Raw genomic sequence first — 56,327 nt, forward strand, 5'->3', positions numbered from 1 at the left:
ATCGGGCGGGCGTTCGCTCCCCCGCGCCCACCGACCACCCCCGCCTGCGCCCCGCCCCCTCCGGAGGCGTCCCTGTGAGCGCACCCCCTGGCGTGCGCTCACAGGGACGACTCGGAAGTAGGAGATGCGGGGAAGGGGCGCGGGATCATCCTTGCGATGTACGGGGATGGATCCAGAGAGCGACGCGGCGGACGGGGGCGGATCCTTAGCGTCGAAGACATGGAGATCACGACGACCGACCTGGGTCTTGCGGCCCGCGTACAGCACCTCACCAAGACCTACGGATCCGGCGAGGGTGCGGTGCGCGCCCTCGACGACGTCAGCGTCGGCATCCGCCGCGGTCAGTTCACGGCGATCATGGGAGCATCCGGCTCCGGCAAGTCCACGCTCATGCACATCATGGCGGGCCTGGACACCCCGACCCGCGGGCGGGCGTGGATCGGCGACACCGAGATCACCGGTCTCGGCGACCTCGACCTCACGATCCTCCGCCGCCGCCGGGTGGGCTTCATCTTCCAGGCGTTCAACCTCGTGCCGACCCTCGACGCGCTCGGCAACATCCTGCTGCCGTTCGAGCTCGACGGACGGCGCCCCTCCGCGATCGAGCGGGCACGGATCGACTCCCTCGTCGAGATCCTCGGCATCGGGCCGCGGCTACGGCACCGCCCGCACCAGCTCTCCGGCGGGCAGCAGCAGCGCGTGGCGATCGCCCGCGCGCTCGCCACCGCGCCGGACCTCGTCTTCGCGGACGAGCCCACCGGCAACCTCGACTCCGCCTCAGGACGCGAGGTGCTGCAGCTGCTCTCCACCGCGAGCCGCGAGCAGGGCCAGTCGATCGCCATGGTCACGCATGACGCGGTCGCCGCCAGCTACGCCGACCGGGTGCTGTTCCTCGGCGACGGCCGCATCGTCGCCGACCACCCGCGCCGCACCGCGGACGAGATCGCCGCGCTCATGCTCTCCGGCGGCACGCCGGCTCCGACCGCCGCACCCGCGACCGTCGCGCCAGCCACGACCGCCGCATCCGCGGCCACCGCGTCGGCGACCGTGGCGCAGCCGAGTGGAGCACTCGCATGACCGCCCTCGCCCCCACGCTGCTCGAGACGCCGCTGACCCCCTCGCGGCTCGCGTTCCTACGGGAGCGCGGCATGGGCTCGAGCGTGTTCGTCGCCGCCCTCACGGCCGCGTTCGGCGTCATCCTCGTCGACACCACGTTCTACCTGGGCGCCCTGCTGCAGAACGATCCTTTCCTCGGCGACAGCGAGACCCTCGACTACGTCGTGCGGATCCTCTCGGTGCTGCTCACCGCCGTGGCGATGTACGTCGCCGCGATCGTCACCGCCAACACGTTCGCGACCATCGTGGCCGGCCGCACCCGGCGCATCGCGCTGATGCGGCTGATCGGCGCCTCGGCGCGGTCGCAGCGGTCGGAGGTCGCGGGGCAGGGCCTCACCGTCGGCATCATCGGCGCCGTGCTGGGGCTCGCCGCGGGCGTCCTGCTGAGCTGGGGCGGCGCCGCGATCGGATCGGTCGTCTTCGAGCACTCGCCGCAGGGCTTCTCGCCGCTGCAGCCTGGCGCGCTGATCCCCGCCGTCGGCGTCGCGCTGACCACGTGGCTGGCCGCCTGGGCCGGATCCCGGCGTGTGCTGACCGTCACCCCGCTCCAGGCGCTCGCCGGATCCGCCGAGCGCACGGTCGCCGAGGCCGGCGCCGGCGGGACCAGGAATCTCGGGGCGATCACGATGTTCGTGCTCGGCGGCGTGCTGCTGGCCGGCGGCGTCGTGGTGGGGCTGTCCTCGCCGCTCGGCGTGGTGGTGGCGTTCTTCGGCGGCGTGTTCTCGTTCAGCGGGCTGGCGATCGGGTCCGTGCTCGTGATGCCGCCCGTGCTGCGACTCGTCGGACGCCTCTTCGGTCGCGGCGCGACCGCCCGACTCGCCGCGGAGAACGCGCTGCGCCACCCCGAGCGGTCCAGCCGCATGGCGATCGGCGTCGTGATGGGCGTCACGCTCGTGACGATGTTCGCGGTCGCCCTCGAGTCGGCCAAGGCGCTCCTCGTGCGCACGAGCGCCGAGGAGCTGCCGCCCGGATTCTTCGCGCCCTTCGACGCGTTCGGCACCGTGATGATGGTGCTGGTCGCGGTGTCGGCGGTGATCGCCGCGGTCGGGCTGGTCAACCTGCTGACGATCGGCGTCGTGCAGCGCCGGCGCGAGCTGGGCCTGCTCCGCGCGATCGGGCTGAGCAGCCGCCAGGTGCGCCGCATGGTGCTGCTCGAGGCGGCGCACGTGACGATCGCCGCGACCGCGACCGGCCTCGTGCTGGGCGTCGCCTACGGCTGGATCGCCGCGCAGTCGCTGCTCGGCTCCGTCCCGTCGCTTCCCGACTTCCACCCGGCAGGTCTCATCCCGCCGGTCGTGCCGTGGGCGCCCGTGGTCGCGATCGTCGCCGCCACGGCCGTGCTCACGCTCGTGGCTTCGGCCGCCCCGACCCGGCTCGCGACCCGCGTCGCCCCGGTCGAGGCGCTCGCCGCGGACTGAGCGGCGCAGGGCCGCGGGGGTTCTCCGCGGCCCTGTCCCAGGTGCGGGACAGACGGCGGATCCGCCATCCGCGCCACTGCCACGCCGCCCAGAGCACGGGCAGCAGCAGGAGGGATCCGGGACCCGCGAACACGAGCCGGTCACGCCACAGCGCCCGGCCGTCCGGCAGTTCCGAGACGGCCATGCGGTGATCCCAGACATCGAGCGAGGAGAGCGGCCCGGTGAGCGGGATGCCGCTGTCGCGCAGGATCCGCACGGTCTCGCCGCGGTGCTCGCGGACCTCGTCGTACGCCCCGATCAGCTGCGTGCCGACGGTGAGCCGCCCGAACAGGCGCAGTCGCACCGCGCTGTGCAGCAGGGACCCCTCGTCCGCGTGCGTGAGCGGCTCGACCACGATCACCGGCGCGTAGAGCGCGGTGAGCACGGCGGGCGAATGCAGTGCCGCCCAGGCGGCGTCGGCGCTCGCGGGGATCCGGAACTTCAGCTGCACGTGCCGCAGCGTCAGGTTCGTCGACGTCATCGCGGCATCACCGCCGCCCGGCGGTCGGCCGCGGTGATCTCGCGGCGGGTCCAGACCAGGAGGAAGCGCTCGTCGTAGCGTCGCGAGCAGCGCGCGCACGAGGACGCCCGCGTGGGTCGCCGGTGCCGGTACGTCACGTGGCCGGTCGGACAGCGGCCCACCCACGGGGCGAGCTCGGTCGCGGTCTCGCCGTGGTGCGTCGTCCCGCCCTCGTAGCCCAGGGAGCGGGCGACGCGCTTCCAGGCGACGCCGTGCGCGGCGTCGTGCCCGGCGACGGCGTGGGCGACCTCGTGCAGGAGCACCTGGTGGATCTCGTCGTCCTCGAATCGCGCGGCGAGATAGCGCGAGACGGTGATCCGCTTGTCGCGGTAGTTGCAGGCGCCGGCCCGGCGCTTGGCGTTGTCGAAGCCGAACGACCAGCTCGGATCGAGATGCAGCCGGATGAGCGCTTCGCCCCAGATCCGGACTCGTTCCAACTCGGCCATGCATTCACGTTAGGGGACGCCGGCGACATTGCGGTGCGAACGCCCCGGGATCAGCGCCCGGCGCGGTGCGCAGGGCGGAGTCGGCGGTCGACGACGCCCTCGTCAGCCGTCGATCAGCGCCGCATCAGCCGTTGACCGCGACCGGGTCGCGGCGGCGTTCGACCGTGTCGACGGCGAGCAGGGCCGCCTCGAGGGCCGTGTCATCGGCTCCGGCCTCACGGCGCAGGAACACCGTGCGCTTGAAGCTGTCCCTGGCCTGGTCGTAGTCGCCGGCCTCGAAGGCGTTGCGGCCGCGGTGCTGATGCGCGAAGGCGGCGATGGGAACCCAGCCCTGCCCCTCCGCCTCGGCCACGCAGGCGGCCAGTTCATGGTCCGCGGCGGCGTGCGCGCCGCGGTACTGCTGCACGGTCGCGCGCAGGACGCGCGCACGCAGCAGATCCTTCCTGGTACCGGCCATGCGGGCCTGCCGCACGGCCTCATCCGCGAGGCGGAGGGCGTCGTCCAGGCGGTCGAGGACCTTCAGCAGCCACACCCGCTCGAGCATCGACGGCAGGCTGCGCAGGTCGGCGATCTCGTCCAGACGCGCCTCGCACTCGGACGGATCCACCAGCTCGCGCAGAGAGTCCGGGTCGTATCCCTTGATGTAGCCCACGCGCCCGTCCTCCTGCACTGCTTCGCCGTGCCCTCCAGTCTGCCTGCCGATCCGGCGCATCCGGGAAGGCCCCAGGGCGTGCCGTGAGAAACCGGCCTCTGGTACCGGATCGGGAGGCACCCCGTGCCGCGGACCGTCGGGAGCGGGAGGGCGTCAGCGCAGGAACAGCCCGGCATCCGGCCGGGGCGAGGCCACCGCCGTCGCGTCGGTGACGATCGCCGCATCCTTCGCGAACGCGATCACCTCGGCGCCGTGCGCGAGCTTGGCCGGGTGCGGACCCGCGGCGAGGATGCGCGGCAGGGCGTCGGCCGGAAGCGGGCCCCTCGAGGCTGCGAGCACGAGATTGCCGAACCGGCGTCCCTTCAGGATCTGCGCATCCGCGAGGATCGCGACCTCGGGAAGCACCGCGCGGATGGTCGCCACCTGCCGGCGCGCGAACGCGAGCCCAGGGCCGTCGGCGACGTTCACGAGCAGGACGCCGCCGGGCCCGAGCAGCTGGGCGAGCTCGGCGTAGAACTCCACGCTGGTGAGGTGCGCGGGGGTCTGCGCCCCGGAGTAGACGTCGGCGACGACCAGGTCGACCGCCCCGCTCAGCGCCGGCGGAAGACGGCGCACGCCTTCGCGGGCGTCGCCGATGCGTATGCGGATCGCGGCGCCCCTCGGCAGCGGGAGGTGCTCGCGCACGAGTTCCACGAGCGGGGCCTCGAGCTCGATGACCTGCTGGCGTGATCCGGGTCTGGTCGTGGCGATGTAGCGGGGGAGGGTCATCGCGCCGGCGCCGAGGTGCACGGCCGTGATCGGCGCGCCGGGGGAGGCGAGCTGGTCGATCAGGGCGCCCATCCGCACGATGTACTCGAAGTGCAGGTGGGTGGGATCCGCGAGGTCCACGTGGGACTGCGGAGTGTCCTCGATGAGCAGTTCGAAGCCGCCGCCGAACTCCGCGGGGACGACCCGCGCGATCCCGCCGGATGCCAGCCGCGCGGCCGGATGCTCGGTGTCCTTCGCGCGCGCTCTGCCCATGCGACGAGCCTACGGCGGTGCGGTCGTGCGCGTCGCCGCCGATGGATCCGCGCCCGCATGGCGGGCGGGGCGTGCAGGTCACGGCTCGATCACAGGCTTGGAAGAAACTTGCAGAGAGTTTGTTCAGCGTGGATACTTTTTCCTACTGGAGCGTTCGCCCAGCGGTTTCAAAGAGGAGATTCCCCGATGCACAAGCGCATTCTGTCCGTCGCGGCACTCGGCGTCGTGGCGACGCTGGGCCTGGCAGCCTGCTCCGGCGGCAGCACCCCCGCAGCCACCAGCGGTCCCGTCGACGGCAAGGGCAAGACGCTCAACGTCTGGATCATGAAGGGCACCAACCCCGACTCCTCCGCGTTCTACGACGCGGTCTCGGCGGAGTTCAAGAAGGAGACCGGCGCGGACGTGAAGGTCGAGGAGGTGCAGTGGGCGGACGCCCACGACCGCTTCGTGACCTCGATCGCCGGCGGCACCACGCCCGACGTCGCGGAGACCGGCACCACCTGGACCGCCGAGTTCGCCGACGCCGGCGCGCTGCTGCCGATCGACAAGTACGTCGACGCGGAGAAGGGCCTGTCCAAGGACCTCGTCGAGGGCCTCAAGGTCGCGGGCACCTATGACAAGGAGCTCTACGGCATGCCCTGGTACGCCGGTGTGCGCTCGATCGTCTACCGCACCGACGTCTTCGACGAGCTCGGCCTCAAGGCGCCGACCTCCTGGGACGACATCGTCGCCGCCGGCGAGAAGATCAAGGCCGCGCACCCCGAGATGATGGCGTTCCCGGTCCCCGGCGACGCCGAGTTCCTCGTGTACCCGTGGGTCTGGGGTGCGGGCGGCGAGGTCGCCACCGACAAGGGCGGGACCTGGACGAGCCAGCTCGACAGCAAGAAGTCGCAGGAGGGCATCCAGTTCTACACCGACCTCGCGCTCAAGCACGGCTTCTCCTCCGCCGGCGCGACCACCTGGAAGGAGACCGATCTGCGCGACGCGTTCAGCCAGGGCAACGTCGCGATGATGCTCTCCGGATCCTGGACGCCCAAGTCGCTCATCGAGAAGAACCCGGAGCTCAAGGGCAAGCTCGGCGCCGCGGTCATCCCGGGCAAGGACGGCGGCATCGCCCCCTCGGTCCTCGGCGGCTCGCACCTGTCGATCTTCAACAACACCAAGAACCCCGACCTCGCGTGGGCGTTCGTGAAGATGATGACCACCGGCAAGTTCGCCACGCAGTGGGCGGATGAGACCGGCTACTTCCCGGGCGTGCAGTCGGCCATGGCCGAGTCCCTCAAGTCGACGGACCCCCTGGTCGCGCCGTTCGCGAAGCAGATGGTCGAGGGCGGCGCCTCGGTGCCGGTGACCCCGAACTTCGGCGCCGTGCAGGCGAAGAAGACGACCAACTCGATGATCCAGGCGATCCTCAGCGGTCAGAAGGACGTCGCGGCGGCCTCGAAGGACGCTGCGTCCGAGATGACCGACCTGCTCAACAAGAAGTAATCGGAACCACGTATGTCCACGGTGCACGCACCACGGCCGGCCGCGTCCTCGGAGTCCGTCTCCGGGGCCGCGGCCGGCGGCCCGCCGTCGCGGAAGAAGAAGCTCAGCTGGGTGACCGCGCGGCCGTGGCTGCTGCTCGCACCCGGCCTGTTCATCCTGGCCACGCTCATGCTGTGGCCGCTCGTCCAGGTCGTGATCTATTCGCTGCAGGACTACGGCCTGCGTGAGATCAACACCGGCCGGACCAACTTCATCGGGTTCGACAACTACGTCGAGGCGCTCACCGACAAGACCCTGTGGACCGTGGTCCTGCCCAACACGGTGGGCTTCGCCGTGGTCGCGGTGTTCGTCACCGTCACGGTCGGCACCCTGGTCGCGCTGCTGCTGGCCCGCCTCGGCACGGTGTGGCGCACGATCGTCTCCAGCTGCATCATGGTCGCCTGGGCGATGCCCGCCGTCACCGGCACCTATGTGTGGGTGTGGATCTTCGACGCCGACAAGGGCGTGTTCAACTCGGTCCTCAAGGACCTCGGTCTCATCGACGGACAGGTGAACTGGTTCACGAACCAGTGGTCGTTCTACGCGATCGTGCTGCTGAACGTCGTGCACCACGGCTTCCCGTTCGTCGCCGTGACCGTGCTCGCGGGCCTCCTCGGCGTCTCCAAGGAGATGCTCGAGGCCGCGGCGCTGGACGGCGCCGGCGCCTGGCGGCGGTTCTGGAAGATCATCTTCCCCACCCTCAAGCCCGTCTTCTCCGTCGTGATCATCCTCTCCACGATCTGGGACTTCAAGGTCTTCGCGCAGGTCTATCTGATGCCAGGCGGCAACGGCGGCAACCGCACGGTGCTGAACCTGGGCGTGTGGTCGTACGTGGAGTCCTTCGGCCAGAACCGCTACGGCTTCGGCGCCGCGCTCGCGGTGCTGCTCACCCTGGTCCTGCTCGGGATCACGATCGTGTACATCCGCTCCCTCATGAAGGAGGACGAGCTGTGAAATCGCGTCATCCGATTCTCGGCCGCATCGGCATCGTGATCGCGGTCGTCGCCGTGATGCTGTTCACGCTGTTCCCGGTGTACTGGATGGTCTCCAGCGCCTTCGACAAGAAGGCCTCAAGCGGCGGCCAGTCGCTCCTGCCCAAGGAGTTCACCCTCGACAACTTCGCCTTCGTGCTCACGGACGGCGGCTTCGCGACGTTCCTGCGCAACTCGGTGATCGTCGCGCTCGTCACGGTCCTCGTGAGCGGCTTCGTCTGCCTGCTGGCCGCCGTGGCGGTCGCGCGCTTCCGCTTCAAGTTCCGCACCGCGATCCTGCTGATGATCCTCATCGTGCAGATGGTCCCGCTCGAGGCGCTCGTCATCCCGCTGTTCCTGCAGGTGAAGAGCCTCGGTCTGCTGAACAGCATCCTCGGCCTCATGGTCGTGTACGTGGCGCTGTCGCTCGCCTTCGGGATCTGGATGCTGCGCGGCTTCGTGCAGGCCGTTCCCGTCGAGCTCGAGGAGGCCGCGTACATCGACGGCGCGAGCTGGTGGCGGATGTTCCGCTCGGTGCTGCTGCCCCTCGTGATGCCGGGCCTGGTGGCCACGAGCGTGTTCAGCTTCATCACCGCCTGGAACGAGTTCATCTTCGCGATGACGATGCTGGGCGGCGCAACCGACCAGTACACGGTCTCGATCGGCCTGAAGTCGTTCTTCGGCCAGTACTCCAACGACTGGGGGAGCATCATGGCCGCTTCCACTCTCATCACCCTGCCTGTCATGATCTTCTTCGTGATCGTGCAGCGGCGCCTGTCCTCGGGACTCGTCGCGGGAGCGGTGAAGGGATGAGCGTGGCAGAGGCGAACGACGACGTTTCAGAGGGCGACGCCGGGACCGCGGAGCTCGAGCGCCTCGCGAACGCGGTGCTGTGGCCGGGCTTCTACGGCCGCACCGTGCCGGCGTGGCTCGACGCGGCGCTGCACCACGGGCTCGCCGGAGTGGTCTACTTCGCGCAGAACATCGGTCCGGACCTCGCCGCCCTGAGCGCCGGGATCCGCGCCGCGAACCCGCAGGCGCTCATCGGCATCGACGAGGAGGGCGGCAGCGTCACCCGCCTCGAGGCCGCGACAGGGTCCACCCTCCCCGGCGCCGCGCAGCTCGGCGCGCTGGACGACGTGGCCGCGACCGAGGCGACCGGCGCAGAGCTCGCCCGCCGCGTGCGCGCGGTGGGCGCCGATGTCGTGCTGGGGCCGGTCGCGGACGTGAACACGGATCCGCGCAACCCGGTCATCGGCGTGCGCGCGTTCGGCGCCGACGCGGACCTGGTCTCGCGGCACGTGGTCGCGACCGTCGAGGGCATCCAGGCGGGCGGCGTGGCCGCCTGCGTCAAGCACTTCCCGGGGCATGGCGACACGCACGTCGACTCGCATCACGACCTGCCGCGCATCGCCGTGGATCCGGCCGACATCGAGCGCGTGCACCTCGCGCCGTTCCGCGCCGCGATCGCCGCCGGCGTGGACGCCGTGATGACCGCGCACATCGTCGTCCCCGCGTGGGGCGAGGAGCCCGCCACGCTCAACCCGCGCGTTCTGGGCATGCTGCGGGGCGCCGGATTCGAGGGCGTCATCATCACCGACGCGCTCGACATGGCGGCGATCCGCGAGTCGGTCGGGATCGGCGGGGGAGGGGTGCTCGCGCTCGCCGCGGGGGCGGACCTGCTCTGCATCGGCAACCCGACGAACCCCGGCGCGGCGGCCCTGCCGGATCAGGACGAGCACGACTACCGCACCGCGCGGGACGCGATCGTCGCGGCGCTCCGGAACGGGTCCCTGTCCCGGGAGCGGGTGGCCGAGGCCGGTGCCAGGGTCGCGCGGCTCGCGGCGAAGCTCGCCGCACCGGCGTCTGCGGAGGCCGCGGGAACCGCCGCCTACGACGGCCCCGGCATCGTGCGCCGCGCGCTGCGCGTGCGCGGAGGGCTGACGACCGCGGGTGCCCCGTTCGTGGTCGACGCCCGCCGCAGCTCGACGCTCGCCGTGGACAGTGCCGCCGGCTACGTGTCGGAGGCGCTCGCCGCGGGAGCCGCGAGGGTGCGCCTCGACTCCGCGCGCCTGGACGAGGCGCGGCGCGGCGCGGCCGTCGACGCGGCGCTCGCGCAGGCCGAGGGCCGGCGGATCGCGCTGCTCGTGGACCGGATCGACACGGACCCCGCGCAGCGCGCGCTCGTCACCGCGTTCGCCGCGCGCGCGGTCGATGTCGTGGCGGTGAACGTCGGGCTTCCCGCGGAGGACGTGGGCGTTCCGGTGATCGAGGTGGGTTCCGCGAGTAGGATCGGCGCCGAGCTCGCCCGAGAGAGGCTCGTCGGCATCGCGCGATGATCCGCTCCCTTCGGGCGGCAGAGGGGGTGTGATGGACGCAGACGTCCTCGCCGTGGTGCGCGGAGCGCTGCCGAGGCTGAGCGCTGCCGAGGCGAGGGTCGCCGAGCGCGTGCTCGCGGATCCGACCCTCGTCGTGGATCTCGCGATCACGGACCTCGCGCAGCTCTGCCGCACGTCGCTGTCGACCGTCGCGCGCTTCTCGCAGACCCTCGGCTTCAGCGGGTACCGCGAGCTGCGCGTCGCCTTCGCGGGCGCGGTGGCGCGGGCGCAGGCCGAGCAGGAGCGCTTCGGCTTCGACGACGCGGTCATCGACCCCGGCGACCCGGTGGAGGCCGTCGCGGCCAAGCTGGCGGCGAGTGAGATCGGCGCGATCGAGCACACCGTCGCCGGCCTCGACTTCGCCGCGCTGGACCGCGTCGCCGCGGCGATCGCGGGCGCGAGGCAGGTGCACCTGTTCGGGCAGGGCGCCTCGTCGCTCACCGCGCAGGACATGCAGCTCAAGCTCGCCCGGATCGGATGCGTCGCCGTGCACTCGCCGGATCCGCACATCGCGATCACGGGTGCCTCGCTGCTCGGGGCGGAGGACGTCGCTCTGGCGGTGTCCCATGACGGCGCGACGGCGGAGACGATCAGGGCCGCCGAGGTGGCGCGCGCGGCGGGGGCCTTCACGGTCGCCCTGACCAACGCCCCAGGATCCCCGATCACCGCCGTGGCCGAGGTGGTGCTCGGCACCCGGGCCAAGGAATCGCCGCTGCGGATGGCCGCGATGTCGAGCAGGATCGCACAGCTCGCGGTGCTCGACCTGCTGTTCGTGCGCGTCGTGCAGCACCGCGGGGAGACGGTGACGGGGCCGCTGCGCGCGACCCGTCGTGCGGTGCGCGGCGTCTGACGCCCGCGGGGCGGACTGACTCCGGCGGGGAGGCCTGCTCAGCCCACGTGGTCTCGGGTGCTCCCCAGCGCACGGGTCGCGATGCGGTTGGCCCTGGCCACGCAACCGCTCAGCGACAGCCCGCTGAGCACTCCGGCGAGGAAGCCCGCCGCGAAGGCGTCGCCGGCCCCGATCGTCTCGACCACCGTCGACGGCGTGGCGGGGGCGTCGGCGCGCTCTGCGCCGTCGAACGCGGTGGCGCCGTCGTCCCGCGTGACGACGAGGTGCCGGGGCGCGGGGAACAGCGCGCGCAGGCGGTCCGGATCCCCGGTGCCGAAGACGGCCTCGGCGTCGTGCGCGCTGCACTGCGCCACGTCGGCCGCGGCGAGGTAACCGCCGAGCAGCTCGCGGGCCTCGTCCTCACGGCCCTGCCAGAGCGCAGGGCGCCAGTTCACGTCGAAGCCGATCAGCCTGTCGCCGCGCTCGGCGAACAGCTCGTCCTGCGCGGCGCGGGCGCCGTCGGACAGCGCGGGGGTGATCCCGGTCGTGTGCACGAGGGCCGCATCGGCGAGCACCCGCTCCGCGGCCGGCGTGTGCAGGGTCGCGGGGGAGATCCGGCTGCCCGCGGATCCGGCCCGGTAGTAGTGCATGGCGCTCTGCACGGGCCCCTCGCCCTCGGCCGAGAGCTCCTTCACGTAGAGTCCCGTTGGGGCCGCGGGGTCGATCTCGACCGCGGAGGCGTCGACGCCGTGCTGGACGAGCTCGGCGAGCAGGAAGCGGCCGAAGCCGTCATCGCCCACCCGGGAGACCACGGCGGCACGGGAACCGGCCGAGGCGACCGCGAGCGCGACGTTCCACTCCGCGCCCGCCAGGGAGCGCTGGAACGTCCGATTGCTCTCCAGCGGACCGGCCGTGGTGGGCACGAGCGCCACCAGGCCCTCGCCGAAGCAGGCGATCAACGGTGTTTCGGGCACGTTCGCGACGATACCGGATCCAGGTGGCCTGCACGCGTCCGGGCGCCGCGCGCTCGTGGTTATACCCCCCTCGGGGCAGAAGGTCAAGAATCGCGCTGGACATGTCGCGATTTCGGGCCTATAGTTGATATTTGCGCCTCGCTCCTCCCTGCCCTCATATGGTGGTCGGCAGACTCCGTACGTCCTCGCTCCTCGACAGAGCGCCTTCAGCGTGCGGCCGTGTGACGCGGCGCACTCACCTGACGACGAGGAATCGAGACGCCCTTCGGGGCTCACGGAGGTTATTCCCTTGGCTGCTGCTCGCAACGCATCCACCCCCACCACCACCAAGAACGGACGCGGCCACTCCCGCCTCTCGTTCGCCAAGATCTCCGACACGCTGACGGTCCCCGACCTGCTCGCCCTGCAGACCGAGTCCTTCGACTGGCTCGTGGGCAACGAGGCCTGGAAGCAGCGCGTCGCGGAGGCCAAGAAGGCCGGCCGCAAGGACCTTGCGCAGGCCAGCGGCCTGGAGGAGATCTTCGAGGAGATCTCCCCGATCGAGGACCTGAGCGAGACCATGCAGCTCTCGTTCACGAACCCGTACCTCGAGCCCGAGAAGTACTCCATCGAGGAGTGCAAGGAGCGCGGCAAGACCTACGCGGCCCCGCTCTACGTCGAGGCCGAGTTCATGAACCACCAGACCGGTGAGATCAAGACCCAGACGGTCTTCATGGGCGACTTCCCCCTGCAGACCGCCAAGGGCACCTTCATCATCAACGGCACCGAGCGCGTCGTCGTCTCGCAGCTGGTCCGCTCCCCGGGCGTCTACTTCGACAAGACCCCCGACAAGACGAGCGACAAGGACATCGTCTCCGCGCGCGTCATCCCGTCCCGCGGCGCCTGGCTCGAGTTCGAGATCGACAAGCGCGACCAGGTCGGCGTGCGCATCGACCGCAAGCGCAAGCAGTCCGTCACCGTCTTCCTCAAGGCGCTGGGTCTCACCAGCGAGGAGATCCTCGCCGAGTTCGCCGGCTTCGCCTCGATCGAGGAGACCCTGGCGAAGGACACGATCCTCACCAAGGAGGACGCGCTCCGCGACATCTACCGCAAGCTCCGTCCGGGCGAGCAGGTCGCCGCCGAGGCCGCCCGCGCGCTGCTGGACAACTTCTACTTCAACGCCAAGCGCTACGACCTGGCCAAGGTGGGTCGCTACAAGATCAACCAGAAGCTCGGCCTGGACACCCCGCTGGACGAGTCCGTCCTCACGGTCAAGGACGTCGTCGAGACGATCAAGTACCTGGTGCGCCTGCACGCGAACGTGGAGACCTTCGAGGGCATCCGCGGTGGCAAGAAGGCGGAGATCCGCCTCGCGACCGACGACATCGACAACTTCGGCAACCGTCGCATCCGCGCCGTCGGCGAGCTCATCCAGAACCAGGTCCGCACCGGCCTGTCCCGCATGGAGCGCGTCGTCCGCGAGCGCATGACCACGCAGGACATCGAGGCGATCACCCCGCAGACCCTGATCAACGTGCGCCCCGTCGTGGCCGCGATCAAGGAGTTCTTCGGCACCTCGCAGCTGTCGCAGTTCATGGACCAGAACAACCCGCTCGCGGGTCTGACCCACAAGCGCCGCCTCTCGGCCCTCGGCCCCGGTGGTCTGAGCCGCGACCGCGCCGGCGTCGAGGTCCGCGACGTGCATCCCTCGCACTACGGCCGCATGTGCCCGATCGAGACCCCGGAAGGCCCGAACATCGGTCTGATCGGCTCGCTCGCCACGTTCGCGCGGATCAACTCGTTCGGCTTCATCGAGACCCCGTACCGCAAGGTCGAGGGCGGCAAGGTCACCGAGCACATCGACTACCTGACCGCCGCCGAGGAGGTCGACTTCAACATCGCCCAGGCGAACGCCCCGCTCGACGCGGATGGCCGCTTCACCGAGGCGCACGTGCTGGCCCGCCCCAAGGGCGGATCCGGCGAGGTCGACATGTTCCTCCCCGACGAGATCGGCTACATCGACGTCTCCCCGCGCCAGATGGTGTCGGTCGCGACCTCGCTCGTGCCGTTCCTCGAGCACGACGACGCGCAGCGCGCGCTCATGGGCGCCAACATGCAGCGCCAGGCCGTGCCGCTGCTCCGTTCCGAGTCGCCGTACGTCGGCACCGGTATGGAGGGCTACGCCGCCATCGACGCCGGTGACGTGATCACCGCCGACAAGGCCGGTGTGGTCTCCGAGGTCTCCGCGGACCGCGTCGTGGTCATGCTCGACGAGGGCGGCACGCAGGAGTTCTACCTCCGCAAGTTCGACCGCTCGAACCACGGCACGTCCTACAACCAGAAGGTCGTCGTCTCGGCCGGTGAGCGCGTCGAGGTCGGCGAGGTCATCGCCGACGGTCCCGCCACGGAGAACGGCGAGCTGGCGCTCGGCAAGAACCTCCTCGTCGCCTTCATGACGTGGGAGGGCCACAACTTCGAGGACGCGATCATCCTCAGCCAGGACCTGGTGAAGGACGACACCCTCTCCTCGATCCACATCGAGGAGTACGAGGTCGACTCGCGCGACACGAAGCTCGGCAAGGAGGAGATCACCCGTGACCTCCCCAACGTCAGCCCGGAGCTCCTGAAGGACCTGGACGAGCGCGGCATCATCCGCATCGGCGCCGAGGTCCGCCCCGGCGACATCCTCGTCGGAAAGGTCACCCCGAAGGGCGAGACCGAGCTCTCGGCCGAGGAGCGCCTGCTCCGCGCGATCTTCAACGAGAAGAGCCGCGAGGTCCGCGACACCTCCCTGAAGGTGCCGCACGGCGAGCAGGGCACCGTCATCGCGGTCAAGGAGTTCAACGCCGAGGACGGCGACGACGAGCTCGGCTCGGGCGTCAACCGCCGCGTCGTGGTCTTCATCGCCCAGAAGCGCAAGATCACCGAGGGCGACAAGCTCGCCGGCCGTCACGGCAACAAGGGCGTCATCGCGAAGATCCTGCCGGTCGAGGACATGCCGTTCCTCGCCGACGGCACCCCGGTCGACGTGATCCTGAACCCGCTCGGCATCCCGGGTCGCATGAACTTCGGCCAGGTGCTGGAGACCCACCTCGGGTGGATCGCCGCACAGGGCTGGAAGATCGAGGGCAACCCGGAGTGGGCCGCGCGCCTTCCCGAGGAGGCGTTCGACGTCGCCCCCGGCACCAAGGTCGCGACCCCGGTGTTCGACGGCGCCAGCGAGGAGGAGATCTCCGGTCTGCTCGACTCGACGCTGCCGACCCGTGACGGCGTGCGCCTGATCGACTCGACCGGTAAGACCACCCTGTTCGACGGCCGCTCCGGCGAGCCGTTCCCGGGGCAGATCTCCGTGGGCTACATGTACATCCTGAAGCTCCACCACCTCGTCGACGACAAGATCCACGCGCGTTCGACGGGCCCCTACTCGATGATCACCCAGCAGCCGCTCGGCGGTAAGGCCCAGTTCGGCGGCCAGCGCTTCGGTGAGATGGAGGTGTGGGCGCTCGAGGCCTACGGCGCCGCATACGCGCTGCAGGAGCTCCTCACGATCAAGTCCGACGACATCCTCGGCCGCGTCAAGGTCTACGAGGCGATCGTCAAGGGCGAGAACATCCAGGAGCCCGGCATCCCGGAGTCGTTCAAGGTGCTCATGAAGGAGATGCAGTCGCTCTGCCTGAACGTCGAGGTCCTCTCGGCCGACGGCACGGCGGTCAACCTCCGCGACACCGACGACGAGGCCTTCCGCGCCGCCGAGGAGCTGGGGATCAACATCTCCAGCCGCTTCGAGTCCGCCTCGATCGACGAGATCTGAGCCAGAACCGATTCGACGGGCCCTCGGGCCCTCAATCAACAGTTTTTATTGAGACACAGGAGAACTAGTGCTCGACGCAACAACGTTCGATGAGCTTCGCATCGGTCTGGCCACCGCAGACGACATCCGCAAGTGGTCCTACGGCGAGGTCAAGAAGCCCGAGACCATCAACTACCGCACGCTGAAGCCGGAGAAGGACGGCCTCTTCGGCGAGCAGATCTTCGGCCCATCCCGCGACTGGGAGTGCGCCTGCGGCAAGTACAAGCGCGTGCGCTTCAAGGGCATCGTGTGCGAGCGATGCGGCGTGGAGGTCACCAAGAGCTCCGTGCGCCGTGAGCGCATGGGCCACATCGAGCTCGCCGCCCCCGTCACCCACATCTGGTACTTCAAGGGCGTGCCCTCGCGCCTCGGCTACCTGCTGGACATGGCGCCGAAGGACCTCGAGAAGGTCATCTACTTCGCCGCGTACATGGTCATCTCGGTCGACGAGGACGCGCGTCACCGCGACCTGGCGACCCAGGAGAACAACATCCGCCTCGAGCTGAAGACGCTCGGCGACCGCCGCGACGCCAAGATCGCGGAGCGCCTGGCCAAGCTGGAGGAGGAGCTCGCGGCCCTCGAGGCCGAGGGGGCCAAGGCCGACGCCAAGAAGAAGGTCAAGGACGCCGCCGAGAAGGAGATGTCCCTGATCCGCAAGGGCGCTGACGAGGCGATCGTCAAGCTCGAGCGCGTGTGGGAGGACTTCCGCACCCTCGAGGTGGGCGCCCTCCGTCCCGAGGACGACGTCTTCCACGAGCTGCAGGACCGGTTCGGCCAGTACTTCGAGGCCCACATGGGCGCCGAGGCGATCCAGCGCCGCCTCGCGGCCTTCGACCTCGCGGCCGAGTCGGAGAAGCTGCACCTGCAGATCTCCGAGGGCAAGGGTCAGCGCAAGATCCGTGCGATCAAGCGCCTCAAGGTCGTGAACTCGTTCCTGGAGACCGGCATGAGCCCGGCCGCCATGGTGCTCGACGTCGTGCCGGTGATCCCGCCGGAGCTGCGCCCGATGGTGCAGCTGGACGGTGGCCGCTTCGCGACCAGCGACCTGAACGACCTGTACCGCCGCGTGATCAACCGCAACAACCGTCTTCGTCGTCTGATCGACCTCGGTGCCCCCGAGATCATCGTGAACAACGAGAAGCGCATGCTGCAGGAGGCCGTCGACGCGCTGTTCGACAACGGCCGCCGCGGTCGTCCCGTCACGGGCACCGGCAACCGCGCCCTGAAGTCCCTCAGCGACATGCTGAAGGGCAAGCAGGGTCGCTTCCGCCAGAACCTGCTCGGCAAGCGCGTGGACTACTCGGGCCGTTCGGTCATCATCGTCGGCCCGCAGCTCAAGCTGCACCAGTGCGGTCTGCCCAAGACGATGGCGATCGAGCTGTTCAAGCCGTTCGTGATCAAGCGCCTGATCGACCTGGGCCACTCGCAGAACATCAAGGCCGCGAAGCGCGCCGTCGAGCGCATGCGCCCCGAGGTCTGGGACGTGCTCGAGGAGATCATCCGCGAGCGCCCCGTGCTGCTGAACCGCGCCCCCACCCTGCACCGCCTGGGCATCCAGGCCTTCGAGCCGCAGCTCGTCGAGGGCAAGGCCATCCAGCTGCACCCGCTCGTCTGCGCGGCGTTCAACGCCGACTTCGACGGTGACCAGATGGCCGTGCACCTGCCGCTCTCGGTCGAGGCTCAGGCCGAGGCCCGCGTGCTGATGCTCGCCTCGAACAACATCCTCAAGCCGTCCGACGGCCGCCCGGTCACCCTGCCTTCGCAGGACATGATCATCGGCCTGCACCACCTGACCACGGTCAAGGAAGGCGCCGTCGGCGAGGGACGTGCATTCGGCTCCGTGGGCGAGGCGATCCTGGCGAAGGACGAGGGCACCCTCGACCTGCAGGCCAAGGTCCGCATCCGCATCCCGGGTCTGACGTTCCTCGAGGGCGAGGCCCCCGAGGGCTACGAGCGCCACGGCCTCGTGGACACTTCGCTCGGCCAGGCGATCTTCAACGACACGCTCCCGAAGGGCTACCCCTTCGTGCGCGGCGTCGCCGACAAGGGCAAGCTGTCCCAGATCGTCAACAAGCTGGCCGAGGAGTACCCGAAGGTCGAGACGGCTGCGTCGCTGGACCGGATCAAGGACGCCGGCTTCTACTGGGCCACGCGTTCCGGCGTGACCGTCGCGCTCAGCGACGTCGTCACCCCGCCGAACAAGGGCGAGATCGTCGCGGGCTACGAGAAGCAGGCCGAGAAGGTCCAGGGTCAGTACGACAAGGGCCTCATCACCGACGCCGAGCGTCGTCGGGAGCTCATCCAGATCTGGACCGCGGCGACGGACGACGTCCAGGCGGCCATGATGGCGAACTTCCCGACCGACAACACCATCAACCGGATGGTCTCCTCCGGCGCCCGTGGTAACTGGCTGCAGATCCGTAACATCGCGGGTATGCGCGGTCTGGTGAACAACCCCAAGGGTGAGCTCATCCCGCGTCCGATCATCTCCTCGTACCGCGAGGGCCTGTCGGTCGCCGAGTACTTCATCGCCACGCACGGTACCCGTAAGGGTCTCGCCGACACCGCTCTGCGCACCGCCGACTCGGGTTACCTGACCCGTCGTCTGGTGGACGTCTCGCAGGACGTCATCATCCGTGAGGACGACTGCGGCACGTCGAAGGGCCTGGAGCTGCCGATCGCCGCGCCGAACAGCGCCGGCGAGCTGGTGCGCGACGCGAACGTGGAGAACTCCGTGTTCGCCCGTACGCTCGCGTCCGACGTCGTGAACGAGGCCGGCGAGGTTCTCGCCAGCGCCGGTGAGGACGTCGGCGACGTGCTCATCGACAAGCTGGTCGCGCTCGGCGTGGAGACCATCAAGGTCCGCTCCGTGCTGACCTGCGACTCGGCGGTCGGCGTCTGCGCGCAGTGCTACGGCCGCTCGCTGGCCACCGGCAAGACGGTGGACATCGGCGAGGCCGTCGGCATCATCGCGGCCCAGTCGATCGGTGAGCCCGGAACGCAGCTGACGATGCGTACCTTCCACCTCGCCTCCGCCGGTGACATCACGCAGGGTCTGCCCCGTGTGCAGGAGCTCTTCGAGGCGCGTACCCCGAAGGGCGCCTCCCCGATCGCCGAGGCCGATGGCCGCATCACGATCGAGGAGACCGACAAGTCCAAGAAGGTCATCCTCACGCCCGACAACGGCGACGAGGAAGTGGTCTACCCGGTGCTGAAGCGTGCGACGCTCCTCGTCGAGGACGGCCAGCACGTCGTCGTCGGCGAGCCGCTCCAGGTCGGAACGCTCGACCCCAAGGAGGTCATGCGCGTCATGGGCGCCCGCGAGGTGCAGCGCTACCTCGTCAACGGCGTGCAGGGCGTGTACCGCTCCCAGGGTGTGCCGATCCACGACAAGCACATCGAGGTCATCGTGCGCCAGATGCTGCGCAAGGTCACCGTCGTCGACCACGGCGACACGACCCTGCTCCCCGGCGAGATGCTCGACGCCCGTCGTTACCAGGACGTCAACCGTGAGACCGTCGCGGCGGGCAAGCGCCCGGCGTCCGGTCGCCCGGAGCTGATGGGTATCACGAAGGCGTCGCTCGCGACCGAGTCGTGGCTGTCGGCCGCGTCCTTCCAGGAGACGACCCGCGTGCTCACGCAGGCCGCCATGGAGGGCAAGAGCGACCCGCTGGTCGGCCTCAAGGAGAACGTCATCATCGGAAAGCTGATCCCCGCGGGGACCGGCCTGCGCCGCTACCGCGACATCACGGTGGAGGCGACCGAGGAGGCCAAGAGCGAGCGCTACCCGAACCGGATCTTCGCATCCGACGGTGCGTACGCCGACGGAGACTTCGGCTACGTCGACTTCGACGCGTTCTCGACCGACGACATCACGCCTGGCACCTACAACTGATCGAGGTGCGCGCCCGCGTGAGCGGGTGACGGACTGATCGTCTGACGAAGACCCCCGGATCCACACGGATCCGGGGGTCTTCGCGTATTCGGGATCCGGATTCGTGGATCGGCGGTTCCGGCTCAGGGGAAGATGCTCGCCACGATGCTCGAGGTGTAGCCCGCCGGGGCGAGGTTCGAATAGCGGGTGTCGATGAGCACGTCGTCGCGCCAGAACAGCGTGCGCCCATCGGTGACCGGATAGGTCGGGTCCTGCCACTCCTTCTCGCAGCGCGTGCCCTTGTCCGGTGTGTAGCAGCTGTAGCCCTCGGTCTTGACGAGGCCGTTCAGCATGTCCAGCGCCTCGCCGCGGGCCTTGCGGGAGATCGTCGTGGTGATGTTCGTCGTGTCGGCCTTAGGATCCGCCCAGATGCAGATCAGGCTCCCGTCGGACTGCACGCCGCTCGGCCCGAACGCGGGGGAGTTCAACGGGATGTCGCCGAGCTGGGCGCGCACGTCGGCGGACAGGATCGCGGTGCAGTCCTTCGGCAGCGCGACCGGGGTCGGGGTCGGGGTGGGGGTCGGCGATCCGCTCTTCCCCGGCGCCGGCGTCTTCGTCGACGATGCCGGACCCGACTCGGACGCCGACGGGGTCCCGCCGGGCGTGGCGTCGGGGGTCGTCGGGCTGCACGCGGCCAGAGCGGCGGCGAGGGCGAGCGCGGTGAGAGCGACCGCGACGCTGCGTGTCTTCATGGCGCCAGGATAGGGCCCGGGGTTCGCCGGTCCGGGCGGCGCTCCGGAGTAGCCTGGGAGGACTCCGGATCATCCGGAGAGAGGGGGCGGCATGACCGAGCATCGGGTTGTGGTCGTGGGCGAGGCGCGGGTCGATGAGATCCGTGACCCCGGCGGGGTGCGCGAGCGCGTGACCGGTGACGCCGTGGAGCTCGCCACCGCCCTGCTCGGACATGCGATGGCCCTGACCGTCGTCGCGCCGGTCGCGGAGGACGCCGACGGCGACCGGATCCGCTCGGCGCTGCAGGATCGCGGCATCCGCCTCGTGCCGGTCCCCGCGCCGGAGGGCACGCTGCGTCGCTCGATCGTGCGGGACCGCGGCGGCGTCGAGGTCGAGCTGCGCCGCGGCGAGAGCGTGTTCACGGACACCCGCCGGTCGCTGGCCGCCCAGGCGGAGGCCGACCTGATCGTGGACTTCCGCGATCGCGAGGGTTCGACGATCGCCGAGGTGCGCGACGAGGTACTGGCCGCGTTCGGGCTGGGTGCATCCATGAAGCCTGCGGAGGCGTCCGAGGGGTCCGTTCCTGGGGAAGGTGGTTCCGTCGTGGCCGCTCCGGAAGCGGCGCAGTCGTCTAAGGATGACGCGCAGGCGCCGGAAGTCGAAGGGCTCGCGCGGCCCGCCGTCGCCGCTGCGCCCTCGGCCATACTGCTGCCCGCCTCGATCGTCGCGGGCACGTACCGCCACGCGCCGGTGCGGCTCCTGCCGGATCCGCCCGCCGCGCACGCCCCGGCTCCGGACTGGCACGGGCTCGAAGCCCGGATCGCCCGCATCGCGACCTGATCCCAGGGCGCTGCGACGGGCGCCGCGCCGGGCCTGGCTGCGTCAGATCCGGCTCAGCGCCGCGGCGCGTAACGCACGGGCGGATGCGTGCGGAGGACCAGCTCCCGCAGCTCCTCGAGGGTGGTATCCGCGCCGAAGACCCCCGCCGCGCGGGCCTGCACGAGCACGTTGCCGAGCGCGGTGGCCTCCACCGGACCCGCGAGCACGGGCAGGCCGGACCGATCCGCGGTCGCCTGGCAGAGCAGCCGGTTGAGGGATCCGCCGCCGATGAGGTGGATCTCGTCGATCGTCCGGCCGGCGAGCTCCGCCGCGGTTCCGATGGCGTCGGCGAACGCCTGGGCGATCGACTCGACGACCATGCGGACGAACGCGCCGCGGTCTCGGGGAGGCTCGGCGCCGGTCGCGCGGACGACGGCGCCGATGCGCGCGGGCATGTCGCCGGGCGCGCTCAGCGACGGATCGTTCGCGTCGAACACGGGCAGGCCGGGTTCCGCGGCGGCGGCCCGTTCCAGGAGCTCCGGCAGATCGATGGGTGCGCCGTCCTCGGCCGCCCAGGCCCGCACGGTCTCGGTGAGCAGCCACAGCCCCGTCACGTTGTGCAGGAAGCGGATCCGTCCGTCGACCCCGAGCTCGTGCGTGAAGCCCGCGTCGCGCGCGGCGTCGGTGAGCACGGGCGCCTCGAGCTCGAGCCCGACCAGGCCCCAGGTGCCGCAGGAGATGTACGCCGCGGAGGGGGAGGCGAGTGGGGCGGCGACGACGGCCGAGGCCGTGTCGTGCGAGCCGACGGCGACGACGGGCAGATCCGCTCCGATCCGCGCCGCGACGACGGGAAGCAGGCGCCCGATCCGCTGGCCTGGATCGATGAGCGCCGGCAGCAGGTCGGTGCGGATCCCGATCCGCTCCGCGAGCGCGACGTCCCATTCCCGGTCGTGCACGCCCAGCAGTCCCGTGGTCGAGGCGTTCGTGCGCTCGGCGACGCGGACGCCCGTGAGCCGGTGGGCGACGAGGTCGGGGACGAGCAGCGCGGCCTCGGCCTCGGCCGCACGGTCGTCCGCGGCGAGCTGGTAGAGCGTGGTGAACGGCAGGAACTGCAGGCCGTTGCGGGCGTACAGCTCCGCGAACGGAACACGCGCGTGGACGAAGTCGACGCCGCGGGCGCCGCGTTCGTCCCGGTAGTGGAACGGCTCGCCCCGCAGCGCGCCGCCCTGCAGCAGCCCGTAGTCGACCGCCCAGGTGTCGATGCCGATGCTCTCGATCGACGGCTCGCGGCGCACCGCCTCGGCGAGGCCCTCGACGACGTGCTCCATGAGCGCCTCGATGTCCCAGTGCAGGCCGTCGGCCCGCTGCACGGGCCCGTTCGGGAACCGTGCCACCTGCTCGAGCTCGAGCAGGTCCGCTCCGACACGGCCGATCATGACGCGTCCGCTCGTGGCGCCGAGATCCACGGCGGCGAACGCGCGAGGGGTCGTGGTCGCGCTCACCGCAGGAACGCGGCGGCGACGCCGGAGTCGACGGGGATGTGCAGGCCGGTGGTGCGGCTGAGTTCGGGGCCGGTGAGCACGTAGACCGCGTCGGCCACGTTCTCCGGCACGACCTCGCGCTTGAGGATCGTGCGGTTCGCGTAGAACTGGCCGAGGTCCTCCTCGGCGACGCCGTAGGTCGCGGCGCGGTTCGCGCCCCAGCCCGACGCGAAGATCCCGGATCCGCGCACGACGCCGTCGGGGTTGATGCCGTTCACGCGCACGCCGTGCTCGCCGAGCTCGACGGCCAGCAGCCGCACCTGATGCGCCTGGTCGGCTTTGGTGGCGGAGTAGGCGATGTTGTTCGGGCCGGCGAAGACGCTGTTCTTGGAGGAGATGTAGACGATGTCGCCGCCGAGCTTCTGGTCGATGAGGATGCGGGCCGCAGCCTTGGAGACGAGGAAGGATCCTTTTGCCATCACGTCGTGCTGCAGATCCCAGTCCTTCTCGGTGGTCTCCAGCAGGGGTTTGGACAGCGACAGGCCCGCGTTGTTCACGACGAGGTCGACGCCGCCGAACGCGAGCACGGCCTCGTTCAGGGCCGCCTGCACGGCGTCGGCGTCGGCGACGTTCGCGGCCACGCCGATCGCGATATCGGCGTTCCCGAGCTCGGCGGCCGCGGCCCGGGCCTTCTCGAGATCGAGGTCGGCGACGACCACGCAGGCGCCCTCGGCCGCGAGGCGGGTGGCGATCGCCTTGCCGATCCCGGAGGCGGCGCCGGTCACGAACGCGATCCGGCCCTGGTGGGTCTTCGGCTTCGGCATCCGCTGCAGCTTCGCCTCTTCGAGCGCCCAGTACTCGATGCGGAACTTCTCCGCGTCCGAGATCGGGGAGTAGGTCGAAAGCGCCTCGGCGCCGGCCATCACGTTGATCGCGTTGACGTAGAACTCGCCCGCGACGCGCGCGGTCTGCTTGTTCGCGCCGTAGGAGAACATGCCGACCCCCGGCACGAGCACGATCAGCGGATCCGCGCCGCGGATCGCGGGGGACGCGGGCTCGGTCGCCGAGCCTGCCGTGGCGTGCGCGTCGTAATACGCCTGGTAGTCCGCGCGGTACTGCTCGTGCAGCTCGTGCAGGCGCGCGATCTGCTCCTCGGCCGTCGCGGTCGCGGGCAGGTCGAGGATGAGCGGCTTGACCTTGGTGCGCAGGAAGTGATCGGGGCAGCTCGTGCCGAGCGCGGCGAGCGCCGGAGCCTTCTCGGCGGAGAGGAAGTCGAGCACGACGTCGGCGTCCGTGAAGTGACCGACCATGGGCCGGTCGGTCGAGGCGATGCCGCGGATCGTTCCGGCGAGGGCAGCGGCGCGTTCGCGGCGCGCGCCCGGGGGGAGGGCCTCGAACCCGGCACGGACGCCGCCGAACGGGGCCGGGTCCCCGTGCTCGGCGATGTAGGCGGCGGCGGTCTCGATGATCCAGAGCGAGTTCGCCTCGGCCTGCTCGGACGTGTCGCCCCACGCCGTGATGCCGTGCCCGCCCAGGATGCAGCCCACCGCGTCGGGGTTCTCGGCCTTGACCTGGGCGATGTCCAGCCCCAGCTGGAACCCGGGCCGCCGCCACGGCACCCACGCCACCCTGCCGCCGAAGATCGCCGCCGTGAGCGGCTCCCCGTCCGCCGCGGTCGCGATCGCGATGCCGCTGTCGGGGTGCAGGTGGTCGACGTGCGCGGCATCGACGAGCGCGTGCATCGCGGTGTCGATCGACGGCGCGGCTCCGCCCTTCCCGTGCAGGCAGTAGTCGAACGCGGCGACCATCTCGTCCTCGCGATCCGCCCCGGGATACACGTCTCGGAGCGCGCGCAGGCGGTCGAGCCGCAGCACGGCCAGCCCTTGCGCGGTGAGCGTGCCCAGGTCGCCGCCCGAGCCCTTGACCCAGAGCAGCTCGACCGGCTGGCCGGTGACGGGATCCGTATCGGTGCCCTTCGCGGAGGTGTTCCCGCCCGCGTAGTTCGTGTTCTTCGGGTCGGCGCCCAGGCGGTTGCTGCGCGCGATCAGCGCGGCGGCGGTGGGGGAGGTCATGTCTTTTCCTTGGATGCGATGATCGTGCAGGGTCTCGGACAGTTGCGGGGAAGCGCGCTCAGGCGCCCCAGCCGGCCGCGTGTCCGCCGACGCGATCGGCGGAGATGCGCTCCAGGTAGCCGGAGGCGAGGAAGGCCGCCATCGGGTCGGCGGGCAGACTGCGCTCCTCGCGCCAGGCGGCGAGTGCCGGACGCACGTCGGTGTAGAACGCGTCCATGAGCACGGCGTTCGCTCCCAGCACGTCGTTCGCGCGCTGCGCGGCGGTCAGCGCCTCCCGGTCGATCAGCAGTGCGCGCGCGGTCATCTCCTGCACGTTGAGCACCGAGCGGATCTGACCGGGGATCTTCGCCTCGATGTTGTGGCACTGGTCGAGCATGAACGCCACGTCGGGGTTGTTCAGGCCGCCGCCGCGGATCACCTCGGAGAGGATCCGGAACAGCTGGAACGGGTCCGCGGCTCCCACGATGAGGTCGTCGTCGGCGTAGAAGCGCGAGTTGAAGTCGAAGGAGCCGAGCTTTCCGAGGCGCAGCAGCTGCATCACGATGAACTCGATGTTGGTGCCGGGGGCGTGGTGGCCGGTGTCCAGGCACACCATCGCCCGCTCGCCGAGCGCGGCGACCTGGGCGTAGCTCGTCCCCCAGTCCGGCACGTCGGTGTGATAAAACGCCGGCTCGAAGAACTTGTACTCCAGCACCAGGCGCTGCGCGTCGCCGAGCCGTGAGTAGATCTGCTGCAGCGAGTCCTGCAGGCGGTCCTGGCGGTCGCGCATGTCGTTCTGCCCCGGATAGTTGGATCCCTCCGCGAGCCAGATCTTGAGATCCCGGGATCCGGTCGCGTGCATCACGTCGATGCAGGCGAAGTGGTGATCGATCGCCTTCTGCCGGATCCGGTCGTCCTCGTGCGTGAGGGCGCCGAACTTGTAGTCCTCGTCCTGGAACGTGTTCGAGTTCACGGTGCCCAGGGTCACCCCCAGGTCCTCCGCGTGCCGGCGCAGGTCGTCATAGGAGTCGACGAGATCCCACGGGATGTGCAGCGCGACGATCGGCGCGAGAGCGGTGTGCGCGTGCACCTGCGCGGCGTCGGCGACCTTCTCGTACGGATCGCGGGGCGCTCCCGGCGTGCTGAACACCCGGAAGCGCGTGCCGGAGTTGCCGAAAGCCCAGCTGGGCAGTTCGATCGACTGCTTCTCGAGCTCGGCGAGGATCTCGGGGGAGAGCGTTGTCATGATGCGGTGCTTTCTTCGGGAGCGGGCGAGCGGCGTGCAGCGTCGAGCTGATCGGCCAGGTGGAAGATCTCGGTGAGTGCGGTCGCGGCCTGGTCGGGCCGCCCGTCGAGGCCGAGGAAGTAGGGTGCCATCTCGGTCTCCCATCGCGCGGCGATCGGGGATGCGGCGAGGTAGGCCTGGGCCGCCGCGTCGTCCTCGGTCTCGTAGTAGCCGACGAGTCGGCCGTCTTCGGCGAGGAACAGCGAGTAGTTGCGCCGGCCTGCGGCGGCGATCTCGGCGAGCATCTCCGGCCGCACCGGGGTGTGCCGGGCGACGTAGTCGTGGAGGAGCTCGGGCCTGATGCGGAGTTCGAAGCAGTGGCGGGTCATTGTCGTCTTCTTCCTTCCCGTCGTGCTGGGCCGGGAACGCGATCCGCGGCCCAGCACGTCATCGATCAGAAGTTGAAGGTGTCGATGTTGTCCTTCGTGAACACGAACGGATCGCCGAGCAGCACGACGCCGTCGGCGCCCACCGTGAACTCGCCCAGCTTGCCGGCCTTGAAGCTGTCGCCCTCCTTGCCGGTGATGTCGCCCTTGATGAGCGCCTGCGCCGCGTAGGCGGACAGGTATCCGAGGTCCTCCGGGTTCCACAGGGCGAACGAGGTGACGGTGCCGTCCTTGACGTACTCGCGCATCTGGTTGGGGGTGCCGAGACCGGTCAGCGCGACCTTGCCCTTGAACGCGGAGGTGGACAGGTAGCGTGCGGCCGCCGCGACGCCGACCGTCGTGGGCGAGATGATGCCCTTGAGGTTCGGGTGCGACTGCAGCAGAGCGGCGGTCTTGTCGAACGAGGTCTGATCGTCGTCGTTGCCGTAGACGACGTCGACGAGTTTCACGTTCGGGTGATCCGCCGTGAGGTCCTTCTTCATCAGGTCGATCCAGGCGTTCTGATTGGTCGCGTTGGCGGATGCGGAGAGGATCGCGACCTCGCCGGAATCGCCGATCTGCGTGGCGATCTCGTCGACCTGGACTTTGGCGATCCCCTCGGCGGTGGCCTGGTTGATGAACAGGTCGCGGCACTCGGGGTTCGTGTCGGAGTCGAACGTGACGACCTTCACGCCCGCCTTGCGGGCCTGGTTCAGAGCGTCGCAGATCGCCTTCGGGTCGTTGGCCGAGACCACGAGCGCGCCGACGCCCTGCTGGGTGGCGGTGTTGATGTAGCTGACCTGGGCGTCGGGGGACGCCTGTGCGGGGCCGACCTGGTTGAACGTGCCCTTGAACTCCTCGACGGCGGCCTTGCCGCCCTTGGCGGAGGTGTCGAAGTAGGGATTGCCCAGGTTCTTGGGCAGGAAGGTGATGGCCAGGTTGTCGCTCTTTCCCGCGGATCCTCCGGTCGGTGCGGACGACGAACCGGTGTCCGCGCAGCCGGTCAGCGCGAGCGCCGCCGTCACGACGACGGCGGCGAGGGCCGCCACGCGCTTGTGTGCAAACGTCATTGTTTCTGTTCCTTTCGGGGTGGTCGTCGCGACGGGTGCCGGCGACGGAGGGAGCGGGCGGATCATGGTGCGGTCAGGGCCGCCGCGCGGGGGATCGGGCGGCGGCGCGCTCGCTGGAGCCAGGTGAGAAGGCTCGCCGCCACGACCGACAGCACGAGCAGGACGCCTGTGATGATGTTGATGACGTCGGAGGTGACGTTCGCGAGACGCAGCGCGCTGGACAGCGTGCCGATCAGCAGCACGGCGGCGACCACGCCGTAGAGCTGCCCGCGTCCGCCGAACACCGAGACGCCGCCCAGCACGACCGCCGCGATCACCTGGAGCTCGAGGCCGGTCGCGTTGTCGCCGCGGGCGCTCCCGTAGCGCAGCGTGTAGAAGATCCCCGCCAAGGCGGCGACCAGGCCCGAGGCGACGAACAGCAGCATCTTGGTGCGCTCGACATGGACGCCGGAGAACCGCGCCGCATCCTTCGAGAGGCCGATCGCGTAGATGCCGCGACCGAAGGGCGTGAAGTGCAGGACCACGGCGAAGACCGCCAGCAGGATCAGGAACGGCACCATGATGTAGGGGATCGTGGTCCCCGAGATCTTCGCCTGGGCGAGGGCGGTCCACTCCGCGGGGAAGTCGGTCACGGCCGTCGTGCCGAGCGTGCCGACGGCGAGGCCGCGGAACAGCGCCAGCGTGCCGATCGTCACGGCGAGGGACGGCAGGCCGACCACGGTCACCAGGAAGCCGTTCACCGCACCGCCGATCACGCCGACCGCGAGGGCGGCGAGGGCGGCGAGCCCGAACGGGACGTGCGCCTGTACGAGGGCGCCGGTCACGACGCTGGAGAGGCCCACCATGCTGCCGACCGACAGGTCGATCTCCCCGGTGATCATCACGAGGGTCATCGGCAACGCGATCAGCAGGATCGGGGCCACGTCGAGGAGCAGGAAGGTCACCGTGATCGGCTGGCCGAAGCCGCGGACCGAGATCGCAGAGACGAGCGCGACGACGAGCAGCAGAACCACGATCGCGGTCTCGCGGGAGAGCAGGATCCGGCGCCAGAGCGGCCGGTTGTAGTCCCGGATGGAGCGGATGTCGCTCATGAGTCGTCCCTCGCCTCGATGAGGCGGCGTTTCTGCCGCACGGCCAGGACGCGATCGAGCACGATCGCGCCGATGATGAGCGCTCCGACCACGGCGCCCTGCCAGAAGTCGGGGATGCCGAGGACCGGCAGAGCGCGGTTGATGGTGAGCAGCAGCACGGCACCGATCGCGGCGCCCCAGACGGTGCCGACGCCGCCGGTGATCGCGACCCCGCCGATGACGGCCGCCCCCACTGCCTGCAGCTCCCAGCCGGAACCCGCCTGCGAGTCGACGGTGCCGTAGCGGGCGGCATAGAACACGCCCGCGAGCCCGGCCAGGGCGCCGGAGAGGAGAAACGCAGTGAGCACCCGGCGAGTGACCCGGAGGCCGTAGAGCTGCGCCGCGGCGGGGTCGGATCCGATCGCGTAGTACTCGCGGCCTCCGCGGGTGTTGCGGAGGTACCAGGCGGCGACGGCGAGGACGAGGAGTGCGATGAGCGACAGGACGGGAATCGTCAGGAGCTGTCCCGTGCCGAGGCCGAGGAACGCCTTTGGCAGGTCGGAGGCGTTGACCCGGCTGCTGCCGGCCCACACGACGTCGATGCCGCGGTAGGCGTACAGCGTGCCGAGCGTGATCACCATCGCCGGGACACGGGCGAACGCGACGAGCGCGCCGTTGATCAGCCCGAGGACTCCGCCGAGGAGCACCGCCGCGAGGGCGACGACCGCGATCGGGATGCCAGGGACGTCGCTGAACAGCCGGCCGGTGAGGAACGCGCTCAGTCCGATGATGGAACCGACGGACAGATCGACGTTGCGGGTGACGATGACGATCGCCTGACCGACGGCGACGAGCACCAGGATCGACGGGGTCAGCAGGAGATCGCGCCATCCGTCGGGGCTGAAGAGGAAGGCGGGGTTCTTGATCGTCGCGGCGGCGATCACGAGCGCGAGGGCCACGAGGATGCCGAACTCGCGGGCGCGGCCGATCGCGCCGACGGTCTTCGTCAGGGACGACGTGCGGATGGCGATGGTGGTCATGAGTGCTTCTCCGAGGAGTGCGTGGCGGCGAACATGACGCTCTCCGAGGTGGCGTCGGCCCGGTCGATCTCGGCGGTGATCCGTCCCTCGCGCATGACGAGCACGCGGTCCGCCATCCCGAGCACTTCCGGGAGCTCGGAGGAGATCATCAGGATCCCCATTCCCTGCCCCGCGAGCTCGGAGAGCAGGCGATGCACCTCGGACTTGGTTCCGACGTCGATGCCGCGCGTGGGTTCGTCGATGATCAGGACGGACGGTTCCGTCGCCAGCCACTTGGCCAGGACGACCTTCTGCTGATTGCCGCCCGAGAGCGTCGCGGCGACGGTGTCGAGAGCGTGCGCCTTGACCTCGAGTCGGCTCGCCCACACCTGAGCGGCCTTGTTCTCCATGGCGGAGGTGAGCAGGCCGAACCGGGCGAGCCGCTGCCGGATCGCCAGCGTGATGTTGTGGCCGACGCCGGACTCGACCACGAGACCCTGCTTGCGGCGGTCCTCGGGGACGAGCGCGAGTCCGGCGCGCATCGCCGCGGTGGGGCTGCCCGGGCGCACCGGCGCGCCATGCATCGAGACCGATCCGGCGCGGTAGGGGTCGACCCCGAAGACGGCGCGGGCGACCTCGCTCCGGCCCGCGCCCACGAGGCCGGCGAGGCCGACGATCTCGCCGGCGCGAACGCGGAAGGTGATGTCGTGGAAGACCCCGGGGCTGCTGAGACCCTCGACGGAGAGCACCGTCTCGCCGATCGCCGCGTCCTGCTTGGGGAAGAGGTCGGTGACCTCGCGTCCCACCATCTGACGCACGATGAGGTCGACGTTGGTCTCGGCGATCGGCGTCGTCGCGATGTAGGCGCCGTCGCGCATGACCGTGACGGTGTCGCAGAGGTCGAAGACCTCGTCGAAGCGGTGCGAGATGAAGATGAGGGCGCGACCCTCGTCGCGGAGGCTCCGCGCGATCGCGAAGAGCCGCTCCACCTCCACGCCCGACAGCGCCGCCGTGGGCTCGTCCATGATCAGCAGCGCGGCATCGAGGGACACCGCCTTGGCGATCTCGATCACCTGCTGATCCGCGATGGAGAGCCCCTCGGCGGGACGGTCCGGATCGATCGTCACTCCCAGCCGCGTGAAGAGGCGCTCGACCTCATGGCGCATGGTCTTGCGGTCGATCCGTCCGAGGCGGCCGGTGGGCTGGCGTCCCATGAAGATGTTCTCGGTGACCGTCAGATCGGGGAAGAGCGCGGGCTCCTGGTAGATGACGGCGACGCCTGCGGCCTTCGATTGCGCGGTCGAGGAGAAGTCCACGCTCTCGCCCTTGAAGCGGAAGTCGCCGCCGTCGCGCTGATACAGCCCCGCGACGATCTTCACCAGCGTCGACTTGCCGGCGCCGTTCTCGCCGACGAGCGCGTGAATGGATCCCGGATCCACGGCGATCGTCCCCGATCGCAGCGCGATGACGGCACCGAAGGCCTTCTGCACGTCTCGCAGCTCGAGCACGGGCTCTGAGCTCATCGATCTCTCCTCTTCATTGAGGGTATGAATCGTTTCAAAACCCTTGGACATGAAGGTACGGTACGCGTGTCTTGGGTGTCAACACTTGGATGTTGTTGCGGTGAATCTCTTGTGATTCGTTTCAGGTGCGGGGCTCGGGCAGTGGATAGAGTCGGGGCGGGAGGAACGATGTCGGCGAGCGTGAAAGACGTCGCGGAAGCGGCCGGGGTCTCGGTGGGGACGGTCTCCAACGTCCTGAACCGGCCGGAACGCGTCGCGGCGGCCACGGTCGCGCGTGTCCAGGATGCGATCAGCAGGCTGGGCTTCGTGCGCAACGACGCGGCGCGGCAGCTGCGCGCGGGCCGCAGCAACAGCATCGGTCTCGTGGTGCTGGACGCGCGCAACCCGTTCTTCGCCGATGTCGCGCGGGGCGTGGAGGAGCGCGCGGCCGAGCACGGACTCACGGTCCTGGTCGCGAACAGCGATGAGAAGGCCGAACGGGAGCGGGCCCACATCGACCTCTTCGAGCAGCAGCGCGTGCACGGGGTGCTGATCACGCCCGTCGCGGACTCTTTGCCCCGCCTTCAGCTGCTGCGCGAACGCGGCATGCCCACGGTCCTCGTCGATCGCGAATCGCAGGACGGGGGCTTCCCCTCCGTCGCGGTCGACGACGTGAGCGGCGGGCGGATCGCCGTGGAGCACCTCTGCGCGATCGGGCGCCGCAGGATCGCGTTCGTGGGCGGGCCGCTCTCGCTCCGCCAGGTGTCCGACCGCCTCGATGGCGCGCAGCAGGCCGTCGCGGACCGAGACGACGCCACGGTGGAGTTCATCGGCACGAACGCGCTGACGGTCGAGGCGGGCCGGGAGGCGGGGCGCCGGATCCTGGAACGGGATCCGTCGACGAGGCCGCACGCGGTGTTCGCGGCCAACGACCTCCTCGCCCTCGGACTGCTGCAGGCGCTCGTGATGACCGGCGACGTGCGCGTGCCGGAGGACATCGCGCTGATCGGCTACGACGACATCGACTTCGCATCTTCGGCGGTCATCCCGCTGAGCTCGGTGCGTCAGCCGGCGGCGCTCATCGGCTCGACCGCCGTCGACCTCCTCATGCGGATCGCAGACGATTCCACGGCGATGAACGAGCATGTCGTGTTCCAGCCCGAGCTCGTCGTGAGGGCGTCGACCGGGGGGCTCGCCGCGCGCTGAGGTCCCGGTGCACGCCGTCGGTCCGCTCGATTTCTCGTGACCGGATCCGCCGGGTATGCTTGATCTTCGCGCCCCCGGTCGGCTGGAAAAGCGGGACGGGCGTGCACTGGCAAGTTGCCCGAGCGGCCAAAGGGAGCTGACTGTAAATCAGCCGCGTAATGCTTCGGGGGTTCGAATCCCTCACTTGCCACAGCCGCGGAATTCCGCGGGAAACGGAGGGGCTGGCACCGCATCAGGTGCCAGCCCCTCCGGCGTCTGCACCGTATCTTGCACCGTATGTTCCGGTGCGGCGCAGTGTCGAGAGCGCGGGCCGAGTAGGGTGAGGACACGCGCGGCGGACGCTGCGCGAGCGGTCGGCATGCGGTCTGCGCGCCGGCTCCTGTCGAGGGCGGCGGCGACTGGTTCATGGCGGACGTATCCCAGGCCGGGAGCGGGGCTCCCCTGGCTGGCGTTCCCGATTGGGAATGGGGCGCCGACCTCTGCGCGCCCTTCGTCGAGCTGCTGCCGGTGTCCGGTGCGTCGATCTCCGTGTTCCGTCGTGACGGCGACGCGACGACCGTGTGTGCGAGCGATTCTCTTGCGCGACGTCTCGACGCCATGCAGTTCGCCCTCGGCGAGGGCCCGCGCTGGGTCGTGGCGCGCACCGGCAAAGCGTCGATCAGCGCGGACGTCGCTCGGGACGGCCATCCGGACTGGCCGGTCTTCGGTGCGGACCTCACGATGCTCGGGATCGGAGCGTTGTTCGCCTTCCCGATTCTGGCCGGACCGGTGCTGCTGGGAGTGGTCGACATGTATCGGCGGACGCCGGGCCCGTTCGATCGTGAGGCAACGGCTCGCGCGTTCTCCCTGGCGAGGAAGGTCGCGGCACCAGCGGTGCGGGCGGCGATGCACGCCGCCGAGGGGGAGATCCCGGAGGCGACGCGGCACGGCCTTCGCCGCGAAGTGCACCAGGCGGTCGGGATGGTCTTCGTCCAGCTCGACGTGACCACGGCGGAAGCGCTTGCACTCCTGCGGGCCTATGCGTTCTCGATGGGGCGTCCACTCGAGGACGTCGCGCTCGATGTCGTCGAGCGGACGCTCGACTTCCGCGATCTGCCCGGTTGATCCCGGCCTACCATGTCAGACAGGAAGGGTGCACATGACCAGCACATCCAGAGAGGACCGTCTCAACGCCGCCTTCGTGATGGTCGCCGACACGCTCACGGATGACTACGACGTCGTCGAGCTGCTCCACACGCTCGTGAGCGAGTGCACGGAGATCGTGGAGGTGCAGGCGGGCGGGCTCATGCTCCTCGATGCGGACGGGGATCTCCAGGTGGTCGCCTCGACCACCGAGAGCGCCGAACTCGTCGAGGTCCTGCAGCTCGCGGCCGGGGCCGGCCCGTGTCTGGACTGCTTCGCGATGGGCGAGCAGGTCTCGGTGCCCGACGTCGCCGCCACCGTCCGATGGCCGGCGTTCCGGGAAGAGGCTCTGCGGCGCGGCTTCCGTTCCACGCATGCGATCCCCCTGCGGTTGCGCGGAGACACGATCGGGACGATGAACCTCTTCGGCACATCGACCGGTGCCTTGAGCGACCGTGACGCGAGCGCGGCCCAGGCACTCGCCGATGTCGCAACCATCAGCATCCTGCAGCAGCGCGTCTCGGCGCATGCGCAGGTCGTCGCAGAACAGTTGCAGAGAGCCCTCGACAGCCGGGTCCTCATCGAGCAGGCCAAGGGAGCGGTCGCGCAGGTCAACGGCACATCCATGGACGAGTCGTTCGCGCTGTTGCGACGCTACGCCCGCGACCGCAATCTCACGCTCCACACCCTCGCGGAGGCGATCACGAGCCGTTCCCTCCCGGTCGCGGCGCTGACCAGCTCGCACAGCGCCGAGTAGATCCTCTGGTTCCGTCCCCTCCAGGCGCGAAGGGCGTAGCCTGGAGGCAGATCCGCTCGAGACCCCGGCGCGAGAACGCCGAGAGGAGCGGGATCATGACTGTGCAGACGACCCGTCCGGGCGCATCACGCCTCGGACCGGTGCGGCAGGCCGGCAACAGCGACTACACCGATCTGGCGCGGATGGTGAAGTCCGCAGGGCTGATGCGCCGCAGATACGGCTACTACTGGACGAAACTGGTCTGCGCACCCGTCGTCGTCGCGGCCGCGACCGTCTTGTTCATCGTGATCGGCGACACCTGGTGGCAGATGTTCACCGGGGTGCTCTTCGCCGTCGTCTTCACGCAGATCGCGTTCCTCGGGCACGATGCCGCGCACCGCCAGATCTTCCGGTCGGGACGCTGGAACGACTGGGTCAGCCTCATCCTCGGCGATCTCTTCGTCGGGATGAGCTATGGGTGGTGGCAGCACAAGCACACCCGGCATCACGCCAATCCCAACATGATCGGTTCCGACCCCGATATCGACCTGCCCGTGATCGCCTTCACCCCGGAGCAGGCGGCGAGGGATCGCCCGCCGCTGGCGCGCTGGGTCATCTCCCACCAGGGCGTCTTCTTCTATCCCATCCTGTTGCTCGAGGGAGTCTCGTTGCATGCGTCGAGCCTGTACCGCGTGTTCCACCGCGAGCCGCTCGCACGCCGTCCGATCGAGATCGGCTTTCTGCTGATCCGCATCCTCGGATACCTCGCTCTCGTGTTCCTCGTGCTCTCGCCGGACAAGGCCGCGGTGTTCCTCGCAGTGCAGGTCGGTGTCTTCGGGTTCTACATGGGTGTGTCGTTCGCCCCGAATCACAAGGGCATGCCGCTCGTGCCGCACGACATGCGTCTCGACTTCCTGCGTCGGCAGGTCATGATGAGCCGGGACATCCGTGGCAGCTGGTTCGTCGACACCGCGATGGGCGGGCTGAACTACCAGATCGAGCACCACCTGTTCCCGTCGATGGCGCGGCCGTACCTGAAGCGCGCCGCACCGATGATCGCCGCCTACTGCGCCGATCACGACGTGCCGTACACGCAGACCGGGCTCTGGGCGTCGTACGGGATCGTCCTGCGCTACATCAACCGGGTGGGCCTGGGCGAACACGACCCATTCGCCTGCCCACTCCTGGAAATGAGACAGAGCATATGACCGTCATCATCCTCCTCGTCGTGATCTGGGCGGTCCTCGCGATCGTCGGATTCGCGTTCAAGGGGCTCCTATGGCTGGCCATCGTCGGCATCGTCCTCCTCGTGGGCACGCTGACCATCGGCATCACCCGTCGAGTGATCAACCGCAACCAGAGGCTCTGAGAACGCCCCAGGCGCGCATCCCCCGCTCGCACTCTTGCGGCATCCGCTTGTTGAGGGGGCGAACGCCGGTCCGGCGAGCGCACGGCGACCACGATATGCGGACGATCACGGCAGCCCCCCACGACCTGACGCGGAGCGAGGCGGGCCGTGTAGCCCCGCGCCTTCACCGGCTTCTTAGACTGGTCGTCATGCGTGCCCTCACCGAACACCAGATCCGGGCGTCGTTCCGCAACGCGGAGCCCGACGAGGTCGCCGAGATCGCGATGCCGCACGACCTGCTGCTCGCGGAGTGGGACTACCTCGACTTCTTCGCCTGGCGGGATCCGATCGCATCCCGCAACGGCTACATCCTGATCGAGCAGGACGGCGAGGCCCTCGGGATCGTGCTGCGCGCGGGGGATCCGTCCCGTGTGCGCTCCGGGATGTGCAATCTCTGCCACACGATGCAGCCCGGCAACCAGGTCGCCCTGTTCGCCGCGCGCCGCGCGGGGGAGGAGGGGCGCAAGGGATCGGTGGTGGGCACCTACATCTGTGCCGACCTCTCGTGCCACGAGAGCGTGCGGATCGTGCCTCCGCTCGCGCCCAACGAGATCCGCGCGGAGCAGCATGTCGACCGCCGCCTGGACGGCACGCATCGGCGCGTGTACTCCTTCGTCGCCTCCGTGCTCGGCGAGGCCTGAACCGGGGCGGCGTCGCGGGACGGCGCTGCCTGTCGCGTCGAACGCATTGAACCTCAGGATCACATTCCTTGAGACTCCGTGCCACGGACGGGTACCGCGCGGGTAGGCTGAGCGAGCGGCCTGCGTGCCGCGCGATCACCGCCGATCCCGAAGGAGCACCATGTCCGAGCCCCTGCTCTACCGCGTCGAGGACGGCCTCGCCCGGATCACGCTGAACCGCCCGCAGCGACTGAACGCCTTCAACGCCGAGCTCGCGCACGCGTGGGCGGAGGCGACGGCTGCCGCCGTCGGCGACAGCGCGGTGGGGGCGATCCTGATCGAGGGCGAAGGCCGCGCGTTCTGCGCGGGCGGCGACGTGATCGACATGGCGACGGGCATGGGCGGGAACGACGAGATCGAGCGGCTCGCGCAGGTCATCCACGCCGGCATCTCGACGCTGACGTCCTCCTCGGTGCCGGTCGTCGCGGCCGCACAGGGCACGACCGCCGGAGGGGGCCTGGGGATCCTGCTCGCGAGCGACTACGCGGTCGTCGGATCCGATTCGCGCTTCGGCAGCCTCTACGCGAACGTCGGCCTCACGCCGGACCTCTCGGTCAGCGCCCAGCTGGCCGCGACGGTCGGCGAGCGCCGTGCCTTGCAGCTGCTGCTCACGGATCGCATGCTCACGGCTGCGGAAGCCGTCGAATGGGGGATCGCGGCCGAAGCGGTGGGCGAGGGCGATGCGGCGACGATCGCCGCCGCCGTGCGCACCAGGGCGGAGGAGGTCGCACGGTTCTGGCTGTCCGGTGCGTTCGGCGCGTACGGGCAGGCGAAGCGCCTGATCCGCTCCCGGGCGGAGCGCACGTTCCCGGAGCAGCTGGACGAGGAGGCCCGCACGATCGCCGCGGCGTTCGGCGGTTCCGAGGCGCAGGGTCTCATCGCGGCGTTCGCGAAGCGATCCTCCGGGCGCTGACCGTTCGTCGCGAGCGCTTCGGCGGCATCATCGCCCGGCGCGCACCGGCCTCCACAATGCTCGGCCCCGGCGACTTCTCCCCTGATCGTGAATCGCCCGTGGCACGTACGCCGGTGCATGCGAGGATGAGAGCACCACAGACGGGGGAATCCATGGCGAACACGACGACACCGGCCAAGCCGGGACCGAACACCTCACTGCTCATCCGCGGAGCGATCTGGATCGCGATCGGAGCCCTCATCGCCGCCGCGCTCGTGTGCGTCGTGTGGGTGCTCATCGGAGACCAGCAGGGGCTGATCGGCCGGGCGTTCCTCACGATCGTGCTGCTCGCGGGCTTCGCGGCGATCGCGATCCTCGAGGCCAGCCTGGCGCCGAACCGGCAGGACTGGCTCGCGCTGCTCAGCATGCTGTCCTGGATCATCGCGCTGCTGGTGGGCGCCGTGAAGATCTGGCTGCCCGACGACTCCTACTTCGGGGGTATCGAACGCTTCTTCCAGCTCGTGTTCGTGGTCGGGATCCTGCAGCTCGCGCTGCTGCACGTGCGGCTGTTCCAGAAGGCCGCCGCCCGCCATGAGACCACCTTCACGCGCGCGATCGTGTGGGTGACGTACGCGTTCCTCGCGGGCCTGGCCGTGATGCTGGTCTTCTACCTGACGTTCCCGCACACCTTCCACTACGACGAGCTGTACTGGCGGATCGTCGTCGCGCTCACGATCCTCACCGCAGTCGGCACGATGCTGATCCCGCTGCTGAACGCGCTGTTCGCTCCGAAGAAGCCGGTTCCCGCCGCGCCCGCGCTCGTGGCTTACGCGGCGCCGACCGCGGTCGCGCACCCCGTGGCCGAGCCGCAGCCGTGGCCCACGTACGCGGACGGCCGCACCCCCCTGCCGTTCTTCGCCGACGGCAGCCCGGACTGGAACGCGTACTACACGGGCGTTCCCTCGCCGGGAGCGACGATCCCCGGGCAGGCCCCCGCGCCCCTCCCGCCCGTGCCCACGCAGTCCGCGACCGAGGCCGCCATGGCGCAGCTCGGTGTCGATGTGCCTGCTCAGTCCGCGGTGCCGGCTCCGGCCCAGGCCGCGCCGGCGACCCCCGACATCCCTGTGCAGCCCGCCACTGACGACGCCGCGCAGCCGACGACGGGCGGTCATGGCCTGGCGGGTGCACTGCACGCGGAATCGTCCGCGGCCGACGCGGATCCGGTCGCGCCGTCGACGGCCGCGTCGCCCGCGTTCCCGCCGGCGCCGCCTGCTGCGCCTCCGGCCGCACCGACACCCCCGGCCGCTCAGTGACCGCGACAGAGCTCCGCGACCTCGCGGTCGAGATCGCCCGCGAGGCCGGAGAGTTGGCGCAGCGGCGACGCGCGGAAGGCGTGTCGATCGCGGCGAGCAAGTCGTCGTTGGCGGACATCGTCACCGAGGCCGACCGCGAGGTGGAGGCTCTGATCCGTGCGCGCCTGAACACAGAGCGCCCGGGCGACGGCTTCCTCGGCGAGGAGTCGGGTGGCGGGGACGGATCCACGGGCATCACCTGGGTCGTCGACCCGATCGACGGGACGGTCAACTACGCTTCCGGGATCCCGCTGTACGCCGTGAGCATCGCAGCCGTCGAAGGCGGCAGCGATCCCGACCGATGGACCGCGCTCGTCGGAGTCGTGCAGTCGCCGGTCGTGGGGGAGACGTTCTCCGCCGTCCGCGGCGAGGGCGCGTTCCGCAACGGTGAGCGCCTGCACGTCGCCGAGGCGGGTCCGGCGGGTGCCCTGCTCGCGACGGGCTTCGGCTACGATCCGAGCACGCACGCCGGAGACCTCGCCACGGTCGGCCGGGTGATGCCGATCGCCCGCGATCTGCGCCGCGGAGGCAGCGCCGCAACCGACCTCGCGTACGTCGCCGCGGGCCGCCTCGACGGCTACTTCGAGCGCGGGCTGAGTCCGTGGGACCATGCGGCAGGAGCGCTGCTGGTGCAGGAGGCGGGCGGGGTGTTCCTCCGCCCGGAGGGTCCCGAGGTCGCACGCCGGCTGAACCTCGCCGGCGGCGCCGAGCTCGTCGCGGAACTGCGGCGGAGGATCCTCGACGCCGCCTGAGATCGGCGGATCCGCACGCGGACACGCCCGTGTGACGAAGGAGTCGCCCCGATTCGGTGGCGCGCCGTTTCTTTGGTATTCTCGTCTGGTTGCCCTCTGAGGGCAGCGCGCCCCGATAGCTCAGTGGCAGAGCACTTCCATGGTAAGGAAGGGGTCGTCAGTTCAATCCTGACTCGGGGCTCGCAGTATCCATGCGGATGCCGTGCGGCAGGGTAGCTCAGTTGGTGAGAGCGCACGACTCATAATCGTGAGGTCGCGGGTTCAAGCCCCGCTCCTGCTACTTCAAGTCCTGATCAGCCCCGGTTTCTGCCGGGGCTTTTCTCGTTAGTGGTCAGTGGATCCCGCACAAACCCCGCACATTCCACTGGCCCCGAGCACGTGATCGAGGGCCGTCGAAGCGCGATCGCCGCCGACCGTCTTGCTCATGTAGATGCACATCGTGAGCGCCGGATCCGCATGCCCGAGATACTTCGCGATGTCCCCGGGAGAGAGGCCTGCCTGATCGAGCGCGGTCGCGACGGTCTTCCGGAAGCTGTTGAACGTATGGTCGGCCAACTTGAGTCGCGTCCGGGCGAGCGCCCAGTCGCGCGCCGTGTTCCGCGGATCTCGCAGATTCCCCAGCACAGTCGGGAAACACGAGAGTGCGGGTTCGGGCCGTCGCGCACGCGCCGATCCCCAAGGATTCCCACGAGCGCACCGGGGACGCGCATTGTCCGAGTGCTGGCAATGCGGCTGACGGATCACGCCCTTGCCTTTCGCGTGCACGGCGTTCGCACGAATCGAGACCATGCCGACGGCGAGGTCGACGTCAGCCCATGCGATCGCGCACGCCTCGCTGATCCGTACGCCGGTGCCCGCGACGAACTCGACGAGGTTCAGCGTGTCCAGCTGTTTGAGTCGCTCGTCGCCGCGGTCTTCGCCGTGCCGCGGCCATGCTCCGTCGCGATCGTGTCGAGGATTCTTTGCAGGTGCCGTCATCGGGAGCCGAACATGTCGAGCACTCAGCTACCGCCGCAACTTCGCCGGCTCCAAGCCCTACCCGTGAACGCACTGTGGCTGCGGTCACCTCTGCGCCCTGTGCAAGGGTCTTCTCGATCGCAGTCGCCAGACGCGGTCGAGAAGACCCAGCAGCTCAGCATGCGCTACATGATCAGATCGACATCCACTGGTAGCTCACTGTGGGTGTCTCATTGGGGGAGAGGACAGAGTTGGTAGTGCACAAGTACCCCTCAGCCGAGGGCCTGTCGCCGGCGAGGCTGGTCAGATCTGGCTGATCCGTGATCGACTTCGTCGATTCCCACTCGATCGTCACAGTCATGCCCTGCGAGACGAGACCGCTCAGGCGGAAAGCTCCGGACAGATTGTAACTGGGAACGAGGGGGTCGCTTGAGGTGAAGCCGACTGCGGTGTCGCCCGAGGGGGCGATAACGTTCAATGATCCCTGCGTGACCTTCCAGTCGCCGTACATGACAGGCATATCGGGCTCCCGTTTTCCGAACGATCCGATGGCGAAGTTGTTCAGATCCAGCGGCACAGTACCCAAGTACGTGAAAGTCAGACGCATCCCAACCCTGATCACGGGAAAGGCAACCTGGTCATAGAGGTAGCCGGTGGTCGTACCCGGAGCAGCTTCAGTGAGGGTCGGAGTGTCCAACGGCCACGTAGTCAAGACGCTGTTCCCGAACCAAGAACTGTCTGCCTGCTGACAGAACGAGCTACCGGTGGATGCCACCGACGTCGGCACCGCGGCAGCAGCCGCGATCACCGGCACCGACCACGCGGCCCCCTTCACGACCGTGCGACGACTCACAACCCCAGAGGTGCCTCTGGTCCCCGTACCCTCACCCAATACCGCCACAGCGTCCCCAACTTTCCAGATTCGTTAATCTCTCGTCAACATGACGGAGCAGGGGCTCCCTCCCGCGGAAGGCCCCTGCTGCACGCCTTCCTCAACATTGCCGATGAGACGGAACATCCCGCGCGACGATGCCGCCCTGTGATCGTGATGACCGGAAATGATGACGGGGATGACCCTTGATCCCACGGGCCGCACGCGTTCACAGATCACGAGGATGACGGCGTGCTTCCTCCCAGGACCATTGGGTGGGGCCGCCCTTAAAGGGAGTGGCAGCCAGATGGAGGCGGTGCACGATGGCGCAGGCGAAGCAATACACTGGAGCACCAAGAGGAAGCTCATAGGCGCCGACGGGGTGGTGCGCAGATGGGGCCATAGGCGAGCTTGGGGGCCCGTTGCAGGGACATGAGCGATCGGTGTTCGATCCGAACCGGATGCCGCCGGAGGTGCTTGCCCAACTTCTCGAACCGGCAGCTCTTGCCGCCCGGCCGGAGGACGCGAAGAACGTAGCGATACGGCAGGTGCGGCTGAGCAACTTCACTCTTATGCAAAGCGTGAACTCGACGGGCACGTTCTCTTATGCCCCTAGCGCGGAGGTCGGCGCGAACCGATACGTGTTCGGCTTCGTCTCGAAAGGGGAGCTCTCGATAGCTGCGGCAGAGGATCGCTATGTCGCGGCCGAGAACAACGTCATCATCTGTTTCCCCAGCACAGAGTCCATTACGTGCACCGCGATCACTCCCGTCGATCTCCTCGGGTTCGGATTCGAAGCCGAGGAAGTCGCTCCTCTCACGTTGGCCGCGGACCGCGTGGGTGTGCTTCGCATGACTTCTCCGCTAGTCCTCGGCTCCTACTCAATGCTGCGAGCTCTCGTCAATCGAGGGGTCGAGGAATCCGTGGACGACAAGATCGCGTTGCGCACCATGCTGCGCAACGCTGCAAGATCGCTGATGGAAGCAGCCCAGCCCACGGGCTCCAGCACCTGGTCGTTGGCCTCCACGATCATCGACCAGCAGCACACAAACCCTCTTCTCGATGCGCGACAGATCGCATCACAGCTCAACGTCTCGGAAAGCGCTCTGTTCAAAGCGTTCGCAGGACGGCCACGAAGCCTCACCGACCAGCTTCGATACACCCGGACTGAGACGGCGGCAAGACTCCTCACCGCGATACCGGACATGTCACGCGCCGCGTTGGCGACCGCTTCGGGCTTCCAGTCCACGCGCACACTCACGCGTGCGCTCTCCCGCTACGACTTCTCCTCGGTGGAGACCGCCTAGCGTCATCCCCGTCATCATGTCCGGCACTCGCTGTGGTCGGTGCCGCTTGAGACGCCGAGACCGGTGTGCGGGTGGTGCTTCCGGGGGACTGACGACGTCGTCGATTCCTTTGTCTTCGACGCGTTCAAGGGTGAGGACGGCTGGCACGTGCACCACACGTACGCTTAGCGATCAGAGATGTCGGGTCTGTCGAACTCGGGAGGTATCACGATCCTGGCCGGCCTCGGGTGGATGGTGTCATGTTCGGCGCGAACGAGCGTGCCACTTTCGTCACGCAGGACGACGCCGCAGCCCGGGCGGGTGGGGGGTACCGAACTCGTCGTCCTGGATCTCCGTCTGCATCTTGCCACCCCTTCTACGGTGCGTGCACGCGTCCACGTTGGAGGTGACACGCAGGTCCGTAGGTGGTTGGCGATGGCGGATGGAATGGCGCAGCCTCGGTCGGGGTTGCCGTGATCATGAGCATCGAACGCGTCGTTATCCTCCATGGTTTTGGGGCGTCTCCGGGTGACCATTGGTTCGGCTGGGTTGCTGATCGGTTGCGTGCTGAGGGCCTGGACGTGCACGTTCCAGCGCTTCCCGAATCTGGAAGTCCGGACCGTGACGTGTGGACTGACGCGGCACGTCACGCGATCGGGGAGCCGGGGCCGAGTACCGCCGTCGTCGCGCACAGCCTGGGTGCGATAACTGCCCTTCGAGCGCTCGCGGACACCGACGGCGATATTGGTGCTTTCGTCGCCGTCGCAGGGTTCGTGAATCCGTTGCCGGCGCTACCCGAACTGGATGCTTTCACCAGGGACCCGATTGACCTCAAGCGCCTGGTGCCTCGTCTGCATCGTCGCTCCGTTGTCTTGTCCGACAATGACTCGGTGGTCCCCACGGAGATGACGATCGCGTTGGGCCGGTACCTGCAGGCCGGGGTTGTCGAGGTGCCTGGTGCAGGGCATTTCCTCGCCGCTGAGGGCGTGTCGACGTTGCCGCAGGTGCTCCCGCTCCTCTTGGGGTGAAGCCGCGAGGCGTCCCCGTGCTTCTCTGCGGTTGCGGGCTGGCGCGCGCGGTCTTGCCCGAAGGGGTGCGTAAAACCAGACCGTCGCCCATCAAGCCGACAACGTGACACCGATCTGGCGAGCGCCCCTCTGATTTCGTGCGCGCGTCTTTGCGATTGACCGGTCAAAAATGCGTGGTCGGGTGTCGCCCGCGCCGGAGGTACGAGCGCCAGCGTGGGAAAGACGCCCGGGATACCGTGGACGGCGTTTAGGCCATCAGGCGGGTGACTTAGTCGTGAGGTCGCGGGTTCAAGTCCCGCTCTTGCTATAGATCGAGACCCCCAGATTTCCGGGGGCTTCGTCGTTCCCGCGTGGCCACACTCGGAGCATGGTGCTGAGGTTCGACGTGGACATCCAGGAGGTCGCGCGGGCCCGCGGTGTCCGACGCCTCCGTGTCTTCGGATCCGCGGCGACGGATCGGTTCGACCCGGAGCACAGCGACGTCGATGTGCTCGTCGATCTCACGACGGAGGACGGGTATTCGTTCGAGACCTATTTCGGTCTCAAGGAGGATCTGGAGCGGATCTTCGGCTGCCCAGTCGATCTCGTCATGTCGGAGGCGCCGCGCAACCCGTTCCTCCGGGAGCGCGCGTTCGCGACCGCCGAGGGGCCCTATGCGGCCTGAGTCATCCCCGTTCATTGGGACGTGCTGACCCTTCCGCCCTGACTCACGTACTCGTCCGCACGACCAAACTCGGCGCGAGCTCCATCCGCTGGATCGATCTGGTCGGCTGGGCGATCGTGTCGATGAGCATCTCGAGGGCGAGCCGGCCCGACTCCTCGAAGGGCTGCCGGACGGTGGTGAGGTCCAGGGCCTGGGCGAGCGGACCGTCGTCGAAGCCCAGGATCGCCACATCGCCGGGCACGGAGAATCCGTCGGCGCGCAGGTCGTGCCAGGCGCGGGCCGCGAGCTCGTCATGGTTGGCCACGATCGCGGTCGGTGCGTCGTCGCCGGACAGCGCGTCGCGCAGGCGCACCGTGGGGTCCGCGTCGAGTTCGCACACGATCGGGGTGATCCTGACGTGGTCGGACAGGCCCCGCATGCGCAGCTGTCCTGCGGCGATGTAGTCGCGTGACAGGAGCGGCTCGCCCAGGTAGACGACGTGCTGATGGCCGCGCGCGCGAAGATGCTCACCGGCGAGGCGTCCTCCGGCCTCGTCGTCGAGGAGGACGACGGGCGGATCCTCGCCGACCGGGCGGGCGCGGCGCACGTCCACGAGGACGAGGGGGAGCGCGGCGTCACGGCTCGCCCGGAGTGCGGCGCTGCCCAGCGGCACCCCCATCACGATGAGTCCGTCGATCCCGCCGCGCGCCGGCAGGGCGTCCAGGAGCGGCGCCTTGGCGCTGGCCGCAGAGGGGAGGTCGTGGGCGGCGAGCTCGATCGCGGTGTCGCGGGCGCGCAGGAGCATCCCGGCGAAGCGCCGGAGGTACGTCTGGTAGGTGGTGAATGGCGCCGCGACCGCGATCCGCATCCCCGCGACGGAGCGGCGTTCGGAGGTCGTGCGGTACCCCAGCGCGCCTGCCGCGGCGATCACACGCACCCGCGTCTGCTCGCTCACGCGGTGCGGGGCGTTGATCGCGAGCGAGACGGTCGAGATGCTCACCCCGGCGCGCTCGGCGACCGTGTAGATGGTCACCTTCGGCGATCCGCGCATCGGCCTTGCCCTTCGTGTGCGAAGTTCTTCATCGAAGTACTTCGATCCCCACACAATAGTGCGGAGACCGAGGGAGATCATCATGATGGGGCGGAACAGGCCGAAGGTGGACGCATTCGTCGAGGCCGTCGAACGGCGGCTCGCGCCGCTGCAGCCGCCCCAGGGGAAGACGGCGCAGGAGCGCCGGCGCAACGCGGCCGCGTTCGATCCGGTGATGACGGCGGAACTCGGAATCGCTCCGGTTCCCGCGGCCACCGAGGAGCACACGATCCCCGTGCCAGGGCATCCGGACGCGCGGCTGCGGGTGTACTGGCCCACGCCGGAGCGCGCCGCAGCGGATGCGGGACTGCCCGTCCTGGTCTACTTCTTCGGCGGAGGCTTCGAGCTCGCGGGGATCGACTGGGTGTGGTGGGACGCGATGTTCCGCGAGCGGGCAAGGGATGCGGGCATCATCGTCGTGGCCGGCGAGTACTCGCACGCACCGGAGGTGACCTACCCCGCCCAGCCCGAGCAGTGCTGGGCAGTGTTCGAATGGGCCGCGACGAACGCCCGCGAACTGGGCGGGGATCCCGACCGGCTCGCATTGGGCGGCGGATCGGCCGGCGGCAACCTCGCCGCAGTGACCGCGTTGATGAACCGGGATCGCAAGAACCGGCCGGTTCGACTCCAAGTGCTGGAGATGCCCCTGCTGGACATGACCGGCGCGCACCTCGAACCGGAGGCGCAGTCCTCGCTCGTGCCCAAGGCGCTGTTCCGCCGCTTCGCGCGAGGCATCATCGCCCAGTACCTCGGCAAGGATCCCGCCACCGCCCGCGAGCCCTACGCCTCGCCGCTGTTGGCCTCCTCCTTGCGTGGATTGCCGCCCGCGGTCATCTACACGGCCGAGCTCGACGCTCTGCGCGGTGACGGCGAGGCCTACGCCCGGGCCCTCGCCGATGCGGGGGTGCCGGCGACTTGTTTGCGCGTGATCGGTCAGAGCCACGGATCCGGGACCTACCGGGGCCACGTCCCGGCCGCGGATCACCTGCATCGCGAGCTCGTGGCGGCGCTGCGGACGCTGCACGACGAACCGGTCGTCTACCCGGACGTCGAGCGATGAGCCTCCCCTCCGAGCTCGCCCTCGATCCCGGCATCCTCGGCTGGATCACCCGCATCGAGGAGATCTCGCCGGGCCTCCCCGGACTGACGAGCCGGGACCCGCTCCTGCGGCGCGCTGCCGAACGACGGCTCTCCGATCTGCTGGCCGTCGATGCGGTGCTGCCGGTTCCCGACGGCGTGGACCGAGACGACCTCGTCGTCCCCGGGCCTCGCGGCCCGCTGCGCATGCGACGGTACCGCCCTGCCGGCGAGACGGGTCCCCTCCCGTCCCAGCTCTGGCTGCACGGAGGCGGCTTCTTCGGCGGCTCGGCCGACGAGCAGATCAATGAGCGGCTGTGCGCGCATCGCACTCTGGACAGCGGCGTGCAGATCTTCTCCCTCGAGTACGGTCTCGCGCCGGAGCATCCCTACCCGGCTGCCAGCGACGACGCGGCTGCGGCGCTCGAAGCCCTGATCGACGGCGGTGCGCGGCTCGGCGTGGATCCGACGCGGGTGGGGATCGGCGGCAACTCCGCCGGGGCGGCGATCGCGGCGAGCACCGTGCTGCGGTTGCGCGGGAGCCTCCCGCTCGTGCACGTCGACCTCGAGGTCCCGGCCCTCGCGCTGCGCCCCGTGGGCCGCGCGGCGGAGCAGGTCGGAGAATCATGGCGCGAGGAGTTCGCGTGGGTGGCGGGACTGTACGTCGGCCCGGACGGGCCCATGGACAGCGATGCCTCTCCGCTCGACGCGGATGACCTCTCCGGCTTCCCGCCGACGCTGATCTTCGTCGGCGAGCACGATCCGCTCCGCGACGCCGGGATCGCCTTCGCCGCGCGACTGACGGAGGTCGGTGTCGAGACGGAGCTCGTCGTCGGCCCAGGGCATCTCCACGGCACTCCCGGCCTCACCGCCGTCTTCCCCGGTGCGCGTGCGTGGCAGGCGCAGCACGCGCAGGAACTCATCCGCGCCTACCGATCCGCACCGTCTGCGGTCTGAAGCGATTCCGAGGAGGAGACGATGACATCCCGAACCATACTCGAGCCCGCGGATCCCTCGGGCCCGTCCGTCCACGACGGCATCCCCGGCTCGCCGCAGCCCCGCGGCTTCCTCGTCGCCTTCGTCGCCGCCTGGTTCGGGCTGAGCCTCCTGCTCGGCACGCTCATCGGAGCGTCGATCCCCAAGATGCTCGCCTTCACCGACGAGGGCGCCAAGGGGATCGAGCTCTCGATCGTCGCGGCCGTCGGGGGCGTGATCGTCATCCTGATCACCCCACTGTTCGGACGCCTCAGCGATCGCACGATGTCGAAGCTGGGCAAGCGGCGGCCATGGATCCTCGTGGGTGCGGTCTCGGGCCTCGTCGGTGTGCTGGTGCTCGCCTTCTCGACCGAGCTCTGGCAGATCGTCCTCGGGTGGGCGATCGCGCAGACCGGGTACGGCGCGGCCAACGCCGCCGTGCACGCCCTTCTCGCCGACCAGATCCGCACGAGCATCCGCGCACGGGTCTCGGCCGCCGCAAGCGCGGCGAACGCGATCGCCCTCGTCGTCGGCGCGGCGCTCGTCGCCGCGTTGCCCAACGATGCGCAGTGGACGTGGTTCGTCGTCCCCGGTGTCATCGGGACGGTGCTCTGCGGGATCCTCTTCTTCTCCCTGCACGACATCGTGCGCACCGATCGGCCTCCGCGCTGGCGCTGGTCCGACGTGCTGGCGACCTACTGGCTCAATCCGGTGCGATACCGCGACTTCTTCTGGGCGTGGGCGTGCCGGCTGCTCGTGACCATGTCGATCCTGACCGTGTCGACCTATCTCCTGTTCTTCGTCATCGATCGCCTCGGGGTGCCGAAGGAGAGCGCTTCGGGTCTGTTCGCGATGATCGTGCTCATCTTCACCGGTGCCAGCATCCTCACCACGCTGGTCTTCGGCTGGATCTCCGATCGCACGGGCCGGCGCAAGGCGATCGTCTGGGTCTCCGCCCTGTTGTCGGCCGCGGGGCTGGTGGTGGCGGCCGTCGCGCCGGACCTGCCGGTCTTCCTCGTGGCGATGACCCTCGTGGGCGCCGCACAGGGGTCGTTCGTCTCGGTCGACATCGCGATGATGACCGAGGTGCTGCCCACGTTCGAGGAGGCCGGGAAAGATCTCGGCATCGTGGCGCTGTCGTATCAGGTGCCGCAGGTCCTCGTGCCGGTGCTCGCCATCCCCCTGCTCGCGATCGGCGGGAGCGGACAGAACTACTCCGCGTTGTTCATCGCGGCGATCGTCTTCGGCGCCCTGGGCGGACTCGCCGTGCTCCCGATCAGAGCCGTGCGCTGAGGCCGGACTTCACCCAGGGCAACGACGTGGGCGGGAATAGAAACTTAACTGGTGAGTTAAGTTCCATATGACCATCACCACCGATCGGGATCGCAGGCTCCGTGAGGACTGCGGACTCCCGGAGCTGACCGTCGGCACCCCGCGCGCGAGGGAACGCCTCGCCGCCGTGCGCGCCGCGGCGGTCGTGGAGTTCCGCAGGCACGGGTTCCTCGGCGGTTCGGTCGACGACATCGCGCGTCGTTCCGGCGTCTCCAAGCCCACGATCTACGCCTACGCCGAGACCAAGGAGCGCCTCTTCCTCGACGCGGTCGGCGATGCGCTCATCGCCGCGTACGCCGGCCTCCCCGACGTGGGGCCATGGTCGGATCCGGACTCCGCGCGCACCGCCCTGCGCTCCTTTCTGCTCGCGTGGGCGCAGCGGCTGCTGGAACCCGCCACGATCGATCTGCGGCGCACGGTGATCGGCGAGGCGGAGCGCTTCCCTCAGCTGGCGGAACTCTGGGCGCGTACGAACGCGGTATACGGTGACCGTCCGCTCGCCGACGCACTGGCGGCGATGGCGCGCGCGGGGCTTCTCGAACTGCCGGACGGCGACCTGCCGCTGCGTCAGCTCATCGCGATGGGCATCGGGGCCCCGCAGCTCGTCGCGACCTTCCGGCCGAAGGACTTCGAGCGATCGGAGCTCCCCGTGGTCACCGCGGGTGCGGTGTCCGTGTTCTGGGGGCACTACGGAAAGGATGCACGATGAATCTCGACGAGTACGCCGACCTGGATGCGACGGCGGCGGCCGCCGCGATCCGTGTGGGAGAGACGACGCCGACGGAGCTCAGGGAGCTCGCCCTCGCCGCCGCGAATGAGGTGGATCCGGTGCTCGGCGCGATCGTGGAGACCTGGGCGGACCCGGAACCGGCGCTCGGCGACGGACCGTTCGCCGGTGTGCCGATGCTCCTCAAAGACATGGGCGCGCCGATCCCGGGCCGTCGTATGGAGATCGGCTCCCGTCTCGCCGCCTCGCTGGTGCCGGCGCAGCGTGCGGCACTCGTCGATCGTTTCCGAGCCGCGGGGCTCGTGCCTCTCGGGCGCACCACCGTGCCGGAGTTCGCCGCGGCGGTGGTCACGGAGTCCGCGGCCACCGGAGCGACCCGCAACCCGTTCGCGCCCGACCGTTCGCCGGGCGGGTCGAGTGGCGGCAGCGCCGCAGCGGTGGCGGCGGGCGTGGTGCCGATCGCACACGCGACCGACGCGGCAGGGTCGATCAGGGTGCCGGCGGCGCACACCGGGCTGGTGGGGCTCAAACCGACTCGCGGCGCCATATCGTGGGCACCCGATCCCGACCCCGTCGAGGGACTGGCCGTGCCGTTCGCGGTGACCCGCTCGGTCCGCGACGCGCAGACCCTGTTCGATGCGGTCGCCGACTCCACGGCGCCGGCCGTGGACCGTCGGCTGCGGATTCTCCTCACCGATGGTGCTCTCGGCTCCCGGGCGGTCGATCCCGCATCGTGGCGCGCGGCGGAGGCGGTGGCGGAGGCCCTGCGCGATGCCGGCCATGAGGTCGTGGCGGGGGCTGTCGACCTCGGTGTCTCCTGGGCGACGCATGCGCACGCGACCGCGGTGATCTGGGCCGCGTCGACCGCCGAGTGGATCGATGCGATCGCCGGGGCACTGCGGCGCGATCCCGTGGGACTGCTGGAGCCTCAGACCGCGGCACTGCATTCGTACGGCGCCTCGCTCACCACCGCGGACCGGGCGGCGGCGTGGGGCGACGTCGGCGCGCTGGTCCGCGGGGTCGACGCGCTGTTCGGCACCGTCGACGTGGTGCTGTCGCCGACCACGTTGGCCCCGGCGCCTCGGATCGGGGAGTTCGGGCGCGGTGCGGAGCACGATTCGGGGGAGGAATGGCTGATGCGGTCGCTGGAGGCCGCACCGCTCGCGTCTCCGGCCAACGTCACGGGGACGCCCGCGATCAGCATTCCCGGCGGTGTCGACGGCTCTGGGGTGCCGCTGGGCGTGCAGTTCTGGGCGGCACGGGATCGCGACAGGCAGCTGCTCCGGCTCGCCGCCGAGGTGGAGGAGCGGCTGCCGTGGCGCGATCGACGGCCGCGGGTGCGAGCCGGGGCCGCGCGATGACCGCCCCGGTCGTGGACGTGCACGCGCACCTGTGGACGCACGCCTACCTCGACCTGCTGGCGGACGCCGGCATCGCGGGGCTGGACATGTACCGCGCGCTCGGTGCGACCGACGAGCCGGACGACCTCGTTCAGCGCTTCGCCCAGATGGACCAGGCGGGGATCGACCTGCAGATCCTCTCCACCGCACCGCTCGTACCGCACCTCGAGGACGCTGCGGCCGCCTCGGCGATCGCTCGGCACGTCAACGACGAGTACGCCCGGCTGGTCGAACGCCACTCGGACCGGTTTCGCGCTTTCCTCGCGCTCCCGCTGCCGCATGTCGCCGAGTCCCTCGCCGTCTTGGATCGGCTGGCGGAAGAGGCCTTCATCGGCGTCGCGATCACGACAGACATTCTCGGCGCGGCGCTCACCGCGCCCGCATTCGATCCGCTCTTCGCTGCGCTCGACGCCCGGTCGGCCACGGTGCTGATCCATCCTGTCGGCGCGGATGCGCGCAGCCCGTTGATCGCACGGCGCTCGATGCGCTGGGCGGTCGGGGCGCCGATCGAGGACACGATCGCGATGGCCGATCTGCTTCTCACCGGCCACCTCGCACGGTTCCCTCATGTGAAGGTCATCAGCACGCATCTCGGCGGTGCGCTGCCGATGCTCCTTCCTCGGATGCGGGCCCAGCAGCCCTGGGAGGCCCCCGACGCCCCGGAACCTCCGGACATCGCTGCGCGAAGGGCCTGGTTCGACACGGTGACGCACGCGAACCCAGCGGCGCTGCGGGCCGCGGCGGAGGTCCTCGGGGCCGATCGGCTGGTGCTCGGCACCGACTATCCCTTTCAGACGGCCGGGGAGCTCCTCGCCGACGTGGCGCAGCAGGGCGCGGTGTTCACGGAGGCCGTGACGCGGGCGGTGCGCGCCGGGAACGCCGAGGAGCTGTTCGACCTGCGATGGACGCGCGGAGCGGGGGCGGGCGCATGAGCGTCCACGTCGTGCTGGGTGCCCGAGGGGTGATCGGACAGGAGACCATCGCGGCGCTCACCGCCGGCGGCGACGATGTCATCGCCGTCGCGCGGGGACCCGTCGTCGTGCCGGAGGGGGTGCGGACGCGGCAGGCCGATCTCCTCGACGCTGCCCAGACGCGCACGGCCGTCGCCGGGGCCGACGTCGTGCACCTCGTCGCCGGGCTCCGATACGACCACGCGGTCTGGGCGCGCGAGTGGCCGGTGATCGTGCGGAACGCCGCGGTTGCTGCGCGGGATGCCGGCGCGCGACTGGTCGCCCTCGACAACGTCTATGCCTACGGCCGGGTGGAGGGTCCGATGCGCGAGGACACGCCCTTGCGGCCGATCAGCCGCAAAGGCAGGGTCCGCGCCGAGGCGAGGGAGATGCTCCTGTCCTTCCCGGACGTCGCCGTGGGCGTGGCCGCCGATTTCTACGGGCCCGGCGCCCGCACGAGCGTGTTCAACAGGCTGGTGATCGACGCGCTGCGCCGCGGACGCGCGGGGCGGTGGCTCTTCGACGCAGGACTGGCGCACTCGATGACGTACACGCCCGACATCGGCAGCGGACTGGCGGCGCTCGGACGCTCGACCGAGACCGGCGTCTGGCATCTGCCGACGTCGGCGGCCCTCCGCGGCATCGACTACATCGACATCGCCGCGGGAGAGCCCGGTCGGGCGCGGGTGCTGACCCGGGGGCAGCTGCGCCTCGCCGCCCTCGTCGACCGTGAGGCGCGGGAGACTCTGGAGATGGGGTACCAGTACGAGCACCCGTACCTGTTCGACTCCTCCGCCTTCGAGCGGCGCTTCGGCATCGCCCCCACTCCTTTCGCCGTCGGGGTGCGGCGCGCGATCGAGGCGGAACGACCTAGGCTCGGGGCATGACAGACGATGTTCGCAACGTGCACGAGGCTCTTTCTGCAGTCGCGGGGCATTGGCAGCCGCATCGGCTGACCAGCATCAACGACTACGACGTCAAGGTGGTCAAGCTGCTGGGCGAGTTCGTCTGGCACTCGCACCCGGACACCGACGAGCTGTTCCTGGTCGTGAGCGGGCAGCTGATCATCCAGCTCCGTGACCGTGATGTCATCTTGAACCCGAATGACGTGTTCGTCGTGCCGCGGGGTGTCGAGCACTGTCCGAAGGCGGTGGGCGAGGTCCACGCGATCCTGTTCGAGCCGCAGGGCACGGTCAACACCGGAGACGCCGGGGGAGACCGGACCGCGCCGATGCAGGAACTGAGCTAGCGGAGGCTCCGGGGTAGCCGTGCCATCTGCGCGGGGCTTCCGGCGCCGCGATCGTCAGCGACGTGCGGTGACGACGAAGGCGCGGATCGGCGTGCGGACGGGGCCGGTGCCGAACCGCTGTACGCCGCTTGCGCGTCGCTGTCCAGCGCTCGCGGGAGTGCGCCGCGCTCCCGCCCTGCCCTCGCTGCCCACCCGCGAGACTCCATCTCGGCGACGAGACTGCGCGTGAAAGCTGCAGTCTCGTCGCCGAGATGGAGTCTCGCGGATCGAAGGGCGGGCGGGGGGGCGTCAGGTGGGCCAGGACTTTCCGGCCCAGGGGTCGTAGTCGGCGAGCAGGGGCTCCTGCGTCGGACGCTGGTCCTCCGGGACGTGCTGGAGGTTGACGCGCACGCGGTACCAGAGCGAGCTCGATCCGCGCATCCCGTCGACCAGGACGTCGGCGGGATGCAGCAGCGATGACACGGACGCATGCGTCTCGCGCCACTGCTCGAGCGCGGCGAGCGCCTCGGGCTTCGTCTTCGTGCGTGCGATCTCGATGAGCGGCATGGTCGAGGCCCGGCGGCCGGATCCGTCGGACCCGCGCGGCGGCTTCTCGGCGGGTCCGAGCTCCTCGGCCAGGGCGAGCAGGGCCGACAGCGACCCCGCCTCCCGGTCGATGTCCCGATGCGGGTCGCCGATGTCCGCGAACCGGGCGCGCACGGTCGGCACGGTGAACTCCTCCGGACGGCGCAGCCGCACCTCGTCCCAGGCGAGAGGCGTCGACACCCGTGCGTCCGGGAGGGGCCGGATCGAGTACGCGGAGGCGACCGTGCGATCCTTCGCGTTCTGGTTGAAGTCGACGAAGACGCTCTCGCCGCGCTCCTCCTTCCACCAGTGTGCGCTCGCGAGCCCAGGCGCACGGGCCTCCACCTCGCGCGCGAGCGTCTCGGCGGCGAGGCGCACGGATGCGAAATCCCATTCCGGCCGGATGCGGACGAGGATGTGCATGCCCCGCGATCCGCTCGTCTTCGGCCAGCCGATGAGGCCGCAGTCGCCGAGCACCTCGCGCACGACGAAGGTGGTGTCGACGATCTGCGACCATTCGACACCGGGCATCGGATCCAGATCGACCCGCAGTTCGTCGGGGTGCTCCAGGTCGGTGGCGCGGACGGCGTGCGGATTGAGATCGAGGCAGCCCAGGTTGACGATCCAGGCGAGCCCCGCGGCGTCGTCGAGCACGGCCTCCTCCGCCGAACCGCCCGATGCGTAGCGCAGCACCGCCGTGCCGATGAAGGACGGATGCTCGGGCACCCGTTTCTGGAAGAACGGCTCGGCGTCGATGCCCTTCACGAACCGCTTGAGCACCATGGGCCGGCCGCCGGCGCCGCGCAGCGCGCCGTCCGCGACCGCGACGTAGTACTCCACGAGGTCGAGCTTGGTCAGCCCCGCCTGCGGGAAGACGACCTTGTCGGGGTGCGAGACGCGCACCTCCGTGCCGTCGATATCGATGAACGTCTCGGCTCGCCCTGCCATGGACCCACGTTAGATCGCAAAGGTCTACCGTGGCGAGAGGGGCGAGGAAGCCCAGCCACGGCGACCTGCGATCAGTCGGCGCGGGAGCATGGCGATGTCCTTGTGCTCCCCGACGCGAAGCCGTAATCTACAACCGATTAGTTGTATTTGAGACTTGGAGGATCCCATGGCGAACGACGCCGCAGCCCGGGCAGTCATCACGCGCACGGTCGGGGAGGGCGAAGACGCGATCACCTACGACGTGCACGGCGACCTCGCGACGGCGACGGCGGAGCGCCCCGCGCTGTTCCTCTTCGGGGCGCCCATGGATGCGACGGGGTTCGCGATCCTCGCCTCGCACTTCGGGGACCGTCCCGTCATCACCTATGATCCGCGCGGCGCCGGGCGCAACCCGGCCGGCACGTCCGACCTCACGGTGCAGCGGCACGCCGACGATCTGCACCGCGTGATCTCCGCACTGCGCGTCGGCCCTGTGGACGCCTTCGGGAGCAGCGGCGGGGGTGTGAACCTGCTCGCGCTGCTCGCCATTCACCCCGATGACGTCGCCGTCGCCGTCGTGCATGAGCCGCCCGTGGCCGGGTTCCTGCCGGATCGGGAGGCCGTGCTCGCGGTCGTCGCCGATCAGAAGCGCACCTACGCGGCGGAGGGTTCCGGCCCGGCGCTGGCGAAGTTCATCCAGTTCGTGATGTTCGACGGCCTGGTCCCGGGCGACTACCTCGACCGGCCCGCGACGGATCCGAGCATGTTCGGCCTCCCGACCGCGGACGACGGCGGGCGGACGGATCCGCTCTTCCGCAACATGCCCTCGACCCTCGCGTACGTGCCGGAGATCGCACAGCTCCAAGGTTTCGGCGAGCGCCTCGTGATCGCGTTCGGCGCAGAGTCCGGCGAGACGATGCCGGCGCGTGCTGCGCGCTCGGTCGCGGCGGCGCTCGGGGGAGCGGCCACCGAGTTCCCGAGCAACCACGGCGGCTTCACCGAGCAGCCGGGCTTTCCGAGCGATCCGGTCGGGTTCGCCGCGCGTCTGCGCGAGGTGCTCGACGCGAGGCGCTGACGGCGGACGCGACCGCGCGACCCGAGCGTGAGCCGCGCGCGGTCTCGTCAGGACGCCTGGGGGAGGATCCGCAGCGCGACGAGCATCTTCGTGAGCGCGCCCTCGCGGCGGGCCGGGATGTGGAAATCCGGGTCGACATCGATGAGCGGGTAGATCGCTGCGCGTCGCGCGGGGGCGTCCTGCTGCTCGGGGCGGTGGTCCTGCGTGCCGGGGGTCGGGGGCATCATCGCCTCTTCTCTCAGGTTGATTCCGAATTATGGAATTACTCTATCGTATAATGAAATCGTAAGATGATCCGGTTCGAGGGTCAAGAGTTCCCGGCTGGATGTGCCCGTTTGTGGCTCCGTTTCCCAGCCGATTGACAGGAATCCGGTATTCTGACTCGGCAATCCAGGGTGCGCCGGCCGGCGTGCGGGAGATTCCGCCCTCACCCTCGACCTGACAGAAAAGGCATTCGAAATGACTGGTACTGCTGGAAAGGCACTCGCCGAGGCGATCTCGACGTTCCTCTTCGTGTTCAGCATCATCGGCGCGATCAACAGCAAGAGCCCGCTGACGCCGCTGGCGATCGGCCTCGCGCTGACCGTTCTCGTCTACGCCGCGGGTCACATCTCCGGCGCGCACCTCAACCCCGCCGTCTCCTTCGGCGCGCTGATCCGCGGCGCCATCGGCGTCACGGACTTCGTCGCGTACATCGTGGCCCAGTTCGTCGGTGGCGCGCTCGCGGCCCTCGCGAGCTTCGCGGTCTGGCCTGCGGCGACTAAGCCGGCAACGCCCGAACAGTTCAATGTCGGCGCCGCCTTCCTGGTCGAGGCGCTGTTCACCCTCGCTCTGGTGTGGGTCGTGCTGAACGTCGCCACCTCGAAGGACAACGACAACAACTCCTTCTACGGTCTGGCCATCGGTGGCACCGTGTTCGTCGGCGCGGTCTCGGTCGGCGGCATCTCGGGCGGCGGATTCAACCCGGCCGTCGCGCTCGGCCTCTCCATCAGCGGCCAGTTCGCGTGGAGCAACCTGTGGCTGTACGTCGTCGCCCCGCTG

51 protein-coding genes and 3 tRNA genes (1 of these 54 running past the window's edge) are annotated in these 56,327 nt (G+C 69.7%); 35 read left to right on the forward strand and 19 right to left on the reverse strand.

Going from position 1 to position 56,327, the window contains the following annotated elements:
- Positions 1-219 precede the first annotated feature (219 nt).
- Together ACFC1J_RS12340 and ACFC1J_RS12345 are read left to right on the forward strand one after the other, a co-directional pair.
- Positions 220-1,077 (forward strand): ABC transporter ATP-binding protein, encoded by an 858-nt coding sequence (locus tag ACFC1J_RS12340; protein WP_375906225.1) that lies wholly within the window; start codon positions 220-222, stop codon positions 1,075-1,077.
- Positions 1,074-2,534 carry an FtsX-like permease family protein gene (locus tag ACFC1J_RS12345; protein WP_375906228.1) on the forward strand — a complete coding sequence of 487 codons (1,461 nt, stop codon included), beginning with the start codon at positions 1,074-1,076 and terminating at the stop codon, positions 2,532-2,534. The genes ACFC1J_RS12340 and ACFC1J_RS12345 overlap by 4 nt, the downstream gene beginning before the upstream one ends.
- On the opposite strand, the gene ACFC1J_RS12350 is transcribed toward ACFC1J_RS12345, so the two are convergent.
- The 4 genes from ACFC1J_RS12350 to ACFC1J_RS12365 form a co-directional block, all read right to left on the reverse strand.
- Positions 2,458-3,054 carry a hypothetical protein gene (locus ACFC1J_RS12350; protein ID WP_375906231.1) on the reverse strand — a complete coding sequence of 199 codons (597 nt, stop codon included), beginning with the start codon at positions 3,052-3,054 and terminating at the stop codon, positions 2,458-2,460. The two genes, ACFC1J_RS12345 and ACFC1J_RS12350, sit on opposite strands and share 77 nt — an antisense overlap.
- Positions 3,051-3,539: a SprT-like domain-containing protein gene (locus ACFC1J_RS12355; protein WP_375906234.1), complete on the reverse strand. Its 489-nt coding sequence runs from the start codon at positions 3,537-3,539 to the stop codon at positions 3,051-3,053. Before ACFC1J_RS12355 ends, ACFC1J_RS12350 begins: the two co-directional genes overlap by 4 nt.
- 124 nt (positions 3,540-3,663) lie before the next feature.
- Entirely contained in the window at positions 3,664-4,191 is a 528-nt protein-coding gene (locus ACFC1J_RS12360; protein WP_375906237.1) for a hypothetical protein, read from the reverse strand.
- Between the two features lie 153 nt (positions 4,192-4,344).
- Positions 4,345-5,211 (reverse strand): spermidine synthase, encoded by an 867-nt coding sequence (locus ACFC1J_RS12365; protein WP_375906240.1) that lies wholly within the window; start codon positions 5,209-5,211, stop codon positions 4,345-4,347.
- 186 nt (positions 5,212-5,397) lie between these two features.
- On the opposite strand from ACFC1J_RS12365, the gene ACFC1J_RS12370 reads away from it, so the two are divergent.
- Genes ACFC1J_RS12370 through ACFC1J_RS12390 form a run of 5 tightly spaced genes read left to right on the forward strand, consistent with a single transcriptional unit; the run spans position 5,398 to position 10,937 of the window.
- Entirely contained in the window at positions 5,398-6,699 is a 1,302-nt protein-coding gene (locus tag ACFC1J_RS12370) for a sugar ABC transporter substrate-binding protein (RefSeq protein WP_375906243.1), read from the forward strand.
- A gap of 12 nt (positions 6,700-6,711) precedes the next feature.
- Positions 6,712-7,692 (forward strand): carbohydrate ABC transporter permease, encoded by a 981-nt coding sequence (locus ACFC1J_RS12375; protein WP_375906246.1) that lies wholly within the window; start codon positions 6,712-6,714, stop codon positions 7,690-7,692.
- Positions 7,693-7,748: 56 nt separating this feature from the next.
- The gene (locus ACFC1J_RS12380; RefSeq protein WP_105687687.1) at positions 7,749-8,522 is read left to right on the forward strand and encodes a carbohydrate ABC transporter permease; all 774 of its coding nucleotides are present in this window, start codon (positions 7,749-7,751) and stop codon (positions 8,520-8,522) included.
- 2 nt (positions 8,523-8,524) lie between these two features.
- Positions 8,525-10,048: a glycoside hydrolase family 3 protein gene (locus ACFC1J_RS12385; protein ID WP_375906249.1), complete on the forward strand. Its 1,524-nt coding sequence runs from the start codon at positions 8,525-8,527 to the stop codon at positions 10,046-10,048.
- A gap of 31 nt (positions 10,049-10,079) precedes the next feature.
- A complete protein-coding gene (locus tag ACFC1J_RS12390) occupies positions 10,080-10,937 on the forward strand; it encodes a MurR/RpiR family transcriptional regulator (protein ID WP_375906251.1) in 858 nt (285 codons plus the stop codon).
- A 38-nt stretch (positions 10,938-10,975) separates the two neighbouring features.
- Here ACFC1J_RS12390 and ACFC1J_RS12395 read toward each other — a convergent pair whose 3' ends face one another.
- Entirely contained in the window at positions 10,976-11,890 is a 915-nt protein-coding gene (locus tag ACFC1J_RS12395; protein ID WP_375906254.1) for a sugar kinase, read from the reverse strand.
- 289 nt (positions 11,891-12,179) lie between these two features.
- On the opposite strand from ACFC1J_RS12395, the gene ACFC1J_RS12400 reads away from it, so the two are divergent.
- Complete coding sequence (locus ACFC1J_RS12400) at positions 12,180-15,680, forward strand: DNA-directed RNA polymerase subunit beta (RefSeq protein WP_375906258.1); 3,501 nt, start codon at positions 12,180-12,182, stop codon at positions 15,678-15,680.
- A gap of 67 nt (positions 15,681-15,747) precedes the next feature.
- A complete protein-coding gene (rpoC, locus tag ACFC1J_RS12405) occupies positions 15,748-19,614 on the forward strand; it encodes a DNA-directed RNA polymerase subunit beta' (RefSeq protein ID WP_375906261.1) in 3,867 nt (1,288 codons plus the stop codon).
- A gap of 122 nt (positions 19,615-19,736) precedes the next feature.
- On the opposite strand, the gene ACFC1J_RS12410 is transcribed toward rpoC, so the two are convergent.
- Positions 19,737-20,345 carry a hypothetical protein gene (locus ACFC1J_RS12410; RefSeq protein WP_375906264.1) on the reverse strand — a complete coding sequence of 203 codons (609 nt, stop codon included), beginning with the start codon at positions 20,343-20,345 and terminating at the stop codon, positions 19,737-19,739.
- A 91-nt stretch (positions 20,346-20,436) separates the two neighbouring features.
- Between ACFC1J_RS12410 and ACFC1J_RS12415 the strand changes: the two genes are divergently transcribed.
- Positions 20,437-21,165, forward strand: coding sequence for a hypothetical protein (locus ACFC1J_RS12415; RefSeq protein ID WP_375906265.1), 729 nt, complete (start codon positions 20,437-20,439; stop codon positions 21,163-21,165).
- Positions 21,166-21,218: 53 nt separating this feature from the next.
- Here ACFC1J_RS12415 and ACFC1J_RS12420 read toward each other — a convergent pair whose 3' ends face one another.
- The 8 genes from ACFC1J_RS12420 to ACFC1J_RS12455 all read right to left on the reverse strand — a co-directional run bounded on the left by ACFC1J_RS12420 (position 21,219) and on the right by ACFC1J_RS12455 (position 31,008).
- Positions 21,219-22,646, reverse strand: a complete 1,428-nt coding sequence (locus ACFC1J_RS12420) for a rhamnulokinase family protein (protein WP_375906268.1) — start codon at positions 22,644-22,646, stop codon at positions 21,219-21,221.
- Positions 22,643-24,697, reverse strand: a complete 2,055-nt coding sequence (locus ACFC1J_RS12425) for a bifunctional aldolase/short-chain dehydrogenase (protein ID WP_375906271.1) — start codon at positions 24,695-24,697, stop codon at positions 22,643-22,645. Before ACFC1J_RS12425 ends, ACFC1J_RS12420 begins: the two co-directional genes overlap by 4 nt.
- Positions 24,698-24,755: 58 nt before the next feature.
- Entirely contained in the window at positions 24,756-25,922 is a 1,167-nt protein-coding gene (gene rhaI, locus ACFC1J_RS12430; protein WP_375906274.1) for an L-rhamnose isomerase, read from the reverse strand.
- Entirely contained in the window at positions 25,919-26,290 is a 372-nt protein-coding gene (locus ACFC1J_RS12435) for an L-rhamnose mutarotase (RefSeq protein WP_375906277.1), read from the reverse strand. Before ACFC1J_RS12435 ends, rhaI begins: the two co-directional genes overlap by 4 nt.
- 65 nt (positions 26,291-26,355) lie before the next feature.
- Entirely contained in the window at positions 26,356-27,396 is a 1,041-nt protein-coding gene (gene rhaS, locus ACFC1J_RS12440; protein WP_375906280.1) for a rhamnose ABC transporter substrate-binding protein, read from the reverse strand.
- 62 nt (positions 27,397-27,458) lie between these two features.
- Positions 27,459-28,487, reverse strand: coding sequence for an ABC transporter permease (locus ACFC1J_RS12445; protein ID WP_375906283.1), 1,029 nt, complete (start codon positions 28,485-28,487; stop codon positions 27,459-27,461).
- Positions 28,484-29,506: an ABC transporter permease gene (locus ACFC1J_RS12450; RefSeq protein WP_375906286.1), complete on the reverse strand. Its 1,023-nt coding sequence runs from the start codon at positions 29,504-29,506 to the stop codon at positions 28,484-28,486. The genes ACFC1J_RS12445 and ACFC1J_RS12450 overlap by 4 nt, the downstream gene beginning before the upstream one ends.
- Entirely contained in the window at positions 29,503-31,008 is a 1,506-nt protein-coding gene (locus ACFC1J_RS12455) for a sugar ABC transporter ATP-binding protein (protein WP_375906289.1), read from the reverse strand. Before ACFC1J_RS12455 ends, ACFC1J_RS12450 begins: the two co-directional genes overlap by 4 nt.
- A 168-nt stretch (positions 31,009-31,176) precedes the next feature.
- Between ACFC1J_RS12455 and ACFC1J_RS12460 the strand changes: the two genes are divergently transcribed.
- The 12 genes from ACFC1J_RS12460 to ACFC1J_RS12515 all read left to right on the forward strand — a co-directional run bounded on the left by ACFC1J_RS12460 (position 31,177) and on the right by ACFC1J_RS12515 (position 39,415).
- Positions 31,177-32,193 carry a LacI family DNA-binding transcriptional regulator gene (locus tag ACFC1J_RS12460; RefSeq protein ID WP_375906292.1) on the forward strand — a complete coding sequence of 339 codons (1,017 nt, stop codon included), beginning with the start codon at positions 31,177-31,179 and terminating at the stop codon, positions 32,191-32,193.
- A gap of 108 nt (positions 32,194-32,301) precedes the next feature.
- A tRNA-Tyr gene (locus ACFC1J_RS12465) sits at positions 32,302-32,383 on the forward strand.
- A 215-nt stretch (positions 32,384-32,598) separates the two neighbouring features.
- On the forward strand, positions 32,599-33,297 hold the full coding sequence (locus ACFC1J_RS12470; RefSeq protein WP_375906295.1) for a GAF and ANTAR domain-containing protein: 699 nt from the start codon (positions 32,599-32,601) through the stop codon (positions 33,295-33,297).
- A gap of 34 nt (positions 33,298-33,331) precedes the next feature.
- Positions 33,332-34,072, forward strand: a complete 741-nt coding sequence (locus tag ACFC1J_RS12475) for a GAF and ANTAR domain-containing protein (RefSeq protein ID WP_375906298.1) — start codon at positions 33,332-33,334, stop codon at positions 34,070-34,072.
- Positions 34,073-34,167: 95 nt separating this feature from the next.
- On the forward strand, positions 34,168-35,259 hold the full coding sequence (locus ACFC1J_RS12480; protein WP_375906301.1) for a fatty acid desaturase family protein: 1,092 nt from the start codon (positions 34,168-34,170) through the stop codon (positions 35,257-35,259).
- Positions 35,256-35,420, forward strand: a complete 165-nt coding sequence (locus ACFC1J_RS12485; RefSeq protein ID WP_375906303.1) for a hypothetical protein — start codon at positions 35,256-35,258, stop codon at positions 35,418-35,420. Before ACFC1J_RS12480 ends, ACFC1J_RS12485 begins: the two co-directional genes overlap by 4 nt.
- Before the next feature lie 188 nt (positions 35,421-35,608).
- Positions 35,609-36,100, forward strand: a complete 492-nt coding sequence (locus ACFC1J_RS12490) for an FBP domain-containing protein (RefSeq protein WP_375906306.1) — start codon at positions 35,609-35,611, stop codon at positions 36,098-36,100.
- A gap of 160 nt (positions 36,101-36,260) precedes the next feature.
- Positions 36,261-37,052 (forward strand): enoyl-CoA hydratase/isomerase family protein, encoded by a 792-nt coding sequence (locus ACFC1J_RS12495; protein ID WP_375906307.1) that lies wholly within the window; start codon positions 36,261-36,263, stop codon positions 37,050-37,052.
- 152 nt (positions 37,053-37,204) lie between these two features.
- Positions 37,205-38,344, forward strand: a complete 1,140-nt coding sequence (locus ACFC1J_RS12500; protein WP_375906310.1) for a hypothetical protein — start codon at positions 37,205-37,207, stop codon at positions 38,342-38,344.
- Positions 38,341-39,135, forward strand: coding sequence for an inositol monophosphatase family protein (locus ACFC1J_RS12505; RefSeq protein WP_375906313.1), 795 nt, complete (start codon positions 38,341-38,343; stop codon positions 39,133-39,135). Before ACFC1J_RS12500 ends, ACFC1J_RS12505 begins: the two co-directional genes overlap by 4 nt.
- A 109-nt stretch (positions 39,136-39,244) precedes the next feature.
- Positions 39,245-39,316, forward strand: a tRNA-Thr gene (locus tag ACFC1J_RS12510).
- 25 nt (positions 39,317-39,341) lie between these two features.
- Positions 39,342-39,415: transfer RNA gene (locus tag ACFC1J_RS12515), tRNA-Met, on the forward strand.
- A 44-nt stretch (positions 39,416-39,459) separates the two neighbouring features.
- On the opposite strand, the gene xerC is transcribed toward ACFC1J_RS12515, so the two are convergent.
- Positions 39,460-40,113: a tyrosine recombinase XerC gene (gene xerC / locus ACFC1J_RS12520; RefSeq protein ID WP_375906316.1), complete on the reverse strand. Its 654-nt coding sequence runs from the start codon at positions 40,111-40,113 to the stop codon at positions 39,460-39,462.
- A gap of 172 nt (positions 40,114-40,285) precedes the next feature.
- Complete coding sequence (locus tag ACFC1J_RS12525; protein ID WP_375906319.1) at positions 40,286-40,945, reverse strand: hypothetical protein; 660 nt, start codon at positions 40,943-40,945, stop codon at positions 40,286-40,288.
- Positions 40,946-41,406: 461 nt separating this feature from the next.
- Between ACFC1J_RS12525 and ACFC1J_RS12530 the strand changes: the two genes are divergently transcribed.
- The 3 genes from ACFC1J_RS12530 to ACFC1J_RS12540 all read left to right on the forward strand — a co-directional run bounded on the left by ACFC1J_RS12530 (position 41,407) and on the right by ACFC1J_RS12540 (position 43,941).
- Positions 41,407-42,270 (forward strand): hypothetical protein, encoded by an 864-nt coding sequence (locus tag ACFC1J_RS12530; protein ID WP_375906322.1) that lies wholly within the window; start codon positions 41,407-41,409, stop codon positions 42,268-42,270.
- Between the two features lie 458 nt (positions 42,271-42,728).
- Positions 42,729-43,277 carry an RBBP9/YdeN family alpha/beta hydrolase gene (locus ACFC1J_RS12535; protein ID WP_375906325.1) on the forward strand — a complete coding sequence of 183 codons (549 nt, stop codon included), beginning with the start codon at positions 42,729-42,731 and terminating at the stop codon, positions 43,275-43,277.
- Positions 43,278-43,644: 367 nt separating this feature from the next.
- Positions 43,645-43,941 (forward strand): nucleotidyltransferase family protein, encoded by a 297-nt coding sequence (locus tag ACFC1J_RS12540; RefSeq protein WP_375906328.1) that lies wholly within the window; start codon positions 43,645-43,647, stop codon positions 43,939-43,941.
- A 43-nt stretch (positions 43,942-43,984) separates the two neighbouring features.
- On the opposite strand, the gene ACFC1J_RS12545 is transcribed toward ACFC1J_RS12540, so the two are convergent.
- Positions 43,985-44,953, reverse strand: a complete 969-nt coding sequence (locus ACFC1J_RS12545) for a LacI family DNA-binding transcriptional regulator (protein WP_375906331.1) — start codon at positions 44,951-44,953, stop codon at positions 43,985-43,987.
- A 100-nt stretch (positions 44,954-45,053) separates the two neighbouring features.
- Here ACFC1J_RS12545 and ACFC1J_RS12550 point away from each other — a divergent pair, with 100 nt between their 5' ends.
- From ACFC1J_RS12550 to ACFC1J_RS12585, 8 genes are all read left to right on the forward strand, one after another.
- Positions 45,054-46,070 carry an alpha/beta hydrolase fold domain-containing protein gene (locus tag ACFC1J_RS12550; protein ID WP_375906334.1) on the forward strand — a complete coding sequence of 339 codons (1,017 nt, stop codon included), beginning with the start codon at positions 45,054-45,056 and terminating at the stop codon, positions 46,068-46,070.
- The gene (locus tag ACFC1J_RS12555; protein ID WP_375906337.1) at positions 46,067-47,044 is read left to right on the forward strand and encodes an alpha/beta hydrolase; all 978 of its coding nucleotides are present in this window, start codon (positions 46,067-46,069) and stop codon (positions 47,042-47,044) included. The genes ACFC1J_RS12550 and ACFC1J_RS12555 overlap by 4 nt, the downstream gene beginning before the upstream one ends.
- A gap of 21 nt (positions 47,045-47,065) precedes the next feature.
- Positions 47,066-48,355, forward strand: coding sequence for an MFS transporter (locus tag ACFC1J_RS12560; protein WP_375906340.1), 1,290 nt, complete (start codon positions 47,066-47,068; stop codon positions 48,353-48,355).
- A 67-nt stretch (positions 48,356-48,422) separates the two neighbouring features.
- Complete coding sequence (locus ACFC1J_RS12565) at positions 48,423-49,103, forward strand: TetR/AcrR family transcriptional regulator (protein ID WP_375906343.1); 681 nt, start codon at positions 48,423-48,425, stop codon at positions 49,101-49,103.
- The gene (locus ACFC1J_RS12570; protein ID WP_375906345.1) at positions 49,100-50,482 is read left to right on the forward strand and encodes an amidase; all 1,383 of its coding nucleotides are present in this window, start codon (positions 49,100-49,102) and stop codon (positions 50,480-50,482) included. The genes ACFC1J_RS12565 and ACFC1J_RS12570 overlap by 4 nt, the downstream gene beginning before the upstream one ends.
- Entirely contained in the window at positions 50,437-51,453 is a 1,017-nt protein-coding gene (locus ACFC1J_RS12575) for an amidohydrolase family protein (RefSeq protein ID WP_375906347.1), read from the forward strand. The genes ACFC1J_RS12570 and ACFC1J_RS12575 overlap by 46 nt, the downstream gene beginning before the upstream one ends.
- Positions 51,450-52,358 carry an NAD-dependent epimerase/dehydratase family protein gene (locus ACFC1J_RS12580; RefSeq protein ID WP_375906349.1) on the forward strand — a complete coding sequence of 303 codons (909 nt, stop codon included), beginning with the start codon at positions 51,450-51,452 and terminating at the stop codon, positions 52,356-52,358. Before ACFC1J_RS12575 ends, ACFC1J_RS12580 begins: the two co-directional genes overlap by 4 nt.
- Complete coding sequence (locus ACFC1J_RS12585; RefSeq protein WP_375906352.1) at positions 52,355-52,720, forward strand: cupin domain-containing protein; 366 nt, start codon at positions 52,355-52,357, stop codon at positions 52,718-52,720. Before ACFC1J_RS12580 ends, ACFC1J_RS12585 begins: the two co-directional genes overlap by 4 nt.
- Before the next feature lie 288 nt (positions 52,721-53,008).
- Here the strand turns inward: ACFC1J_RS12585 and ACFC1J_RS12590 are convergent, their stop codons facing one another.
- On the reverse strand, positions 53,009-54,232 hold the full coding sequence (locus ACFC1J_RS12590) for a DNA polymerase domain-containing protein (RefSeq protein WP_375906354.1): 1,224 nt from the start codon (positions 54,230-54,232) through the stop codon (positions 53,009-53,011).
- A 166-nt stretch (positions 54,233-54,398) separates the two neighbouring features.
- Between ACFC1J_RS12590 and ACFC1J_RS12595 the strand changes: the two genes are divergently transcribed.
- Positions 54,399-55,286, forward strand: a complete 888-nt coding sequence (locus ACFC1J_RS12595; protein ID WP_375906357.1) for an alpha/beta fold hydrolase — start codon at positions 54,399-54,401, stop codon at positions 55,284-55,286.
- 47 nt (positions 55,287-55,333) lie between these two features.
- Here ACFC1J_RS12595 and ACFC1J_RS12600 read toward each other — a convergent pair whose 3' ends face one another.
- Positions 55,334-55,513, reverse strand: a complete 180-nt coding sequence (locus ACFC1J_RS12600) for a hypothetical protein (protein WP_375906359.1) — start codon at positions 55,511-55,513, stop codon at positions 55,334-55,336.
- 232 nt (positions 55,514-55,745) lie between these two features.
- On the opposite strand from ACFC1J_RS12600, the gene ACFC1J_RS12605 reads away from it, so the two are divergent.
- Positions 55,746-56,327, forward strand: the 5' portion of a protein-coding gene (locus ACFC1J_RS12605) for an MIP/aquaporin family protein (protein WP_375906362.1). 69 nt of this gene lie beyond the right edge of the window; 582 of the gene's 651 nt are visible here — the first part of the coding sequence; its start codon is at positions 55,746-55,748; its stop codon lies off the right edge, out of view.

The organism is Microbacterium sp. NPDC056052 (assembly GCF_042266785.1).
Lineage (GTDB): Bacteria > Actinomycetota > Actinomycetes > Actinomycetales > Microbacteriaceae > Microbacterium.

Coding starts and splice junctions, on each gene's coding strand:
- ACFC1J_RS12340 (WP_375906225.1), top strand. CDS start 220: ATGGAGATCACGACGACCGACCTGGGTCTTGCGGCCCGCGTACAGCAC.
- ACFC1J_RS12345 (WP_375906228.1), top strand. CDS start 1,074: ATGACCGCCCTCGCCCCCACGCTGCTCGAGACGCCGCTGACCCCCTCG.
- ACFC1J_RS12350 (WP_375906231.1), bottom strand. CDS start 3,054: ATGACGTCGACGAACCTGACGCTGCGGCACGTGCAGCTGAAGTTCCGG.
- ACFC1J_RS12355 (WP_375906234.1), bottom strand. CDS start 3,539: ATGGCCGAGTTGGAACGAGTCCGGATCTGGGGCGAAGCGCTCATCCGG.
- ACFC1J_RS12365 (WP_375906240.1), bottom strand. CDS start 5,211: ATGGGCAGAGCGCGCGCGAAGGACACCGAGCATCCGGCCGCGCGGCTG.
- ACFC1J_RS12370 (WP_375906243.1), top strand. CDS start 5,398: ATGCACAAGCGCATTCTGTCCGTCGCGGCACTCGGCGTCGTGGCGACG.
- ACFC1J_RS12375 (WP_375906246.1), top strand. CDS start 6,712: ATGTCCACGGTGCACGCACCACGGCCGGCCGCGTCCTCGGAGTCCGTC.
- ACFC1J_RS12380 (WP_105687687.1), top strand. CDS start 7,749: ATGCTGTTCACGCTGTTCCCGGTGTACTGGATGGTCTCCAGCGCCTTC.
- ACFC1J_RS12390 (WP_375906251.1), top strand. CDS start 10,080: ATGGACGCAGACGTCCTCGCCGTGGTGCGCGGAGCGCTGCCGAGGCTG.
- ACFC1J_RS12410 (WP_375906264.1), bottom strand. CDS start 20,345: ATGAAGACACGCAGCGTCGCGGTCGCTCTCACCGCGCTCGCCCTCGCC.
- ACFC1J_RS12415 (WP_375906265.1), top strand. CDS start 20,437: ATGACCGAGCATCGGGTTGTGGTCGTGGGCGAGGCGCGGGTCGATGAG.
- ACFC1J_RS12425 (WP_375906271.1), bottom strand. CDS start 24,697: ATGACCTCCCCCACCGCCGCCGCGCTGATCGCGCGCAGCAACCGCCTG.
- rhaI (WP_375906274.1), bottom strand. CDS start 25,922: ATGACAACGCTCTCCCCCGAGATCCTCGCCGAGCTCGAGAAGCAGTCG.
- ACFC1J_RS12435 (WP_375906277.1), bottom strand. CDS start 26,290: ATGACCCGCCACTGCTTCGAACTCCGCATCAGGCCCGAGCTCCTCCAC.
- rhaS (WP_375906280.1), bottom strand. CDS start 27,396: ATGACGTTTGCACACAAGCGCGTGGCGGCCCTCGCCGCCGTCGTCGTG.
- ACFC1J_RS12445 (WP_375906283.1), bottom strand. CDS start 28,487: ATGAGCGACATCCGCTCCATCCGGGACTACAACCGGCCGCTCTGGCGC.
- ACFC1J_RS12450 (WP_375906286.1), bottom strand. CDS start 29,506: ATGACCACCATCGCCATCCGCACGTCGTCCCTGACGAAGACCGTCGGC.
- ACFC1J_RS12455 (WP_375906289.1), bottom strand. CDS start 31,008: ATGAGCTCAGAGCCCGTGCTCGAGCTGCGAGACGTGCAGAAGGCCTTC.
- ACFC1J_RS12460 (WP_375906292.1), top strand. CDS start 31,177: ATGTCGGCGAGCGTGAAAGACGTCGCGGAAGCGGCCGGGGTCTCGGTG.
- ACFC1J_RS12470 (WP_375906295.1), top strand. CDS start 32,599: ATGGCGGACGTATCCCAGGCCGGGAGCGGGGCTCCCCTGGCTGGCGTT.
- ACFC1J_RS12475 (WP_375906298.1), top strand. CDS start 33,332: ATGACCAGCACATCCAGAGAGGACCGTCTCAACGCCGCCTTCGTGATG.
- ACFC1J_RS12480 (WP_375906301.1), top strand. CDS start 34,168: ATGACTGTGCAGACGACCCGTCCGGGCGCATCACGCCTCGGACCGGTG.
- ACFC1J_RS12485 (WP_375906303.1), top strand. CDS start 35,256: ATGACCGTCATCATCCTCCTCGTCGTGATCTGGGCGGTCCTCGCGATC.
- ACFC1J_RS12490 (WP_375906306.1), top strand. CDS start 35,609: ATGCGTGCCCTCACCGAACACCAGATCCGGGCGTCGTTCCGCAACGCG.
- ACFC1J_RS12495 (WP_375906307.1), top strand. CDS start 36,261: ATGTCCGAGCCCCTGCTCTACCGCGTCGAGGACGGCCTCGCCCGGATC.
- ACFC1J_RS12500 (WP_375906310.1), top strand. CDS start 37,205: ATGGCGAACACGACGACACCGGCCAAGCCGGGACCGAACACCTCACTG.
- xerC (WP_375906316.1), bottom strand. CDS start 40,113: ATGACGGCACCTGCAAAGAATCCTCGACACGATCGCGACGGAGCATGG.
- ACFC1J_RS12535 (WP_375906325.1), top strand. CDS start 42,729: ATGAGCATCGAACGCGTCGTTATCCTCCATGGTTTTGGGGCGTCTCCG.
- ACFC1J_RS12540 (WP_375906328.1), top strand. CDS start 43,645: ATGGTGCTGAGGTTCGACGTGGACATCCAGGAGGTCGCGCGGGCCCGC.
- ACFC1J_RS12550 (WP_375906334.1), top strand. CDS start 45,054: ATGATGGGGCGGAACAGGCCGAAGGTGGACGCATTCGTCGAGGCCGTC.
- ACFC1J_RS12555 (WP_375906337.1), top strand. CDS start 46,067: ATGAGCCTCCCCTCCGAGCTCGCCCTCGATCCCGGCATCCTCGGCTGG.
- ACFC1J_RS12560 (WP_375906340.1), top strand. CDS start 47,066: ATGACATCCCGAACCATACTCGAGCCCGCGGATCCCTCGGGCCCGTCC.
- ACFC1J_RS12565 (WP_375906343.1), top strand. CDS start 48,423: ATGACCATCACCACCGATCGGGATCGCAGGCTCCGTGAGGACTGCGGA.
- ACFC1J_RS12570 (WP_375906345.1), top strand. CDS start 49,100: ATGAATCTCGACGAGTACGCCGACCTGGATGCGACGGCGGCGGCCGCC.
- ACFC1J_RS12580 (WP_375906349.1), top strand. CDS start 51,450: ATGAGCGTCCACGTCGTGCTGGGTGCCCGAGGGGTGATCGGACAGGAG.
- ACFC1J_RS12585 (WP_375906352.1), top strand. CDS start 52,355: ATGACAGACGATGTTCGCAACGTGCACGAGGCTCTTTCTGCAGTCGCG.
- ACFC1J_RS12590 (WP_375906354.1), bottom strand. CDS start 54,232: ATGGCAGGGCGAGCCGAGACGTTCATCGATATCGACGGCACGGAGGTG.
- ACFC1J_RS12595 (WP_375906357.1), top strand. CDS start 54,399: ATGGCGAACGACGCCGCAGCCCGGGCAGTCATCACGCGCACGGTCGGG.
- ACFC1J_RS12600 (WP_375906359.1), bottom strand. CDS start 55,513: ATGATGCCCCCGACCCCCGGCACGCAGGACCACCGCCCCGAGCAGCAG.